Annotated in this window: 50 protein-coding genes, 1 tRNA gene and 2 pseudogenes (2 of these 53 only partly in view); 24 read left to right on the forward strand and 29 right to left on the reverse strand. The window is 71.5% G+C overall.

Annotation, left to right across the window (positions count from 1 at the left end):
• The 4 genes from OG580_RS00835 to OG580_RS00850 all read left to right on the forward strand — a co-directional run.
• On the forward strand, positions 1-852 hold the 3' portion of the coding sequence (locus OG580_RS00835) for a cellulose binding domain-containing protein (RefSeq protein ID WP_267041685.1). 606 nt of this gene lie to the left of the window's left edge; only the last 852 of its 1,458 coding nucleotides appear in the window; its start codon lies off the left edge, out of view; the stop codon is at positions 850-852.
• A 147-nt stretch (positions 853-999) separates the two neighbouring features.
• Positions 1,000-1,440 (forward strand): hypothetical protein, encoded by a 441-nt coding sequence (locus tag OG580_RS00840; protein WP_267041686.1) that lies wholly within the window; start codon positions 1,000-1,002, stop codon positions 1,438-1,440.
• Entirely contained in the window at positions 1,437-3,314 is a 1,878-nt protein-coding gene (locus OG580_RS00845; RefSeq protein ID WP_267041687.1) for a GMC family oxidoreductase, read from the forward strand. The genes OG580_RS00840 and OG580_RS00845 overlap by 4 nt, the downstream gene beginning before the upstream one ends.
• A complete protein-coding gene (locus OG580_RS00850; protein WP_267041688.1) occupies positions 3,311-4,171 on the forward strand; it encodes a hypothetical protein in 861 nt (286 codons plus the stop codon). Before OG580_RS00845 ends, OG580_RS00850 begins: the two co-directional genes overlap by 4 nt.
• Before the next feature lie 20 nt (positions 4,172-4,191).
• Here the strand turns inward: OG580_RS00850 and OG580_RS00855 are convergent, their stop codons facing one another.
• The 13 genes from OG580_RS00855 to OG580_RS00915 form a co-directional block, all read right to left on the reverse strand.
• Entirely contained in the window at positions 4,192-7,101 is a 2,910-nt protein-coding gene (locus OG580_RS00855) for an RICIN domain-containing protein (RefSeq protein ID WP_267041689.1), read from the reverse strand.
• Between the two features lie 171 nt (positions 7,102-7,272).
• Positions 7,273-7,977: a DUF2470 domain-containing protein gene (locus tag OG580_RS00860; RefSeq protein WP_267041690.1), complete on the reverse strand. Its 705-nt coding sequence runs from the start codon at positions 7,975-7,977 to the stop codon at positions 7,273-7,275.
• Positions 7,978-8,122: 145 nt separating this feature from the next.
• The gene (locus OG580_RS00865) at positions 8,123-9,007 is read right to left on the reverse strand and encodes a geranyl diphosphate 2-C-methyltransferase (RefSeq protein WP_267041691.1); all 885 of its coding nucleotides are present in this window, start codon (positions 9,005-9,007) and stop codon (positions 8,123-8,125) included.
• Positions 9,008-9,022: 15 nt separating this feature from the next.
• Positions 9,023-10,282 (reverse strand): family 2 encapsulin nanocompartment cargo protein terpene cyclase, encoded by a 1,260-nt coding sequence (locus OG580_RS00870; RefSeq protein WP_267041692.1) that lies wholly within the window; start codon positions 10,280-10,282, stop codon positions 9,023-9,025.
• A gap of 172 nt (positions 10,283-10,454) precedes the next feature.
• On the reverse strand, positions 10,455-11,867 hold the full coding sequence (locus OG580_RS00875; RefSeq protein WP_267041693.1) for a family 2B encapsulin nanocompartment shell protein: 1,413 nt from the start codon (positions 11,865-11,867) through the stop codon (positions 10,455-10,457).
• Between the two features lie 287 nt (positions 11,868-12,154).
• The gene (locus tag OG580_RS00880; RefSeq protein WP_267041694.1) at positions 12,155-13,420 is read right to left on the reverse strand and encodes an alpha/beta fold hydrolase; all 1,266 of its coding nucleotides are present in this window, start codon (positions 13,418-13,420) and stop codon (positions 12,155-12,157) included.
• A 107-nt stretch (positions 13,421-13,527) separates the two neighbouring features.
• Positions 13,528-14,208, reverse strand: coding sequence for a GntR family transcriptional regulator (locus OG580_RS00885; RefSeq protein WP_267041695.1), 681 nt, complete (start codon positions 14,206-14,208; stop codon positions 13,528-13,530).
• A gap of 47 nt (positions 14,209-14,255) precedes the next feature.
• Positions 14,256-15,641 (reverse strand): aldehyde dehydrogenase, encoded by a 1,386-nt coding sequence (locus OG580_RS00890; RefSeq protein WP_267041696.1) that lies wholly within the window; start codon positions 15,639-15,641, stop codon positions 14,256-14,258.
• Entirely contained in the window at positions 15,638-16,642 is a 1,005-nt protein-coding gene (locus OG580_RS00895) for a proline racemase family protein (RefSeq protein WP_267041697.1), read from the reverse strand. The genes OG580_RS00890 and OG580_RS00895 overlap by 4 nt, the downstream gene beginning before the upstream one ends.
• Before the next feature lie 70 nt (positions 16,643-16,712).
• Positions 16,713-17,621 (reverse strand): dihydrodipicolinate synthase family protein, encoded by a 909-nt coding sequence (locus OG580_RS00900; protein ID WP_267041698.1) that lies wholly within the window; start codon positions 17,619-17,621, stop codon positions 16,713-16,715.
• 86 nt (positions 17,622-17,707) lie between these two features.
• On the reverse strand, positions 17,708-19,228 hold the full coding sequence (locus OG580_RS00905; RefSeq protein WP_267041699.1) for an NAD(P)/FAD-dependent oxidoreductase: 1,521 nt from the start codon (positions 19,226-19,228) through the stop codon (positions 17,708-17,710).
• The gene (locus OG580_RS00910) at positions 19,209-19,523 is read right to left on the reverse strand and encodes a (2Fe-2S)-binding protein (RefSeq protein WP_267041700.1); all 315 of its coding nucleotides are present in this window, start codon (positions 19,521-19,523) and stop codon (positions 19,209-19,211) included. The genes OG580_RS00905 and OG580_RS00910 overlap by 20 nt, the downstream gene beginning before the upstream one ends.
• Positions 19,524-19,580: 57 nt before the next feature.
• A complete protein-coding gene (locus OG580_RS00915) occupies positions 19,581-20,738 on the reverse strand; it encodes an FAD-binding oxidoreductase (protein WP_267041701.1) in 1,158 nt (385 codons plus the stop codon).
• A gap of 201 nt (positions 20,739-20,939) precedes the next feature.
• Between OG580_RS00915 and OG580_RS00920 the strand changes: the two genes are divergently transcribed.
• Genes OG580_RS00920 through OG580_RS00940 form a run of 5 tightly spaced genes read left to right on the forward strand, consistent with a single transcriptional unit; the run spans position 20,940 to position 26,689 of the window.
• On the forward strand, positions 20,940-22,685 hold the full coding sequence (locus tag OG580_RS00920; protein WP_267041702.1) for an ABC transporter substrate-binding protein: 1,746 nt from the start codon (positions 20,940-20,942) through the stop codon (positions 22,683-22,685).
• Between the two features lie 14 nt (positions 22,686-22,699).
• Positions 22,700-23,671, forward strand: coding sequence for an ABC transporter permease (locus tag OG580_RS00925; protein WP_267041703.1), 972 nt, complete (start codon positions 22,700-22,702; stop codon positions 23,669-23,671).
• A complete protein-coding gene (locus OG580_RS00930) occupies positions 23,668-24,654 on the forward strand; it encodes an ABC transporter permease (protein WP_267041704.1) in 987 nt (328 codons plus the stop codon). Before OG580_RS00925 ends, OG580_RS00930 begins: the two co-directional genes overlap by 4 nt.
• Positions 24,654-25,670, forward strand: a complete 1,017-nt coding sequence (locus tag OG580_RS00935) for an ABC transporter ATP-binding protein (protein ID WP_267041705.1) — start codon at positions 24,654-24,656, stop codon at positions 25,668-25,670. Before OG580_RS00930 ends, OG580_RS00935 begins: the two co-directional genes overlap by 1 nt.
• Positions 25,667-26,689, forward strand: a complete 1,023-nt coding sequence (locus OG580_RS00940) for an ABC transporter ATP-binding protein (RefSeq protein ID WP_267041706.1) — start codon at positions 25,667-25,669, stop codon at positions 26,687-26,689. Before OG580_RS00935 ends, OG580_RS00940 begins: the two co-directional genes overlap by 4 nt.
• Positions 26,690-26,827: 138 nt before the next feature.
• Here OG580_RS00940 and OG580_RS00945 read toward each other — a convergent pair whose 3' ends face one another.
• From OG580_RS00945 to OG580_RS00955, 3 genes are all read right to left on the reverse strand, one after another.
• A complete protein-coding gene (locus OG580_RS00945) occupies positions 26,828-27,766 on the reverse strand; it encodes an ornithine cyclodeaminase family protein (RefSeq protein ID WP_267041707.1) in 939 nt (312 codons plus the stop codon).
• Positions 27,763-28,809: a proline racemase family protein gene (locus OG580_RS00950; protein ID WP_267041708.1), complete on the reverse strand. Its 1,047-nt coding sequence runs from the start codon at positions 28,807-28,809 to the stop codon at positions 27,763-27,765. Before OG580_RS00950 ends, OG580_RS00945 begins: the two co-directional genes overlap by 4 nt.
• A 140-nt stretch (positions 28,810-28,949) precedes the next feature.
• Complete coding sequence (locus OG580_RS00955; RefSeq protein ID WP_267047846.1) at positions 28,950-31,289, reverse strand: collagenase; 2,340 nt, start codon at positions 31,287-31,289, stop codon at positions 28,950-28,952.
• Positions 31,290-31,700: 411 nt separating this feature from the next.
• On the opposite strand from OG580_RS00955, the gene OG580_RS00960 reads away from it, so the two are divergent.
• Positions 31,701-33,485 (forward strand): oleate hydratase, encoded by a 1,785-nt coding sequence (locus tag OG580_RS00960; protein ID WP_267041709.1) that lies wholly within the window; start codon positions 31,701-31,703, stop codon positions 33,483-33,485.
• A gap of 289 nt (positions 33,486-33,774) precedes the next feature.
• Positions 33,775-34,368, forward strand: a complete 594-nt coding sequence (thpR, locus tag OG580_RS00965; RefSeq protein WP_267041710.1) for an RNA 2',3'-cyclic phosphodiesterase — start codon at positions 33,775-33,777, stop codon at positions 34,366-34,368.
• A 48-nt stretch (positions 34,369-34,416) separates the two neighbouring features.
• Here the strand turns inward: thpR and OG580_RS00970 are convergent, their stop codons facing one another.
• From OG580_RS00970 to OG580_RS00985, 4 genes are all read right to left on the reverse strand, one after another.
• Positions 34,417-34,920, reverse strand: a complete 504-nt coding sequence (locus tag OG580_RS00970; protein ID WP_267041711.1) for an N-acetyltransferase — start codon at positions 34,918-34,920, stop codon at positions 34,417-34,419.
• Positions 34,921-35,043: 123 nt separating this feature from the next.
• A tRNA-Ala gene (locus OG580_RS00975) sits at positions 35,044-35,117 on the reverse strand.
• Positions 35,118-35,767: 650 nt separating this feature from the next.
• Positions 35,768-36,538 carry a transposase family protein gene (locus OG580_RS00980; protein WP_267041712.1) on the reverse strand — a complete coding sequence of 257 codons (771 nt, stop codon included), beginning with the start codon at positions 36,536-36,538 and terminating at the stop codon, positions 35,768-35,770.
• Between the two features lie 40 nt (positions 36,539-36,578).
• Complete coding sequence (locus OG580_RS00985; RefSeq protein WP_267041713.1) at positions 36,579-37,673, reverse strand: hypothetical protein; 1,095 nt, start codon at positions 37,671-37,673, stop codon at positions 36,579-36,581.
• Between the two features lie 336 nt (positions 37,674-38,009).
• Here OG580_RS00985 and OG580_RS00990 point away from each other — a divergent pair, with 336 nt between their 5' ends.
• The 4 genes and pseudogenes from OG580_RS00990 to OG580_RS01005 all read left to right on the forward strand — a co-directional run.
• Positions 38,010-39,335, forward strand: coding sequence for a lipase (locus tag OG580_RS00990; RefSeq protein ID WP_267041714.1), 1,326 nt, complete (start codon positions 38,010-38,012; stop codon positions 39,333-39,335).
• Between the two features lie 156 nt (positions 39,336-39,491).
• Positions 39,492-39,614: a hypothetical protein gene (locus OG580_RS00995; RefSeq protein WP_267041715.1), complete on the forward strand. Its 123-nt coding sequence runs from the start codon at positions 39,492-39,494 to the stop codon at positions 39,612-39,614.
• A 171-nt stretch (positions 39,615-39,785) separates the two neighbouring features.
• Positions 39,786-39,951, forward strand: a pseudogene (locus OG580_RS01000) (IS5/IS1182 family transposase); the annotation flags it as partial.
• A 604-nt stretch (positions 39,952-40,555) separates the two neighbouring features.
• Positions 40,556-40,914: pseudogene (locus OG580_RS01005) on the forward strand (transposase family protein); the annotation flags it as partial.
• 30 nt (positions 40,915-40,944) lie between these two features.
• On the opposite strand, the gene OG580_RS01010 reads toward OG580_RS01005, so the two are convergent.
• From OG580_RS01010 to OG580_RS01020, 3 genes are all read right to left on the reverse strand, one after another.
• Complete coding sequence (locus OG580_RS01010; protein ID WP_267041716.1) at positions 40,945-42,345, reverse strand: serine/threonine-protein kinase; 1,401 nt, start codon at positions 42,343-42,345, stop codon at positions 40,945-40,947.
• Positions 42,346-42,642: 297 nt separating this feature from the next.
• Positions 42,643-43,413, reverse strand: a complete 771-nt coding sequence (locus OG580_RS01015) for a hypothetical protein (protein ID WP_267047847.1) — start codon at positions 43,411-43,413, stop codon at positions 42,643-42,645.
• Positions 43,397-44,626 (reverse strand): hypothetical protein, encoded by a 1,230-nt coding sequence (locus OG580_RS01020; RefSeq protein WP_267041717.1) that lies wholly within the window; start codon positions 44,624-44,626, stop codon positions 43,397-43,399. The genes OG580_RS01015 and OG580_RS01020 overlap by 17 nt, the downstream gene beginning before the upstream one ends.
• Positions 44,627-45,054: 428 nt before the next feature.
• On the opposite strand from OG580_RS01020, the gene OG580_RS01025 reads away from it, so the two are divergent.
• From OG580_RS01025 to OG580_RS01035, 3 genes are all read left to right on the forward strand, one after another.
• The gene (locus OG580_RS01025; protein WP_267041718.1) at positions 45,055-45,270 is read left to right on the forward strand and encodes a DUF6243 family protein; all 216 of its coding nucleotides are present in this window, start codon (positions 45,055-45,057) and stop codon (positions 45,268-45,270) included.
• A 200-nt stretch (positions 45,271-45,470) separates the two neighbouring features.
• Positions 45,471-46,010, forward strand: coding sequence for a transcriptional regulator (locus tag OG580_RS01030; RefSeq protein ID WP_267041719.1), 540 nt, complete (start codon positions 45,471-45,473; stop codon positions 46,008-46,010).
• Entirely contained in the window at positions 46,007-47,293 is a 1,287-nt protein-coding gene (locus OG580_RS01035) for an MFS transporter (RefSeq protein WP_267041720.1), read from the forward strand. The genes OG580_RS01030 and OG580_RS01035 overlap by 4 nt, the downstream gene beginning before the upstream one ends.
• 171 nt (positions 47,294-47,464) lie before the next feature.
• Here the strand turns inward: OG580_RS01035 and OG580_RS01040 are convergent, their stop codons facing one another.
• Complete coding sequence (locus OG580_RS01040) at positions 47,465-48,076, reverse strand: hypothetical protein (RefSeq protein ID WP_267041721.1); 612 nt, start codon at positions 48,074-48,076, stop codon at positions 47,465-47,467.
• Between the two features lie 121 nt (positions 48,077-48,197).
• Here OG580_RS01040 and OG580_RS01045 point away from each other — a divergent pair, with 121 nt between their 5' ends.
• From OG580_RS01045 to OG580_RS01055, 3 genes are all read left to right on the forward strand, one after another.
• Positions 48,198-48,380 carry a hypothetical protein gene (locus OG580_RS01045; protein ID WP_267041722.1) on the forward strand — a complete coding sequence of 61 codons (183 nt, stop codon included), beginning with the start codon at positions 48,198-48,200 and terminating at the stop codon, positions 48,378-48,380.
• Between the two features lie 114 nt (positions 48,381-48,494).
• Positions 48,495-49,244, forward strand: coding sequence for a transposase (locus OG580_RS01050; protein ID WP_267041591.1), 750 nt, complete (start codon positions 48,495-48,497; stop codon positions 49,242-49,244).
• On the forward strand, positions 49,228-49,626 hold the full coding sequence (locus tag OG580_RS01055; RefSeq protein WP_267041723.1) for a GNAT family N-acetyltransferase: 399 nt from the start codon (positions 49,228-49,230) through the stop codon (positions 49,624-49,626). Before OG580_RS01050 ends, OG580_RS01055 begins: the two co-directional genes overlap by 17 nt.
• A 40-nt stretch (positions 49,627-49,666) precedes the next feature.
• Here the strand turns inward: OG580_RS01055 and OG580_RS01060 are convergent, their stop codons facing one another.
• Positions 49,667-50,434, reverse strand: a complete 768-nt coding sequence (locus OG580_RS01060) for an NPP1 family protein (RefSeq protein WP_267041724.1) — start codon at positions 50,432-50,434, stop codon at positions 49,667-49,669.
• 204 nt (positions 50,435-50,638) lie between these two features.
• Positions 50,639-51,307: an alpha-ketoglutarate-dependent dioxygenase AlkB gene (locus OG580_RS01065; RefSeq protein WP_267041725.1), complete on the reverse strand. Its 669-nt coding sequence runs from the start codon at positions 51,305-51,307 to the stop codon at positions 50,639-50,641.
• Between the two features lie 152 nt (positions 51,308-51,459).
• On the opposite strand from OG580_RS01065, the gene OG580_RS01070 reads away from it, so the two are divergent.
• Positions 51,460-51,903 (forward strand): hypothetical protein, encoded by a 444-nt coding sequence (locus OG580_RS01070; protein ID WP_267041726.1) that lies wholly within the window; start codon positions 51,460-51,462, stop codon positions 51,901-51,903.
• A 48-nt stretch (positions 51,904-51,951) separates the two neighbouring features.
• Here OG580_RS01070 and OG580_RS01075 read toward each other — a convergent pair whose 3' ends face one another.
• Both OG580_RS01075 and OG580_RS01080 read right to left on the reverse strand, forming a co-directional pair.
• Positions 51,952-52,389, reverse strand: a complete 438-nt coding sequence (locus tag OG580_RS01075) for a cytidine deaminase (RefSeq protein ID WP_267041727.1) — start codon at positions 52,387-52,389, stop codon at positions 51,952-51,954.
• A gap of 123 nt (positions 52,390-52,512) precedes the next feature.
• Positions 52,513-53,079: a GNAT family N-acetyltransferase gene (locus OG580_RS01080; protein ID WP_267041728.1), complete on the reverse strand. Its 567-nt coding sequence runs from the start codon at positions 53,077-53,079 to the stop codon at positions 52,513-52,515.
• Between the two features lie 190 nt (positions 53,080-53,269).
• On the opposite strand from OG580_RS01080, the gene cpt reads away from it, so the two are divergent.
• The gene (gene cpt, locus OG580_RS01085; protein WP_267047848.1) at positions 53,270-53,791 is read left to right on the forward strand and encodes a chloramphenicol phosphotransferase CPT; all 522 of its coding nucleotides are present in this window, start codon (positions 53,270-53,272) and stop codon (positions 53,789-53,791) included.
• 53 nt (positions 53,792-53,844) lie between these two features.
• On the opposite strand, the gene OG580_RS01090 is transcribed toward cpt, so the two are convergent.
• Complete coding sequence (locus OG580_RS01090) at positions 53,845-55,830, reverse strand: NAD-binding lipoprotein (protein ID WP_267041729.1); 1,986 nt, start codon at positions 55,828-55,830, stop codon at positions 53,845-53,847.
• Positions 55,831-56,175: 345 nt separating this feature from the next.
• Here OG580_RS01090 and OG580_RS01095 point away from each other — a divergent pair, with 345 nt between their 5' ends.
• Positions 56,176-57,671: the 5' portion of a DUF4139 domain-containing protein gene (locus tag OG580_RS01095; RefSeq protein WP_267041730.1), read on the forward strand. Its footprint extends 595 nt past the window's final position; the window shows 1,496 of its 2,091 coding nt (coding positions 1-1,496); its start codon is at positions 56,176-56,178; the stop codon falls past the right edge of the window.

Consider the following 57,671-nt stretch of genomic DNA (forward strand, 5'->3'; position numbering starts at 1 on the left):
CCGACCCCCACCCCGACCGACCCGACGACTCCGCCGCCCGCCGGGGCCGCGCTCTTCGACGACTTCGACTACAGCGGCCACACGGACCCGGCGATCACCGCCCACGGCTGGAGCGTGCGCTCCAACTCCGGCGGCCCCGGCGTACCCGGTGCCACCTGGGCCCCCGAGAACGTCACCTTCGCCAAGGAGGGAACGAACTCGATCATGAACCTGCGGAGTTCGACCGCCGGTACGGGCGAGTCCACGAAGCACACCGAGATCCTCACCCGGGCGACGAAGTTCAAGAACGGCACGTACGCGGCGCGTGTGCGCTTCTCCGACGCGCCGCTGTCCGGCCCTGACGGCGACCGCGTCGTCCAGACCTTCTTCACGATCAACGACCTCAAGGCGCCGATGGCCGACGACTACGCCGAGTACGACTTCGAGTACCTGCCCAACGGCGGCTGGGGCGAGCCCGCCAACATCCTCTACACCACGTCGTGGGAGACGTACCGGCCCGATCCCTGGGAGGCCGTGAACCAGCACTCCGAGGTCCGCGCGAGTTACGCGGGCTGGCACGACCTCGTCCTCACCGTCGACGACAACGCGATCGTGTACTACGTCGACGGCCAGGAGTTCGGCCGCCACGACGCCCGCTACCTGCCCGAACGTCCCATGTCGATCAACTTCAACCAGTGGCTGATCGACCTGGCCGGCCAGACCTCGACGACACCCCGCGCCTACGACCAGAAGGTCGACTACGTCCTGCACGTCAAGGACCAGGTCCTGACCCCGGCCCAGGTGACGGCCAGGATCGCCGCCTACCGCTCGTCCCAGACGACCTTCGAGGACTCCGTACCGGCCGTGTCGTAACCGAACCCGCCCGCTGGGCGGTACCGGCGGCTCCACCTCGGTGGGGTCGCCGGTCGGCATGGGTCGTGAATGGCCTGAATTGGACGCGTTCGGCCGACGGTCGTGGGGAACGATCACCGGCGTGCGTCGAGGAGAGGTCAGGGGTACGTGAGGCAGTCGACCGTCGCCGAGGCTTGGGGTGGTGCGGAGGAGTTCGTCGCTCTGTCGGCATCCCTCAGCGGGTTCGATGTGACCGAGCTGGAGAAGACGGGGATGGCCTCCGCGTACGCGGAGTTCGTCGCGGGACGGGTGGGCGCCGTGCCCTGCCGGGCCTTGCGGGACGGGTGGGCAGGGGGACGGACGGAGCCGGGTTCCGTCGGGGAGGTGGCCGAAGGGCTGGACGAGGAGGTCCTCGCGCTGGCCCGGGCGGTCACCCAGCTCTGGTACACGGGCTGTTGGCCGGGGTTCGCCGGATCGGCGCCCGTCGTGGTCTCCGAGCGGGCCTACGCCGAGGGGCTGGTGTGGCGGGTCCTCGGCGGGTACGCGCCCGGGGTCGGCCGGCCCGGGTTCGGAAGCTGGTCCGAGGCGCCCGGAAGGGTCGGCCGATGAGCCCCGGAGGCGGGGCCGCTGCCCCGCACGGCTCCTACGACGTCATCGTCGTCGGGGGCGGCATCGCCGGTTCGCTGGTCGCCCGACGGCTCGGGGACCTCGGTCGGCGGGTGCTGGTCCTGGAGGCCGGGCCCGCCGCGGCCGACCCCGAGGCCGGGCACCGGGCCGCCCTGCGGACGTACCTCACGGCCGGGGCCAAGGTCCCCGGCTCCCCGTACGTCCCCAGCCCGGAGGCCACCTGGCCGGAGGTCACCGACCTGACGGGTCTGCCCTCGGGCGGGTACGCGGCCGAGGGCCACCTGATCCAGCGGGGCCCCCTCCCGTACGCCAGCGGTTACGTCCGCGTCAACGGCGGCACCGGGAACGTGTGGACCGGCCTCACCCCGAGGATGCACCCGGAGGACTTCCGTACGGCGGAGTTCGGCTACGGCCGCAGCTGGCCGATCGGCTACGACGAGCTGGAGCCCCACTACCGGGCCGCCGAGTACGAGATCGGGGTCGCCGCCGACGTCGACGAGCAGCGCGAGCACGTCGGGCTGCCGTTCCCCGAGGAGTACGTCTTCCCCATGCGGGCCCTGCCCGCCAGCCATCTCGACCGGATCGTCGCCGCGCGTCTCGACGGCCGCCGCCTGGCCGACCCGGCCACCGGGGACCCGGTCGTCCTGCGCGTCACCGGCACCCCGCACGGCCGCAACAGCACGCCGGATCCGCTCTACGACGGCGGTGCCGGGTACGTCCCCGTGGGCGCGCACGGCCGGCCCGACCCCGGGAGCCGCTGCCTCGGCAGCGCCAGCTGCATCCCGCTCTGCCCCAGCCACGCCAAGTACACGCCGCTGAAGACCCAGGCCCGCTGGAGCGACACGGTGACCCTGGTCGACCGGGCCGTCGTCGACCGGGTCCTCGTCGACGGCAACGGCCGTGCCACCGGCGTCGAGTACCTGGCCTGGAACGCGTCCGGTCCGGTCACCCGGCGCACGGTCTCCGCCGACGTGGTCGTCCTGGCCGCGCACGCCGTCGAGAACGCCCGTCTGCTCCTTCTCTCCGGACTCGCCAACCGGAGCGACCAGGTCGGCCGGAACCTCATGGACCATCCGGTGCTGCTCACCTGGGGGCTTCTGCCCGAGCCGGTCGGTCCCTACCGGGGTCCCGGTTCCACCTCCGGTCTGGAGGGCTTCCGGTTCGGCCCCGCCCGCCGCGCCCGCGCCCCGTTCCGTGTCGAGATCGGCAACTGGGGCTGGGTGTGGGCCAAGGGGCCCGTCGACGGGGACGTCGCCGAACTCCTCAGGACCGGGGGCGAACACGGCCGGGGCCTCTTCGGCGAGGCGCTCCGGACGGCGGTGCGGGAGCGCCTCGGGCGGCAGTTCACGCTCCAGTTCGAGATGGAGCAGGAGGCGGACCCGGCGAATCGCGTCACCCTGGACCCCGACCGGCGCGACGCGCTGGGGCTCCCGCGCCCGGTGGTGTCGTACGACCTCTCGCCCCACGTCAAGGAGGGCATGGCCGCCGCGCGCCAGGTCTCCGACCGGATCTTCGCCCTGCTCGGCGCCGAGGACCACACCGATCACCCGGCCGGTCCGGCGTGGCCGGGCCGCTTCGAGCACCGGGGCACGACCTACGCCTACCGGGGAGCCGGCCACGCGGCGGGCACGCACATCATGGGCGACGACCCCGCCACCTCCGTGGTCGACTCCGACCAGCGCTGCTGGGACCACCCCGGCCTGTACGCCGTGGGCTGCGGAAGCATGCCCTCGGTCGCCACCTCCAACCCGACCCTGACCATGGCCGCCCTGGCGCTGCGCAGCGCCGGGGCGATCGCCCGCGAGCTCACCGCCCGCGACCGGCCCGCCGTCATCACTCCAGGAGACGCCCCGTGACCTCCCTGCCGCTGCCGCCCGTCCCCGCGCCGTACCAACTGCCGTTCCACTACGGGGCGCTGCACCAGATCGGGGTGGACTACCTCGTGGATCCGGAGCCGGTGCGGGATCTGCTCGCCAAGCACCACCCGGCCCTGAGCGCCGCCGAGTTCGAGGGGCGGGCGGTGGTGTCCCTGAACTACCAGCTCTACTTCGCCCAGTACGCGTTCGGTGGCGGTATCACCCAGGAGATCGAGTTCAACGTCATCGCCCACCCGACGACGGAGGCGCACCGGCTGCCGCGCCTCTCGTACGAGGAGTACGCCCACGGTGTCGACCAGACCCGGCTGCTCGGCATCGCCCGCATCCATGTCCTGTGCGACAACCCGCTGGCGATCGACGCGGGACGCCGTCTCTTCGCCGAGCCCAAGCATCCGGGGTGGTTCGAGACGACGATGCCCTCGCCCAACGGCCCGGCCGGCGCCTCCTGGTCCGTGCGCTGCCGCAAGGCCACGGCGGGCCCGGACGGCGCGGACGCCGTGGTCCGTCACGACGCCGACGTCTTCACCCTCACCGCCGATCTCACCGGTCTGTCCTCGACCCCGGCGAACAACGCCCCGGTCACCGGCTACGGGACCGACGCCGAGGGGCGCGCGCTGGCGGGCCCGATGAACCTCTACCAGCCCTACCGTCACCACGCCCTCGACCCCGCCACCGACGCCGACCGCGTCCGCCTGACCGTCCACGACGACGCGACACCCCTCGGAGAGGACCTCACCACGCTCGTCGGCGCCGTCCCCGCGGCCGGCGCCTGGACCTTCCAGTCGCCCCCGGTGGCCGCCCACAACCGCGCGTACTACCTGCCGGGGCCGCGCTGAACCGCTGCCACACGCGGAGGTCAGGGGCTTTCGAGGCGCCATTCCTGACCGGGAGCACCGCTCGCCGCCCGCTGGACGATCCGGGCCCCGTCGCTCACGGAGCCGTTCTCCACGTCGGCGTACAGGCCGCTCGACACGTTGACGAGGTGGTACCGGCCGCCGGCCGGGGCGGGCTCCAGTCGCCACCACTGGTTCGGGCTGTCGGTGTTCGTCCACTGGTCGAGGGCCTGGCCGTCCGTCGGGGAGGCTCCGGGGTTGTCGAGGACCCGCCCGCTGTGGACGTTGCGGAGGCGGAAGGAGCCGTCGTAGCCGGGCTGGACCGACCACCGCTGGTTGTCCCCTCCGTTCCAGGGCCACTGGATGACGTCGGCGCCGTCGGCGGACGAGACCCCCGAGACGTCCAGGACCTTCCCGCTGTGCTGGTTGACCACCCGGAAGGTGCCGGTCATCAGCCCGAGGGTGAGCTGGGTCCTGACCCCGGCGGCCAGGGTGACCGTCCGCGCGTGGTCGCCCAGCGGGGAGGGGGCCACGCCGACGGTCGCGGACACCGAGGCGATGCCGCGTCGGCAGACCAGGGTGACGTCCTGCGCGATGTCGGAGACGAGCGTGACGGTGGCGCTGCGGGCGGTCGTGTCCCAGCTCAGGCTCTCCACGAGGACGCGGTTGCGGCCGCGCACCCCGCGGATCGCGCCCCGGACGAACTCCTCGGGCAGGGCCGGGAGGAGTTCGAGGATTCCCGGACGTGTGTAGAGCAGGGCCTCGGACACGACCGCGGGGAGGGCGTTGGCGGCGTCGGCGTTGTAGATGTGCAGATCGGGGTTGTGGGAGGTCATCAGCGAGCGCCAGACCATGTTGCTGCCGAGGATCTTCCGGATGTTGTCGTAGACGCCGGCTCCGTCCTTGAGGCGGGCCCGGGCGAGGGCACGGTGCAGGCTGCCGTGGGCCGAGATGTTCTCGTCGCCGCGCAGGTCGAGGGCGCGGCGGGAGGCGCGGACCAGCTCGGGCGTCTCCTCGGGGTTGACCTCGTGCAGGGGCCAGGCGCCGTAGAGGTGCTGGACGTGCCGGTGGTTGTAGCGGTCGGCGAGCCCGGGCCAGGACCACTCGGCGAGTGCGCCGTCCTCGTTGATGTCGTAGGCGGGAAGCCTGTCCAGCAGGGCGGTCCATCGGTCCACCCCCTGTCCCGGTCCCTGTTCGACGCCGAGGGCGCGGGCCGCCTCGACCGCGGAGCGGAGCGCGTGCCGACCGGCCATGATGTCGCCGGTGGCGTTGACGGAGAGCATCTGCCCGGTGTTGGAGGGCGAGTTCTCCATGGAGAAGGACGGCACGAAGACAACCTTCCCTTCGGCGTCGGTCCGGGTGAGGAAGTCCTCGTAGAAGAGGGCGAGTTCCATCAGCGCCGGTCCGAGCTCGTCCCTGAGGAAGGCGTTGTCGCCGGTGACCTGGTAGTGCTCCACGAGGGGGTAGAGGAGCCAGTCCGCGCCGCCGGTCCAGCACTGACCGGGGAAGTCGCCGCCGTTGAAGTGGAGCATGTGGCCGCTCTCGCCGTCGGTGCGACTCGGAGCGAGGAACCCGCGGGCGCCGTACAGCCGGGTGGCGTTGTGGCGCCAGTCGTCGAGCTGGCCGAGGATCAGGTCGAAATAGCCCCGCATCGCCGTGCCGTGGCCGAGGATGTTGCCGCCGGCGACCTGGAGGTTGATGTTGGCGTCGGTGGTGAAGTCGTCGGCCCAGGCGCCGTTCCACGTGCCGGACCAGACGCCGGTCAGCCGAGGCGGCAGCACGCCCGAGGAGCTCACGAAGAGGTAGCGGCCGGAGTCGTACATCCGCTCCAGGAGGGCGAGGTCGACCCTCGACCGGTCGCTGTTCTGGCGTGCGGTCAGCTCGCTGGTGGACAGCCGTCGGTCGGCGTCCGGTACGGCGAGGTCGAGGGTGGAGGCGTCGAACAGGGCCCGGTGCAGCGGGGTGTGGCGGGCCAGCAGGGTCGCGTAGTCGGCGGGGAGGGCGGCGAGGGCCGTGTGCAGGGGCTTGGCGTTCCAGTCGCCGGACGACTCGTAGCGGTCGAGCCGGGTGAGGAGCACCACCTTGGCGGCCTTGGCGACGACGAGGGCGCCGCCGCCGGCCGTCACGGAGGCCTTGGTGCCGGTGACGACGACCCGCGTCACGCCTTCGTAGCCGTACGCCCCCTGGCCCGCGGGGTAGGTGCCGCGCAGGTTGAGGTAGCCGTCGCGGCCGCCGAGTGTGGCGATCGCGGTGAAGGAGACGTCGTTCGGTACCCCTTCGAGGGCCGTGTTCGCCCTGATGGTGGTGTCGACGGTCCGCCCGGGCGCGGGGGTGAGCTCGTGGACGACGACCCGGTCCGCGCGGGAGACGAAGACGCGGCGCTTCCAGACGCCGGAGCCGTCGCTCCAGGTGTGGGTGATCTCCCCGCTGCGGAAGTCGGTCGTGCGGGCGTAGTTCTCGGCCGTGCTCATCGCCGGGCTGCTCAGGCGCAGTTCGTAGCCGGGGTGGAACGTCTGCGTCCAGCGGAGGGTCCATCCGGAGGCGAACGCGGCTGCGGCGCCGCCGTAGTCCCCCGCGAGGGCGCTGTCCCGGACGGACTCCAGCCGGTCGGCGAGCAGCGGCGGTTCGGTGTCGCGCGTGCCGTTGGGCAGGACGAAGCCGTGGTGGTTGAGCAGGATCCGCTCCTCCGTCGGCGTGCCGTACGCCACCGCGCCGTACTCTCCGTTGCCGCTGACGAACCCGTCGGTCCACGCGGTGGCGGCGGAGGTGTCGTAGATGCCCCGCTCGGGCAGCGTGGCCCCCGGCGGGACCGCGGCCGCCGCCCGTGGCGCCGCGAGTCCGGGGAGGGCGATCGCCCCCGCGGCCAGGGCGGTCGCGGTCATGAACCGTCTGCGGCCGAGGGGTGCTTCGGGGAATGCGTCGGGGAGGTGCATGGTGGCGGCTCCGTTCACCGAGGGGAGGGGTAGCAGGCAGCAGGTAGCAGGCAGCCCAAAGGTGACGACGACGCTCATGTTTACGTAACCATTGGGCGCCGCAAGTGCAGCATGGCGCCACCGGAGGCGTCAATGCCCGTGCACGCCCGCGCACTCACGACGCCCGGGACGTCAGGCGGGCAGGCCGTGGGGGTGCGAGGAGCGGCGCGCCGCGAAGAGAAGCGCGTGGATCCGGACGCCCGCCTGGTCGATGTCGAACACCGGGGTGGGGAAGGGCAGTCGGACGTCCCGGTGCCCCTGCGGATACTCCAGGCGCAGGGTGATCCCGTAGCGGTCCAGGGCGAGGGGAAGGGCGCGGGTCATCCCTCGTTCGGGCAGCGGGCGGACGAGGCGCAGCAGCAGGGGGATCAGTTCACTGTGGCTGTCGACGAGGTGGGTCAGCATGGACGCCTCACAGGAGGCGATGGGGTCGACCTCGGTCGCGTGGAGTTCATCCAGGGTGACGTACGCGCGGCCGTCGGCGTCCTCCAGGAGTGCCTGGCCGAACTCCACGCACGTGCTCCCGGGCGCCTCCTGCTCGTAGCGCGCACCCAGCAGTCCGGTCAGGGTGACGCGCGCCCTCAGGCGTTCCCGTACGGGAGTGGGAGCGATGTCGGTGAACTCCAGGCGTACGGGGATGCGCGCGCTCTGCCCGAAGTGCCCCTCCTCGGCGGGGTCGTGGAGATGAAGGCGACTCATCGGTCCCGTCCCGCCCAGGTGCCGCACTTCTTGGTGCTGCCCGTCTGTGACGACGGTCATCGAGTGGGCCGAGGACAGGATCGACCGCACGCGTTCGACGGCGGTGGGGCGCGTGGCGCGGGTGGGGAAGGGGCGCATCCGAGCTCTCCGGGGACGAGGGAGGAAGAAACCCAAGTCGTTACTTAGGTAAGGCTCACCTTACCTAAGCGGAGGGGTGCGGGGGAAGTCCGCGCCGAGGGGCCGGGTCCGTCGGTGACGGGCCCGGCCCCTCGGGGACGTTCGGTCAGACGCGGTCGGCCGCGATCAGGACGTACTGGAACGAGCCGTCCTTGTACGACTCGATGAACGCCTCCTCGATACCGGTGACCAGGGAGGACGTCGCCCGCAGCTCCCAGTACGGGAGGGTCTCGGGCGTCAGGTCGACGACGGCCTGCGGAACGAGGCGGTTGTCGGCCATCGCGCGGAGGTACTCCCGGCGGGAGTGGATGTTGCACTCGAAGTGCGCGTTGATCTGGGAGACCCACTTCGACGGCTGCCCGTACCGCGGGTTCCAGCAGCCGGTGATGGTCACGTACCGGCCGCCGACCTTGAGGAAGCGGGAGTGCTCGGCGAAGAGGTCGTCGAGGTCGACGTACATGCTCGACTCGTTGTTCCACGAGGCGGCGATGCTGCCCTTCTCGAACGGGGTGTCGAGCATGTTGCAGACCCGTGCCCGGACGTGGTCGTCGATCCCCAGCTCCTGCGCGCGCCGGTTGCCGAACTCGGCCTGCGTGGAGGAGAGGGTGACGCCCTCGACCTTGCAGCCGAAGCGCTGGTGGGCCATGACGCTCGAACCGCCGCGGCCGCAGCCGGCGTCGACGAGCGTGTCGCCCTGCCCGATGACGCCGAGGTGGTCCAGGAGCACCTCGGCCTGCGCGGACTCCAGGCGGTGCAGTTCGGCGATCAGCTTCTTCTCGTACTCGCTGTCCTGGGTGTCCCCGAGGGCCGCGTGGTCGACGTCGCCGATGCCGTAGTGGTGGTGGTAGAGCCCGTCGACGTCGCCGAGACGCAGGTTCACGGGCCTCGCCTCCTGGTTCCAGTAGCGGGCGATGTCGCTCTGGTAGGGCGACGCCGGCGACGGAACGAATGCGGAGGTGCCGGGGGCGGTGGTGAGCTCGGTGCTGGTCACAGAGGGATCCATTTCTTACCAGAAATCGGGCAGGCTGTAGCGGTAGGTGTTGGTCTGGTGCCAGTAGTGGTTGCCGTCGACCCACACGGCCACGCCCCGCAGGAAGCGCAGCACGCTGGGGACGGGACAGGCGGCGGCCAGGTCGGCGGCTTCGGCCTCGAAGTCGCGCATGAGGTCGTTGTGGACCTCGACCGCCTTCAGGTAGGCGTCCCGCTCGGAGAGGCCCTCCCGGTCGGCGAGCACCACGGGCAGGTTCATGTGCCGTCCGGGGGCGGCGAGTTCCTTCGTGTACGAGTAGAGGTCGTTGACGATCGTGCTGGCGTTCCCGGCGAGCGCGAGCACCCGCTGCATGGCCGGCTGGGCGTGCAGGTCCGTCGGCAGTTCGTAGCCGCCGACGGTGTCGGTGATGGTGGGACACGGCCGGAAGTTGTTGAACTGCCGCATCGTCAGGTACTCCCACACCTCGGGGGTGTGGTCCGTCTGCGCCCAGGCGGCCTCCGCCAGGTACCCCAGGTGCAGCCGGGCCATGTCGTGCCGGAAGCGGTCGGCCTGGGAGGGCGTGGAGTCCCGGACGAAGTACTCCATGGCCGAGCGGTACGCGCGCCGCGGGGCGTCCGCGTGGAGCGACTCGGCCCACGGCGGCTGGTACTCGCTCGTCGTGTGCACCGGGTCGAGTGCGGTGTGCGCGAGGAGAAGGCGCCCGCCGAGGCCGATGGGCGACCCCCCGTGGTCCTCGCAGTAGTAGTCGTCGACCGCGTTCTCCGCGACCATCAGTCGCGTCGCGATCATCAGGTGGTCGACGGTCGGGGCGTCCGGGTGGCAGGCCACCATGTACCGGCCGACGGAGAAGCCGTCGAACTGCCCCTCCCACTCCTCGGGGTACAGCCGGATCTCGTCCAGCGCCCAGTCCTTGATCCTGCGGCTGACCTCCTCCACCCGTACCGGATCGGGCTCCGCCACCGGGTGGTAGTAGAGGCCCGGGATGTGGAGGGCGTCGACGGGCGCCTCGCTCTCCACGGGCTCCGGCGCCGGCGGTTCCTCGCGCCGGGCCAGGCTCAGACTCGCCGTGCCCAGACCGCTGGGGCCGCGCAGGATCCGGCCGAGGTCGGGCCCCGGCTCCCCCACCGCGGCGGGAACGGCGGCGGGGACGGAGGGGAGGACCGCGTCCACGGCGTCGACGCCGACGGAGTCGGCCTGGGCGAGGACGTGGGCCCCGAAGTGGGCAGCGGCGGCGGGGAGGCTCGACTGCAGAGGGGAAAGCCCGGGCTCGGGCATCCGTGACTCCTTGAGGGGGTGAGTGGTCCGTCCCTGTTCCCGGGCACGCTCGATCGACCCGGCAGGGGCCGGGCTGTCGTACCGGTCGGACGGATGCGGCGCTGAAGGGTGCGGCGCTTGAGGCTGCGGCTCCGGAGAAGCTGAGGAGCTGAGGAGCTGAGGAGCCGAGGAGCTAGGCGCGCCTGCGGGCGATCTGGACGTTCTCCAGTACGCCGAGCGCGTTGGGCACCAGGATCGCGGCGGAGTAGTACGTGGTGACCAGGTACGACATGATCGCCTGCTCGCTGATGCCCATGAACCGCACGGACAGGCCCGGCTCGTACTCCTCGGGCAGGCCCGTCTGGCGCAGGCCGATGACGCCCTGGTTGTCCTCGCCGAGGCGCATGGCGAGGATCGAGCTGGTGTTCTCCTTGCTGATGGGGATCTTGTTGCAGGGCAGGATCGGCACCCCGCGCCAGGCCGGGACCTGGTGTCCGTCGAGCTCGACCGTGTCCGGGTAGAGCCCGTGGGCGTTCCACTCGCGCCCGATCGCGGCGATCGTCCGGGGGTGGGCGAGGAAGAGCTTGGTGCCGCGGCGGCGGGTCAGCAGCTCGTCGAGGTCGTCGGGGGTGGGCGGGCCCGAGTGGGTCTGGATCCGCTGCTTGAAGTCGGCGTTGTGGAGGAGGCCGAACTCCCGGTTGTTGATCAGCTCGTGCTCCTGGCGCTCGCGCAGCGCCTCGATGGTGAGCCTGAGCTGTTCCTCCGTCTGGTTCATCGGGCCGTTGTAGAGGTCGGCGACGCGGGTGTGGACCTTGAGGACGGTCTGGGCGACGGAGAGTTCGTACTCGCGCGGCTTGAGCTCGTAGTCCACGAAGGCGCCCGGGAGGGCGACCTCGCCGGTGTGACCGGCCGACATCGCGATCTCGGCCTCGCCGTGACGGTTCTGCCGCTGCAGGGGCAGCGTGCTGAACTGCTCGATGTGCGTCCGGAGGGTCGGAGCCGAGGAGAGCACGGAGGCGAAGTCGGCGCGGGAGAGGGTGAGCAGGGTGCCGGAGGTCTCGGCGGTGGCGGTGTAGTCCCACCTGGCGTCGGCGTCCAGGAGGGCGTTCTCGCCGAACCGGTCGCCGTCGGCGAGGACGGCGACGGCTACCTCGTCGCCGTACTTGCCGACGGAGGTCTGGTTGATCCGGCCGTGGGCGATGAGGTGGATCTGCTCGGCGGCGGCGCCGCGCTGCACCAGCACCTCGCCGGCGGCGAAGTCGCGCTGGACGCACCGGCCGGCGAGCGCGGTGAGGACGTCGTCGTCCTCGAAGCCGCGGAGCAGGGCCAGTTCGCCGAGCTCGCGCGGGATCACCCGGACGCGGGAGCCGTCCTGGACGAAGTCGACGCGCCCGTCGCCGACGGTGTAGCTCAGGCGGCGGTTCACCCGGTAGGCGCCGCCCTTCGTCTCCACCCACGGAAGCATCCGGAGCAGCCAGCGGGAGGAGATCTCCTGCATCTGCGGGGCGGACTTGGTCGTGGTGGCGAGGTTGCGGGCAGCCGCGGTGCTCAGGCTGGACTGCCGGGGCGGCTCCACCTGGGCTTCCGGGCCAGTCTCAACTGTCATCGGGGCGCGTTCTCCTTCGGGTGGACGACACACGGGGTGCGGGCGTCGACCGGTAAAAGAGGAAATAAGGGGTTAATCTCTGGGAATTCGTCCAGATCCCGGGGAACAGTAACGGCTGGTACGCGGCGCTCGCCCCATGAGTTCGGGGGCATTACCCCGAAGCAGTGATCTTGCTCCATTCGGGGTTTATCCGGGTGATCGACAGTATCCAGCCACCCTGGCCGTGGAACGCAAAAGCCCTCCGGCTCCGTGTGGCGGGAGCGGGAGGGCTTGGGCGGGGGAAGCGGCTACGCGCGGCCGGCGGCCATGTCCATCAGGCGGGCGAGGACGCGGCCGCCCGAGGAGGCGACGCCGTCGTGCTCCCACTCGTTGGTGACCCAGGCGCGGGCGGCGCCGATGTGTCGGGCCGTGCGCAGGGAGATGCCCGCGTCGACGTACATGTCGTCGTGGTAGACGATCGCGGCGAGCGGTACCTCGTTGGCCGCGAGGCGGTCCAGGTCGTAGAGGGCCGGCCAGTCGGTGCGCTCGGCGAGGAGGTCGGCGGCATCGGCGAAGGGGCGCAGGCCCTTGATCTCCCGGAACATCCAGGGGTACATCATCTCGCCGGTGAACAGGAGGGGGTCCGCGTCCTCGGCGAACTCGGGGAAGTCGGCCAGCGCGCGGGAGGCGGCCCAGCCGGTCCGTCCGGCGCCCTGTCCGTACAGGGTCTCCTGCATGACGGCGAACAGCGGGTTGTCGGTGAAGCCGGTCGCGGTCATCACCTGAAGCAGGAAGGTGTCGCTCAACTCGCCGTCCGCGCCGAGGGCTTCGTCGAGGAGCCAGTGGACGCGCTCGAAGCCGTCGCCCATGCCGAGCGCGAGGCCGAGCGTGCGCAGGCGGTGCGGGGTGAGCCGGTCGCCGTCCGGGAGGCGGACGTCGTCGGCCGCGAGGAGGTCGGCGATCTTCCTCAGACGGGGGGCGTCCTCGGGGTAGCGGGCGTAGAAGTCGAGGACGCGGTCGCGGACGCGCGGGTAGGTGTGGGCGTACACGTCGTCTGCGGTGGCGGTGAGGCCGGGCAGGCCGCCGGTGACGTAGCAGGCCCGGAGGCCCTGGGGGGCCTGGGAGAGATAGGTGAGCGTGATGAAGCCGCCGTAGCTCTGCCCGAGGGTCTCCCAGGGGGTGTCGCCGCAGAGTTCGCGGCGTATCAGTTCCGCGTCCGCGACGATCGCGTCGGCCCGGAAGTGGGCGAGGTACCCGGCGAGGCTCTCCGGGGAGGCGAACCGGGCGGCGGACTTCGCGGTGACCGGGGTGGAGCGGCCCGTGCCGCGCTGGTCGAGGAGGAGGACGCGGTGGGTCGTGAGCGCGTGGGCCAGCCAGCCGGGGGAACCGGCCGACGGCCGGGGCGACTTGCCGCCGGGTCCGCCCTGGAGGTAGAGCAGCCAGGGCAGTTCCTCGCCCGCGCGGGCCGGGTCGGCGACCTCGCGGGCGAAGACCTCGATGGTGGGGCCGTCGGGGGCCGCGTGGTCCAGGGGGACGGTGAAGGTGTGGTCGACGGTGGCGTAGGCGGGGTTCATGGGGTCCTTCCACGGCCGCTGACGGCCGGTCGGATGTGGCATTGCATCGATGGGTGGCCGTCGTCCGCCCGTCGAGAGCAACCCGCACCGCCGTCCGGCCGGTGCGGCTACTCCCCGGCCGGCCGGTCGCCCTTGGCCCACAGGGAGCGGACGTGCCCCAGGTGCCGGGTCATGCACTGCTCCGCGCCCTCGGCGTCGCCGGCGAGCATCAGATCGAGCAGCTCCAGGTGCTCCTCGGCCGAAGGGATGAGGTTGCCGCTCTCGTCCAGGGCGGTGAGCCCGTACAGGCGGGACCGCTTGCGCAGCTCGCCGACGGTCTCGACGAGACGTTCGTTGCCCGCGAGGCCGAGCAGCGTGAGGTGGAACAGCCGGTCCGCCTCCAGGTAGCCGATCAGGTCGTGCTCGCGGGCGGCGCGCACGATGTCCTCGGCGACCGGCCGCAGCGCCTCCAGGTCCTCCTGGGCGGCGATGCGGGTGACCCGGCCGACCATCGGGATCTCGATGAGCGCGCGGATCTCGGTGTACTGGTCGAGGTCGCGCTCGTCGACCTCGGTGACCCGGAAGCCCTTGTTGCGGACGGGCTCGACGAGGCCTTCGCGGGCCAGGTCGAGCATCGCCTCGCGGACCGGGGTGGCGGAGATCCCGAAGTCCTCGGCGAGGGTCGGCGCCGAGTACACCACCCCGGGGCGGAGCTCGCCCGAGATCAGGGCGGCGCGCAGGGCATGGGCGACCTGGTCGCGCAGCCGCTCCCGGGAGGCGTTGAGGTCGCGCTGGGTCAGGTGCCCCATGACGGTGGTGATCCCTTCGTTCCGGTTGACATCACCACCGTACGATGTCACGCCGCGGAGCCCGCGGGTGCCAGGGTGTACGTCCGGCCGGCCGTGTAGAACTCCAGGGCCGCCCTGCCCTGCTCGCGCGGTCCGTGGCTGGACGCCTTGGACCCGCCGAACGGCAGGTGGAAGTCGACGCCGCTGGACGGGGCGTTGATCCGGATCATCCCGGTGTCGAGCAGGTCGAGGCCGTTCAGGGCCGTGTTCAGGTCGGCCGTGTGGACCGAGGTCACCAGTCCGTACGGGACGGAGTTGGTGATCCGGACCGCGTGGGCGAGGTCCTCGGCGGCCAGCAGGGACGCGACGGGGCCGAAGACCTCCTCGCGCAGCAGCCGGTGTCCCGGGGAGACCTTCTCGACCAGGGTCGGGGCCGCGTACCAGCCCTTCCTGTCGGGTACGGTGCCGCCGGCGAGTACGGAGAGACCGCGGCTGGCCTCGCCGACCTGGTCGCGGGCGTACTCGTGGATGAGCGGTCCGCACACGGTGGCCGGGTCCGTGGGGTCGCCGACGGGGACGGCCCGCAGCGCTTCGGAGAGCGCCTCGCGCAGCGGGTCGAGGGCCGCGCCGACGGCGACGACACGACTGGTGGCGGTGCACTTCTGGCCCGCGTACCCCGCGATGGCGGAGGCGATGTGGGCGGCGGCCTGCTCGATGTCGGCGTCCGGCAGGACGAGCGCGGCGTTCAGGCCGCCCATCTCGGCCTGGACCGGGATGCCGCGGGCGGTCGCGGCCCGGGCGACGGCCTGGCCGACGGGAGTGGAACCGGTGAAGGAGACCACGTCGACGGCGGAGACGAGCGCGTTGCCCTCGGTCGCGCCGCCGGGCAGGACGGTGAACACCGACTCCGGGAGGACCGCCCCCACGATCTCGGCCAGGCGCAGGGCGCACGCGGTGGCCTCGGGGGCGGGCTTCAGGACGACCGCGTTCCCGGTGGCGAGCGCCGGGGCGGCCTTCCAGGTCGGGATGGCGAAGGGGAAGTTCCAGGGCGTGATGAGCCCTGCCACGCCGTGCGGGCGGCGGCGGGTCAGCAGCAGCCCGGGACCTCCCGCGGTCTCGTGGACGGCGCCGGTCGGCTCGAAGGGGGCCTGGGCGTAGTAGCGCCAGATCGCGACCGTGCGGGAGATCTCGCCCCTGGCCTCGGCGATCGGCTTGCCCACCTCGCGTACGGCGAGGGCGGCGAGTTCGTCGGCCGCGGCCTCGATGCCGTCGGCGACCGCGCTCAGGGCGGCCGAGCGGGCGGCCGCACCGGCGAGCAGCCAGCCGGGCTGGGCGGCGCGGGCGCGCTCGACGGTGTCGACCGTCGCGAAGGCGCCGGGTGCCGGCATCCGCACGAGGAGGTCGGCGGGGTCGGCCGGGTTGTGGGAGATGACGGTGGGAAGTGCGTCGTTCACAGGAGGAATCCTCCGGGGAAGGGGTCGTCCGGGTCGAGGAAGTACTGCGCGGTGCCGGTGATCCAGGCGCGGCCGGTGACCGTCGGGACGACGGCGGGCAGGCCGCCGACCTCCGTCTCGGCGGTGAGCCGGCCGGTGAACTCCGTACCGATGAAGGATTCGTTGACGAAGTCGGTGTCGAGCGGGAGTTCGCCGCGGGCGTGCAGCTGGGCCATGCGGGCGCTGGTCCCGGTGCCGCAGGGAGAGCGGTCGAACCAGCCCGGGTGGATGGCCATGGCGTGCCGCGAGCGGCGGGCGTCGGAGCCCGGCGCCGCGAGGTAGACGTGCTTGAGCCCGGCGATCTCCGGCTGCGTGGGGTGCACGGGCCGGTCGAGCGAGGCGTTGACGGCGTCCATGACGGCGAGCCCGGCCGCGAGGAGGTCGTCCTTGTGGGCGCGGTCGAACGGCAGCCCCAGGGAGTCGAGTTCGACGAACGCGTAGAAGTTCCCGCCGAAGGCCAGGTCGTAGGTGACCGTCCCGTACCCGGGGACGTCCACCGTGCGGTCGAGGCCCACGCTGAAGGCGGGCACGTTGGTGAGGGTGACCGCCTTCGCGGCACCGTCCTCCACCTGGACGTCGACGCTGACGAGGCCGGCCGGGGTGTCGAGGCGGACGGTGGTGACCGGTTCGACGACCGGCACCATGCCCGTCTCGACCAGGACCGTCGCGACGCCGATGGTGCCGTGGCCGCACATCGGCAGCAGGCCGGACACCTCGATGTAGAGCACGCCGTAGTCGGCGTCGGGGCGGGTGGGCGGCTGCAGGATCGCGCCGCTCATCGCCGCGTGACCGCGCGGTTCGAACATCAGGAGGGTACGGAGGTGGTCCATGTGCTCGATGAAGTGCAGCCGGCGCTCGGCCATCGTGGCGCCGGGGATGACCCCGACACCGCCGGTGATCACGCGCGTGGGCATGCCCTCGGTGTGCGAGTCGACCGCGTGGAAGACATGACGGGTACGCACGGAGTTCCTTTCACTGGGCGGGTGGGGTTCGCCGTCAGGGGCTGACGAGCGGTGTCGCCGTCAGGCGCCGTCAGCGGTGGCCGTCGGCGACGGCCTTCTCGGTGGAGGTGCGCACGCCGGCCTCGATCGCACCGGTGAGCGGGTGGCGCGGCGGGCGGGTCGGACCGCCCTGGCGGCCGGCGATGTCCATGGAGAGCTTGATGGACTGGACGAACTCCGTCTTCGAGTCCCAGCGCAGCAGCGAGTGCAGGGACTTGTAGAGCGGCACGGCGGTCTCCAGGTCGCCGGCGACGGCGGCGTGGTACAGCTCGGAGCAGCTGGCCGGGAAGGCGTTCGGGTAGCCGGCGATCCAGCCGACCGCGCCGGCGAGGGCCAGCTCCAGGAGGACGTCGTCGGCGCCGATGAGCAGGTCGAGCTCGGGGGCGAGCTCGCCGATCTCGTACGCCCGGCGGACGTCGCCGCTGAACTCCTTGACGGCGACGATGCTGCCGTCGGCGTGCAGGTCGGCGAGGAGGCCGGGGGTGAGGTCGACCTTGGTGTCGATCGGGTTGTTGTACGCCACGATCGGGATGCCGGCCTGGGCGACCTCGGTGTAGTGGGCGCGGACGGCCGACTCGTCGGCGCGGAAGGCGTTGGGCGGCAGGAGGAGGACCGAGCCGCAGCCGGCCTCGGCGGCCTGCTCGGCCCAGCGGCGGGACTCGGCGCTGCCGTAGGCGGCGACGCCGGGCATGACGCGGGCGCCGTCACCGGCGGCCGCGACGGCCGTACGGACGACCTTGGCGCGCTCCTCGTCGGTGAGGGTCTGGTACTCGCCGAGGGAGCCGTTCGGGACGACGCCGTCACAGCCGTTGGCGATCAGCCAGGCGACGTGCTCGGCGTACGCGTCGTAGTCGACCGACAGGTCCTCGCGGAAGGGGAGGGTGGTGGCGACCATGATGCCGCGCCAGGGGCGGGCGGTGTTCCAGGTGGTGGCGGTCATGTCGACGGCCTGCCTTTCTATGGTGTGTGACATTTTACAGAAGGGGAGGAAGAAAGGCCCGTTACGGGCCTCTCCCCCGGTGTCGGTCAGTTCTCGGGGTGCGGAGGACCGGCCGGCTCCGCCGGTCCGGTCCGTTCCGTCGGCTCTTCGAGCGCGGCGAGCGTCGCGAGCGGGACCGGGAGCGCGAAGGGACGCTTCTCGGCGGGCGGTTCGGCGTCGCCGCCGCGCGCCGCGAGGCAGGCGACGGCCGCGCCGCACATCCGCCCCTGGCACCAGCCCATGCCGGCCCGGGTGAGGAGCTTGACGGTCCGTGCGTCGCGCGCCCCGAGATCGGCGACCGCCTCGCGCACACGCCCCGCGGTCACCTCCTCGCAGCGGCACACGTCCGTGTCGTCCTCCAGCCACCCGGGCCAGCCGGTGCCCGGGGCATGCGCCGCGGACATCACGTCGGCGAAGGCCCGCATCCGGTCCCGGCGACGCCGGAGTTCGGCCAGCCGGCCCGCCGCCGCAGGGCGGCCGGCCAGCCGGGCGGCGATCGCCCGGCCGGCCAGCTCGCCCTCGGTGCGGGCGAGTCCGGCGCCTCCCACGCCGCCGGTCTCACCCGCCGCCCAGAGTCCGGCCACCGAGGTCTCCTGGAGGTCGTCCAGGGCGAGCCCGAGGGTCCCGTCGGGCAGCGCGCGGGTGGCGCAGCCGAGGGAGGTGGCCAGCTCGATCTGCGGGACCAGACCGTGCCCGACGGCCAGCGCGTCGCAGGTGATGCGACGGCCCGTCCCGGGCACGGGCCGCCAGTCACGGTCCAGCCGGGTGACGGTGACGGCCTCCACCCGGTCGGTGCCGTGGACCTCGGTGACCGCGCTGCCCGGCAGCACCCGCACACGGTGCCTGAGCAGTGCGGCCCCGTGGACCAGGGCCTCGACGGCCTTCGCCGGGTTGGTCACCAGCGCGCGGGGACTGCGGACGTACCGCAGGTACCCGGCGGCCTCGACCACGGCCGGCACCTTCGCCCCGGCCGCGGCGAGCGACGAGGCGACGGCGAGCAGCAGGGGGCCGCTGCCGGCCACGACGACGCGCCGTCCGGGCAGCACGAGCCCGGACTTGAGCATGGCCTGCGCTCCCCCGGCGCCCACGACGCCGGGCAGGGTCCAGCCGGGGAAGGGGAGCTGGCGTTCGTACGCGCCGGTGGCGAGCAGCAGCGCCCGGGCCCTGATCCGGACGGGCCGCTCGGCGGTGCCGTCGGCGCCGGTGACGGCGTGGACGGTCCACTGCCCGCCGGTCGCGTCGGCCTCGTTGGGCTCGTGCACCGCGGACCACACGTGGTGTCCGGTCAGGTGCTCGACACCGCCCGCGCCCAGCCGCCGCCGCAGGTCCGAGAAGGCGGACCAGTCGTGGTGCAGCGCCTCGGGGCGTACGGCTCCGAGGGCGGGCGCCGGGTGCCGGTAGAACTGCCCACCGGGCTGCGTGGAGGAGTCCAGCAGCACGACCGAGAGGCCGAGTTCGTTGGCGGTGACGGCGCCGGCGAGTCCCGCGGAGCCCGCGCCGACGACCGCGAGGTCGTACACCTCGCGGGGGCCGCGCCCTCCGTCCCGGTCAGACAGCGAGGCGGTCATGGCCGTGCCCTTCCTGGGTGGTGATCGCGTCGCCGGGGCGGGCGGGGACCAGACAGGCGCGACGGTTGGGCTCGCCGTTCACCGTGGCGAGGCAGTCGTAGCACTGGCCGATTCCGCAGAACGCGCCGCGGGGCCGCCCCCCTTCCCGGGTGGTGCGCCAGGCCAGGACGCCGGCGCCCCAGAGGGCGGCGGCGACGGTCTGGCCGGGCAGGACGGTGATGCTCCGGCCGTCGAAGGTGATCTCGAACGGCGGATCGGGCTGTGCCCCGACCAGGTCGGCGGGTGTGCGGGCCACGGGCCCTCCTCTCGTGAAGGCGAAGGTCGACGGTGACGACGGCGGTACGGGCACACCTCAGGGTGTGGGCGTGGCGAACCGGTCGGGTCGGAACGGATCGATGTCGATGGGCGGTGCGCCGCCTGTCATGCAGGCCGCGATGAGGAGGCCCGTCACCGGCGCGAGGCCGATGCCCGCGCCCTCGTGGCCGCAGGCGTGCAGCAGCCCGGGGACGCGCGGGTCGGGCCCGATCGCGGGCAGGTGGTCCGGCAGGTAGGGGCGGAACCCGAGGTAGGTCCGTATCGCCCGTACGGTGCCGAGGACCGGGAAGAGCCCGGTGGCCCCGGCGGCGAGGCGCCGCAGGACCTCGGTGGAGAGGGACCGGTCGAAGCCGACCCGCTCCCGGCTGGCGCCGATGAGGACGGGTCCCGCCGGGGTGCCCTCGACGACCGGGGAGGTCTGCAGGGCGGCGGAGCCGCTGGCCACGTCGGCCACGTAGTCGGCGGCGTACACCTTGTGGCGCACCACGCGCGGCAGCGGTTCGGTGACGAGGACGAAGCCCCTGCGGGGCAGTACGGGAAGGTGCACGCCCGCGAGCTCGGCGAGTGCGCCTCCCCAGGTGCCCGCGGCGTTGACCACGTACGGCGCGTGGAGCTCTCCGGCCGTGGTCCGTACGCCCCGGATCTCTCCGGCGGCGCCGGTGAGCACTTCCGTGACCTCCTCGCCCAGGCGAAGCCGGACGCGGTCGCCGGCGGCGCGGAGGAGCTGGGCGGCGGCCTGGGCGGGCATCACCTGGGCGTCCTGCGGATAGAGGAAGCCCCCCGTCAGGCCAGGAGCGAGGTGGGGCTCCAGGTCGTGGAGCCGGTCCCCGGGGACCTCCTGGGCGGTGACGCCCGCCTTCTCCTGGTGGGCCGCGAAGTCGCGCAGGGCCCGCATCCCGGACTCGCCCGAGGCGACGACGAGGCCGCCCTTGGCCTCGTACTCGATCTGCGACGGGAGCAGATCGGCCAGTTCCCGCCAGAGTGTGTTGGCGAGGAGGGCGAGTTCGAGTTCGGGTCCCGGCTCCTTGTCGGAGACCAGGAGGTTTCCCTCACCCGCCCCGGTCGTTCCGCCGGCGACGGAACCGCGGTCGACGACGGTGACGGAGAGGCCGGCAAGGGCGGCGTAGTAGGCGCAGGCCGCGCCGACGACGCCGGCGCCGACGATGATGACATCCGAGGGTTTTCTCGTGGGCACCTCAGTAATATTTCACATGGCACTGGAGTTGCCAAGACCCCGAAACGGAGCATTCCAGCCACGTGCCGTTCAGCCGAGCACCTACTGGACACGGATGAGTAACGGAGGCCGCGACCTCTTGTCAGTGCAATTTCACATTACTATGTTACAGGTCACATTCCAGCTCTGAGCTGGCCGAACTGCCCTTCCGGAGTGACCTTCATGAACAAGCGCACGTGCACGCTGGCCATCGCCCTGGTGACGACCCTGACCCTGAGTGCGACCGGTTGCTCCGACGGCAAGAAGTCCGACGGCTCCCCGGAGCGCAAGAACCCCGCGATCTCCAACAACGGCTCGGTCGTCGGCGGGACCCCGCAGCAGGGCGGCACGCTGACCGTCCTCTCCAACCAGGACTTCACCCACCTCGACCCGGCCCGCAACTGGGTCGTGGGCGACATGGACTTCGGCACGCGCCTGCTCTACCGCACCCTCCTCACGTACAAGGCCGAGGCCGGCGCGAAGGGCGGGGAGCTCACGACCGACCTCGCCGAGGACCTCGGCGTCTCCTCCAACGGCGCCAAGACCTGGACCTTCAAGCTGAAGCCCGGTCTGAAGTACGAGGACGGCACCCCGATCACCGCCCAGGACGTCAAGTACAACGTGGAGCGGTCCTTCTCCCCCGACCTGCCCGGCGGCCCCGACTACGCGGCCCGCTACCTCGTCGGCGCCGAGGGCTACCAGGGCCCCGCGCAGGGCAAGCACCTCGACTCCGTGAAGACCCCGGACGACCGCACGATCGTCTTCGAGCTCCGCAAGCCCTTCGCCGAGTTCCCGTACGCGACCGTGCTGCCCACCTTCAGCCCCGTGCCCAAGTCCCAGGACAAGGGCCCGCAGTACGACAACCGGCCCTTCTCCTCCGGCCCGTACAAGATCGAGTCGTACGCCCGGGACAAGCAGATGGTCCTCGTGCGCAACACCCACTGGAGCGCCGCGACGGACACCGTGCGCAAGGCGTACCCGGACCGGATCGTCGTCACGATGGGCCTCAAGGCCAACCAGATCGACGACCGCCTCATCGCCTCGGCCGGCGCCGACGCCTCCTCCGTCGCCTGGGCCTCGCTCCGCCCCGAGTCCACGCCCAAGGTGCTCACCAAGCCGGACGTCAGGGCACGTCTCCTCGCCGAGTCGACCAGCTGTACCGAGATGGTCCAGATGCACACCGGCCGCGCGCCGTTCGACAACGTCAAGGTGCGCCAGGCCGTGCAGTACGCCCTCGACCGCGAGGCGCTCGTCACCGCCACCGGCGGCCCCGCGCTCAACGACCCGGCCACCGCGCACATGCCCGGCCTGCTCTTCCCCGGCGGCAAGCAGCCCGACACCCTGAAGATCCCGCTCACCGGCGACGTCGAGAAGGCGAAGCAGCTCCTCAAGGAGGCGGGCAAGGCCGGCGGCTTCTCCACCAGCATCACCGTCTCCACCGGCGACAAGGCCATCGGTGAGGCGATCCAGCAGTCCCTGGGCCGCGCCGGGATCAAGGTCACCATCGAGACCGTCGACCCGTCCGCCTTCTACGACACGATCGGCGACACCAAGAACCGCACGGACCTCGCCTACACCGGCTGGTGCCCGGACTTCCCCTCCGGCTCGACCTTCCTGCCCTTCGTCTTCGACGGCCGCTACATCAAGGAGAAGGGCAACTCCGGCAACCACTCCCTCTTCCGTGACGACGCCACGATGAAGCGCATGGACGAGATCGCCGCCATGACCGACGCCCAGCAGGCGAACAAGGCGTGGCAGGACCTCGACGCCCAGATCCTCGCCAAGGCCCCCACCGCTCCCGGCGTCATCGAGCGCAAGCCGCTGCTGATCGGCACCAACGTCGCCGGCGCCTTCGGCCATACCTCCTTCGGCGGACAGATCGACTACGCGACGGTCGGTCTCAAGGCCCCCGCGAAGAGCGCGAACTGAAGGCAGCCACCCCGATGAAGACCACACCCACCACTTCTCCCCCGCCCACGGCGTCCCCGCCGGCCACCGCCGCCCCCGCCGTGCGCGCGGGCACCGGTCCCTGGCAGCTCGTCCGCGCGGAGCTGCGCCGCCGTACGTCCGTGAAACTCTCGCTGGCCGTGGTCGCGTTGTTCGCGCTGATGACCGTGGCCGCCCCGCTGCTCAGCGCGCTGGGCGGCTGGAGCCCCGAGGAGTTCGACAAGAGCGCCGTCGATCCGTACCTCGGCGGCCTCCCGATCGGACCGCTCGGCGGCGTCTCCGCCGAGCACTGGCTCGGCGTCGAACCCGTCACCGGCCGCGACCTGTTCGCCCGGGTCGTGCACGGCGCCCAGGTGTCCCTGCTCATCGCCTTCTCGGCGACGGCGATCGTCGTCGTCGCCGGGACGGCGGCCGGCATCGCCGCCGGCTACTTCGGCGGCCGCACCGACACCGTGCTGTCCCGGCTGATGGACCTCACGATGTCCTTCCCCTCCCTCATCTTCATGATCGCGATGATGTCGGTGGCGCGGGACGTCAACCGGATCGTCCTGATGACCGCCGTCATCGGGCTCTTCGGCTGGCCCGGCATCGCCCGGGTCGTCCGCGGCCAGACCCTGTCGCTCAAGCACCGCGAGTACGTCGACGCCGCCCGCGTCGGCGGCTCCGGCCCCTGGCGGATCCTCGCCCGCGACATCCTGCCGGGCGTCGCCGGGCCGGTCATCGCGTACACCACGCTGATCGTCCCGGGAATGATCGCCACCGAGGCGGCCCTCAGCTACCTCGGCGTGGGCGTCCGCCCGCCGACCCCGTCCTGGGGCCAGATGATCGCCGAGAGCGTCGCGTACTACGACACGGACCCGATGTACTTCCTCGTCCCGAGCCTCTGCCTCTTCCTCACCGTGCTCGCGTTCACCCTGCTCGGCGACGCGCTGCGCGACATCCTCGACCCGAGAGGCAGCGGCACGTGATCCTCTACCTCGGCCGCCGGCTCCTGGGCGTCCTCGGCGTCCTGCTCGCCATCGCCGCCGTCACCTTCACCATCTTCTACGTGCTGCCCTCCGACCCCGCGGCCGCGGCCTGCGGCAAGTCGTGCAGCGCCGACCGGCTGGAGGCGATCCGCGCCAACATGGGCCTCGACGCCCCGCTGTGGCGGCAGTTCGGCGACTTCGTCACCGGCATCTTCACCGGCCGCACGATGGGCACCGGCCAGTACGCCCTGACCTGCGACTTCCCGTGCCTGGGCTACTCGTACGAGAACAGCCAGAGCGTCTGGGACCTGCTCGTGGACCGGCTGCCCGTCTCGGCCTCGCTCGCCGTGGGCGCCGCCGCGATCTGGCTTGTCCTGGGGCTCACCGCGGGCGTCACCGCCGCCCTCCACAAGGACACCCTCACCGACCGGGCCCTGATGGTCGGCGCGGTCGCCGCCGCCTCACTGCCCGTCTACTTCACCTCGGTGCTGCTGATCTTCGGGCTGATCCGGGTCACCGGGCTGCTGCCCTACCCGCAGTACGTGGCCTTCGGCGACGATCCGCTCTCCTGGGCCACCAACCTGCTGCTTCCCTGGCTGGCGCTCGCGATCCTGTACGCCGCGATGTACGCCCGGCAGAGCCGCAGCTCGATGATCGAGTCCATGGCGGAGCCGTACATCCGCACCGCCCGCGCCAAGGGCCTCCCGCGCCGCACGGTCGTCGTCAAGCACGGGCTGCGGGCCGGCATGACCCCCATCCTGACCATCTTCGGCATGGATCTGGGCGGGCTCCTCGCGGGCGCCGTGATCACCGAGTCCATCTTCGGACTGCCCGGCATCGGGCGCCTCTTCTACGGCGCCCTGTCCACCGGCGACCAGCCGGTGATCCTCGGGGTGACGCTGCTCGCCGCCACCTTCATCGTCGTCGCCAACCTGGCCGTCGACCTGCTGTACGCCGTCGTCGACCCGCGAGTGAGGTACTGATGGCCGCCCACACCCCCGGGGCCGCGTCCCTGCTCTCGGTACGGGACCTGACGGTCACCTTCCCGACGAAGCGCGGCCCCGTCCGGGCCGTCGACTCCCTCGCCTTCGACGTGCTGCCCGGCCGGACCCTCGGCATCGTCGGCGAGTCCGGTTCCGGCAAGTCCGTGACCTCGCTCGCCGTGATGGGCCTGCACACCGGCGCCGAGGTGACCGGCTCCGTCAACCTGGACGGACGCGAGCTCATCGGCCTCTCCGAGCGCGAGCTCAACGGGCTGCGCGGCCGGAAGATGGCCATGATCTTCCAGGACCCGCTGTCCAGCCTGCACCCCTACTACACCGTCGGGGAGCAGATCGCCGAGCACCACCGGGTCCACTTCGGCTCCCGCCGCGCGGCCGCTCGCGAACGGGCCGTCGAGGCCCTCGGCGAGGTCGGCATCCCCGAACCGCGCCGCCGGGCCGGTGAGTACCCCCACCAGTTCTCGGGCGGTATGCGCCAGCGCGTGATGATCGCGATGGCGCTCTCCTGCGAACCCGACCTCCTCATCGCCGACGAGCCCACCACCGCGCTCGACGTCACCGTCCAGGCCCAGATCCTGGAGCTGATCGCCCGCATCCAACAGGACCGGGGGCTGGCCGTCGTCATGATCACGCACGATCTGGGCGTGGTCGCCCGGGTGGCCCACGACGTCCTGGTCATGTACGGCGGCCGGGCGGCCGAACAGGCCCCCGTGGACGACCTCTTCGCCGTCCCGGCCCATCCCTACACCCGCGGCCTGCTCGACTCGCTGCCCCGGCTCGACGACGAGGACGACGCCCCGCTGCGCGCGATACCGGGCAGCCCGCCGTCCCTCCTCGAACCGGCCCCGGGCTGCGCGTTCGCCCCCCGCTGCCCCCGCGCGGCCGCCGGCTCCGCGGCGGAACGGGCCCGCTGCGAGGGCGAGCGACCGCTGCTCGGCGGCCCGGAGGGGCATCCGGCCGCCTGTCACTTCCCCGCGTACGAAGGCGTCGCCTCATGACCACGACCACCCCCGCGACCGCGGACCCGCGCACCGGTGCGGGCCAGACGGGCGTGCCCCTGCTCAGCGTCCGGGACCTGACGATGACCTTCCCGGGGCGCCGGGCCCGCTCGGCGCCCGTCCGGGCCGTCGACGGCATCGGCTTCGACGTGGCGGCGGGCGAGACCCTGGGCCTCGTCGGCGAGTCCGGCTGCGGCAAGTCGACGACCGGCCGCATGATCGTCCGGCTCCTGGAACCGACCGCCGGCTCCGTCACGTACGACGGCCGCGACATCAGCCATCTGTCCCAGCGGGAGCTCAAGCCGCTCCGCCGGGATCTGCAGATGGTCTTCCAGGACCCGCACTCCTCCCTCAACCCCCGCCAGACCGTGGCCCGGATCATCTCCGACCCGCTGATGGTGCAGGGGAGTTCGGCGGCCGACGCCCGCAAGCGGGCCGTGGAGCTGATGGACCTGGTCGGGCTCATCCCGGAGCACATCGACCGCTATCCGCACGAGTTCTCCGGCGGCCAGGCCCAGCGCATCGGCATCGCCCGCTCCCTGGCCACCAGCCCCAAGCTCGTCGTCGCCGACGAGCCCGTCTCCGCCCTCGACGTCTCCGTCCAGGCGCAGATCGTCAACCTGATGGAACGGCTCCAGCGCGAACTGGGGCTCGCCTACCTCTTCATCGCCCACGACCTCTCGGTCGTCAAGCGGGTCTGCGACCGGGTCGCGGTGATGTACCTCGGCCGGATCGTGGAGATCGGTGTGAAGGAGCGGGTGTACTCGGCTCCCGCCCACCCCTACACGCGCGCGCTGCTGTCCGCCGTACCGCTGCCCGACCCGGCGGCCGAGCGGGCCAGGGAGCGGATCACACTGCTCGGCGACCCGCCGAGCCCGGCCTCTCCCCCGCCGGGGTGCACCTTCCACCCTCGGTGTCCCAAGGCCCAGGACATCTGCCGGACGGAGGCGCCGCTGCTGCGGATCGCCTCCCCCGGTGAGGCCCGGCAGGTCGCCTGCCACTTCCCCGAGGCCTCCTGAACCCACGCATGCCCCGGTCCCGCGCAGGCGGGGCCGGGGCATGAGGTGTGTCCGGGCCGGGGTGTCGTCCGGACAGGGGTCTGTCCGGACAGGGGTTCGCCTGTCCGGACAGGAGTGGTCAGGCCACAGGTCTTCGGGCTAGGACGCGGCGAGTGCCGCGGTGTACAGGGCGCCGGCGACGGCGAGGTCCTCCCAGGCCATGCCCACGCTCTTGAAGAAGCGCGGGCGGTCCGTCGACGGGGTGCGGCGGCCGGTCACCAGCTCGGCGAGGTTCCCCGCGATGTGGTCCTCCTCGATCGCCCCCTCGGCCGTGGGGACCAGCAGGTCGCCGGCCTCGCGGAGCGCGGCGGAGCGCGCCTCGACGTACACCTCGGAGCGCGCCACGAGCGCGGTGTCGGTCTCGCGGGCGTCCGGCTCGTGCGAGCCGACGGCGACGACGGTGGCGCCGGAGGCCACCAGGGCTCCGTCGAAGAGGGGTTCCCGGGCCGTGGTGCAGCAGACGACGAGGTCGGCCTTGGCCACGTCGTCGGGTGTGCCGGTACGGGCGAGGGTGCCGAGCGTCCGCGCGTACCCGGCGAGGGCGCGCGCGCCCACCTGGTTGCGCCCGACGACGATGACCTCGGCGACCTCGCGGACGGCGAGGACGGCCTCCAGGTGTCCGTACGCCTGCGGACCGGTCCCGAACAGGACGAGGCGCAGGGGCCGGCTCTCCGGCGTCAGATGGTGCACGGCGAGCGCGGAGACGGCCGGGGTGCGCAGCTCGGTGAGGGCGGCGCCGTCGAGGAGGGCGATCGGGCGCAGGTGCGCGCCGTCGAGCAGCAGGTAGGAGCCGGTGATGCGGGGCAGGCCCGCGGCCGGGTTGGCGGGGGCCACGCCGGCGACCTTCACTCCGGCGTACGGGCCGAAGGCGGCGGGCATGAGCAGGAGTTCGCCCGCCGGGACGGGGACGGCGGTCCGGGCCGGCGCGGTCTCGGGGTCGAGGCCGGCGCGCAGGACGCCGGAGAGGACCTTGATCGCCGCCTTCGGGCCGAGGAGGCGCGCCATGGTCGCCGCGTCGATCTGCAGGAGCTCGGTCACAGCAGGAACCCCGTCCCCAGGTCGTCGTGCGCGTCGAGGTGGAAGGTGTGGGTGCCGGTGAGGTGCGCCGAACCGGTGACCTCGGTGACGCCGCCGGGCAGCAGGCGGCCGGTGAACACCGTACCGGCCACGGACTCGTGCGTGAGGGTGTCGCCGGGGGCGAGGAGGCCCTCCGCGGCGAGCAGGGCCAGCCGTGCGGAGGTACCGGATCCGCAGGGCGAGCGGTCGATCTGTCCGTCGGCGAAGACGGTGACGTTGCGCTGGCGGGGGCCGGTGACGGTGCTGTCGGTGCCGGTGTCGGCGGGCTCGGGCAGGTCCTCGTACAGGATGACGCCGTACACACCGGAGAGGCGCGGGTCGCCTGCGTGCCGGGTGGCCGGGTGTTCGGCGAGCGCGGTGCGGATCTCCTGGCCGGCGCGAACGAGCGCGGGGAGCGCCGCCTTTCCGGTGTCGAGGCCGAGGTCGCGGGCGGCGACGGAGGCGTAGCAGGCGCCGGAGTGGGCGAGGTCGACCTCGACGGCTCCGAAGGAGGTCTTCACCGGGACCTTCCGGGCGGTGACGAAGGTCGGGATGTTGCGGAAGGTGACTCCCGTGGTGCGGCCGCCCGCGCGGTGCACGGTCGCGGTGACGCGGCCCGAGGGCACGTCGATGCGGACGGCGACGTCGCCGTCGTCGGGGGCGGCGACGCGTCCGCTGTCGACGGCCCAGGCGCCGAGCGCCATGGTGCCGTGGCCGCACGCGGTGGAGTACCCGTCCTTGTGCCAGAACAGCACGCCGAAGTGGGCGCCGTCGTCGTCGGGCGGCACGACGAAGCCGCCGTACATGCCCGCGTGTCCGCGGGGTTCCTGGACGAGGAGGCGGCGCACGTCGTCGAGCGGCCCGCGGCGCGGGTCCGTGGCGGTCCCGCCGGCGCCGATGACGGTGGCGCGGCGCTCGGCGACGGTGTCGCCGGGGATCGGTGGGAGGTCCTGGTCGACGATCCGGAAGGGTTCGCCTGCGGCGTGGTAGTCGGTGGTGCGCACGGAGTGCGGGGTGGTGCTCACGAGGTACGGCCTCCGGTAAACGGGTTCGGGGGAACGTTCGGTGACGACATTCCCCGACGGCCTCTGAGGAAGGCCGCCGGGGAAACGGAAGCCGGGCCGGCCCCTCCCCCGTGGGTGAGGCCGGCCCGGACAGCAGGGGATCAGCTGCGCAGGGGACCCTCGCAGTTGAAGCTCGACGTGCCGGCGACCCGGGAGGGCCAGATGTCGACGGGGCCGAAGGAACAGTTCATGTCGGCGAGGTTGTTGGAGACGGCGCCCGCCCGGTCGAGGATGAAGTAGTCGACGGTCTCGGACATGTCCTTGAAGACCTTGTCGGAGTTGTTCGCGTCGGACAGGTTGGCGGTGATCCGGCCGGTACAGACGAAGCGGCGCTTGCCGTACTCGCCCGCCTCCACGCAGTCGGGGGTGTTGGCGGTGGCGTTGGCGAAGGCGGTCCTGACGGCCGAGACGTCCACGTCGCGCAGGTAGCCGTTGGCCGTGTACGTGGTGTTCGGCACGTACAGGGTGTCGACCTTGGCGATCTGGGTGTCCAGGAAGCGGTCGTACGCCTGCTGCAGACCGCTGTCGGCGCCGAGCCGCGAGCGCCAGGAGTCGTACGCGGTCACGTCGTCGTTCCGCAGGTGGGTGTACATCTCGCGGAGCAGCGTCGGGCGCTCGGTCCACAGGAACTCGAAGAAGGTGCCCGCGTAGTTGTAGAAGCGGAAGCCGTCGCCGCTGTAGGTGGCGCGGAGGATCTGGTTCACGCTCATGCGCGGGCCGCCGCCGGCGGTGTCGTTGATGATGCCCCGGACCAGGGACTTGCGGACGGCGATGCCGTTGTCGCGGGTGGCGCCGTCGAAGAACTCGGCCGTGCCCTCGTCCATGGCCGTGGTGCGGTCGCCCTGGTACCAGGGGCCCTGGCCGAAGGTGCCGGGGACGGCGAAGCGGCCGTTGAGGTAGTGGACGTACTCGTGACGGAAGAGCTCTTCCAGGGTGAGGCTGGAGTCCTGGGGGACGCGGCGCTGGTACGTGTAGAACGTGGCGCCGTTCTCGATGTAGATGCCGCCGTTGTTCGTGTCGTACGGGGTGATGATCGGGTGGTAGATCTCGTAGTCGGCGCGGGAGCCGTACAGGACGATGTTCAGGGTGGTGTTGACGTCGCCCGTGAGCGGGGTCTCGGTGCCGATGACGCGGTGGTACTGCGCCTTGACCTGCTTGCTGGCGTAGTAGAGCTGGTCGACGGTGGCGCGGTCGAGGCCGGTGCGGACCTTGATCTTGCCGCCGTCGTACGTGTACGTGTACGGGAAGATCTGCGCCTCGATGTCCGCCTTGCAGACGCCGTACGGCTGGCACGCCTCGAAGTAGTTGAGCCAGGAGACGATCTTCCCCCACTGCTGGCTGCCGCGGCCGAAGGTCGTCACGGTCTGACCGAGGAGGGGGCCCAGGGCGGCGACGATCTCCGTCTTGAGGGACGCGATCTGGCCGAAGCGGCCGTACTCGCTGAGGGCGTCACGGGCGACCCAGTCGTTGACGGTGCCCTTCAGGTGGCTGTAGCCCGCGAAGGCCTTGAAGAGGGCGCGGTACGCCGGGTCCGCGGCGGCGGCGGCCTGGAAGGCGGAGTCGTTGTTGCCCGAGTAGACGCCGAGGTAGTTGACGGAGAGCCCGGCGAGCGCGGCACCCGCCCAGGAGGCGTCCTGGTTGGTGGCGGGGTGGGACGGGTCCATGGTGGCCAGGACCCGCTTGATCAGGCCGATCTGGGGGGCGCGCAGGCCCGGGCCGCTCGCGGCGTAGAGGGCCTCGCGCAGGGTCGTCGCGTTGCTCTTGGTGACGTCGAAGGTGCGCGCGGCGGCACCGAAGTCGGTGACGGCCTTGGTGATCGTGCCGACGGTCGCGGCGTCGGTGACGTCGATCTCGCCGCGGGAGAAGTCGTGGTACACGACGGCGTGAAGGTACGTGAACATCTGCTCCAGGTGGGAGGAGTTGTTCCCGTCATGGGACGCGGCGAGGCTCGATATGCGACGGGCGACGGCCTGGACGTGGGCGTCGGACATCACGGGGACGAGCCGGGCGTCCCAGGTCCAGACGATGCTGTTCACGCACTCGACGGTGACCGCGGGGTCGGCGAGGAAGTCCGCGAACGCCTCCGGCGAGAGGCCGGTGACCCCGTTGAGGGTGCAGGGCACGCCCGCCGCGGTGGTGTCGGCGTCCGCGGCGAGGGAGCGCGCGGCCGTGTCGGCCTTGGCGGTGCTCTTGGCCGTGGTCTTGGTGGCGGCCGTGGTGGTGGCCTTGGCCTTGCCGGCGACGCGGCCGTTGGCGAGACCGCCCGGGGCGGGCGCCGGTCCGAAGGTCTTGACGGTGGCGTTGGCGAGGTGGTCGACCTCGTCGAAGGGGTTGGCCTGGGGCTGGGCCTGCGGTGCTGCCGGGCCCGCCAGCGGGGTCGCCGTGGCGGGCTGGTCGTCCGAACCCGCCGCCGTGACGGCGGACTGGCCGGCGGAGGCCATGAGGGTCACCGCGATGGCGGAGGCGAGCAAGGACGAGCGCACGCGTGTCTGGAGAGACAACAGAACTCCTGCTGTTGAGGGGGGTATGCGCGGGGATGGGAACAAGAGGTGCTGTGGTTCGCACGGCGTACGGCTGGGGTTCACCACACCGTGTGCGCTGTAACATAGTAATGTGAAATTGCACTGACAACCCCTGCGGCAGCATCAGTTCTCCTGTATGCCTCGACCCCCTCCCGCAAGAGGTGCCAATCCCTCACATTCCGGCCGCTCAAGGCGCCGAGAACATTCCGACCGCCCCTGCCTCACTCGTTCGGCCGTCCGTCGGGTGCAGCCCGGCCGCCTCCGCGCGTGAATGGAGCGGACCACGCCCTGGCGGAGATCCGCCCGGGGCGCAGCGGTGGAGGGAGCAGGGTGTACTACAGCAGCGGCAACTACGAGGCGTTCGCGCGACCGCGCAAGCCCGCCGGCGCGGACCGGAAGAGCGCCTGGTTCGTCGGCGCCGGGCTCGCCTCCCTCGCGGGGGCGGCGTTCATGATCCGGGACGGACAGGTCGCGGGGAACCGCATCACGATCCTTGAGCGCCTCGAACTGGCCGGCGGCGCCCTCGACGGCATCAACGTGCCGAGAAAGGGCTTCGTCATCCGCGGCGGCCGTGAGCTGGAAGACCACATGGAGTGCCTGTGGGACCTCTTCCGGTCAGTCCCCTCGATCGAGATCGAGGGTGCGTCGGTGCTCGACGAGTTCTACTGGCTCGACAAGGACGACCCGAACTCCTCGCTCCAGCGGGTGACCGAGCGTCAGGGCCGGGACGCGCACACCGGCGGCCTGTTCACCCTCTCCGACCGGGCGCAGAAGGACCTCGTCAAGCTCTTCCTCGCCACCCGCGAGGAGATGGAGGGGCGCCGCATCGACGAGGTCGTCGGTGAGGACTTCCTGCGCAGCAACTTCTGGCTGTACTGGCGGACGATGTTCGCCTTCGAGGAGTGGCACAGCGCCCTGGAGATGAAGCTGTACCTGCACCGCTTCGTCCACCACGTCGGAGGGCTGCCGGACTTCACCGCGCTCAAGTTCACCAAGTACAACCAGTACGAATCGTTCGTGCTGCCTCTGACGCGCTGGCTCATGGCCCAGGGCGTGACCTTCCGCTTCGAGACGGAGGTCACCGACATCGACTTCGACGTCTCCGCGGAGCGGAAGGTCGCCACCCGCATCCACTGGATCGAGGGCGGCGCGCCGGGCGGTGTCGACCTCGGCGAGGACGACCTCGTCCTCACGACGATCGGCTCGCTCACGGAGAACTCCGACAACGGCGACCACCACACCCCCGCCCGACTCGACCGGGGCCCCGCGCCGGCCTGGGACCTGTGGCGCCGCATCGCCCGCCATGACCCCTCCTTCGGCCGGCCCGAGGTCTTCTGCGAGGACATCCCCGAGAGCAAGTGGGAGTCGGCCACGGTCACCACGCTGGACCCGCGGATCCCCCACTACATCCGGAAGATCGCCAAACGGGACCCGTTCAGCGGACGGGTGGTCACGGGCGGCATCGTGACCGTCAAGGACTCGGGCTGGCTGCTGAGCTGGACGGTCAACCGGCAACCGCACTTCAAGCAGCAGCCGGCCGACCAGATCGTCGTCTGGCTCTACGGCCTCTTCTCCGACCGGCCCGGTGACTACGTGCGGAAGCCGATGCAGGAGTGCACCGGCGAGGAGATCACCCAGGAGTGGCTGTACCACCTGGGCGTCCCCGTCGAGGACATCCCGGAGCTCGCGGCGAGCGGCGCCCGGTGCGTGCCCGTGATGATGCCGTACGTCACGTCGTTCTTCCTGCCCCGCCGGGCGGGCGACCGGCCCGCCGTGGTGCCCGAGGGAGCGGTCAACTTCGCGTTCATCGGCCAGTTCGCCGAGACGACCCGGGACACCGTCTTCACGACCGAGTACTCGGTACGCACCGGCATGGAGGCCGTCTACCAGCTCCTCGGCATCGAGCGGGGTGTCCCTGAGGTCTTCAACTCGACCTACGACGTCCGCAAGCTGCTGGCCGCGATGAGCCGCCTGCGCGACGGCGAGGAGCTGAAGGTCCCGGGCCCCGCGTTCGTACGCGACCGGCTGCTCCACAGGCTCGACGCGACGGAGATCGGGGAACTGCTCCAGGAGTTCCGGCTCATCCCGGAGGAGTCTCCGCGCGCGGAGAACTGAGGGGTACGGGGGGACCCGGGGACGCGGCGGGACGGGGCGGGGCCGGAACCGTCCGCCGCGACCGCGACCGCGACCGACCGACCACCGGACCACCGGACCACCGGACCACCGGACCACCGGACGACCGGACGACCGGACGACCGGACGACCGACCGGACGCATACCCCCGACGCCGCTCCCGTCCGCGCGAACGCATACGCTCGCTCCCAGGAACGACACGCCGCACTCGATACCCATCAGGTCCGGTGGGAGACGAGGTGCAGACCGCACCGCGAGCGGGGAACGGACGATGACCGAGCACGTGGACGAAGGCCCCCTGAGCGCGACCGTGCGCGTGTTCATCGCCCTCGCCCCGCCCGACGACGCGAAGGACGAGCTGGCCGACGCGCTGCGCCCCGCCTACGACGCGTACCCCCGGATGCGGTGGAACCGCATCGAGGACTGGCACATCACCCTGGCGTTCCTCGGGGAACTCCCGGTCACGGCGGTGCCGCTCCTGCGGCCGCCTCTCGCGCACCTCGCGGCGACCCACCGACCGCTCGAACTGGCACTGCGCGGCGGCGGGCACTTCGACGATCGGGTGCTGTGGAGCGGGATCGACGGGGACGTCGACGGACTGCAGCGGCTCGCCACCGACGTACGTACCGTGGTCAAGGAGTGCGGTATCGACTTCCCGGAACGGCCGCTACGCCCCCACCTGACCCTGGCGCGCGCCCGCCGTGACGACCCGACCAGCGTGGTGACCGTCGCCGACGGGCTCGCCTCGTTCGCCGGCCGCCGATGGCCGACCGAACGCCTCCACCTCGTCGGCAGCAACTTCGGCCGAGGCCCGGCACCGATCCGCTACCGGGACATCGCGTCCTGGACCTTCGACGGCGCCTGAACGCCTGACGGCGCGCGACGACGCGAAGCACCACTCACCCCCACCCGTTCAGGCCGCAACACCCTCCATGGCCTCCACGGCCTCCGCGCTCACCGAGGCCACGATCTCCTCGTCCTCGAAGTCGCCGGTGGGCGTGAAGCCGAGGGCGGTGTAGAGGGCGGCGGCGGGAGCGTTGTCGGGGTGGTACGAGAGACGGATCTCCGTACAGTCCGGCAGCGCGGCGAGACGGCGCAGCAGGGCACGCATCGTCGCACGGCCCACGCCCTTCCCCTGCTCGGCGGCGTTGACGACCATGCCGCCGATCCAGTGGGTGCCGTCCTCGTCGTCGTACGCCCACATCACATGCCCCACGACCTCGTCACCGGCCCGGACCGCGAGCGAGTTCCAGAGTCCGCCGCGCAGGGACAGCAGCAGGTAGCGCGCACCGAGGGCGGCCACGAACCGACGCTGGTCGTCGGCGGGCGCCACGTCGGCGACGTCGCGCCAGTTCTCGTCGGTGATGTCTTCGAGCACCACGCGCCGGTCCTGGCGGTCGGTGATTTCCTTCGTCATCAAGCTTGCTCTTTCCTTGAGGATGATCCGGCACAGAAGGCCCGTCCCACCGTGATCCCCTGATGGTCCGGGCGCCTACCGGTCCGTGCCGGCGCTCCTGGGCGGCCACGGCGAACGCGGGGACGGGGCCGGCCGGATTCGAACCGGCGTCCTCCCACATGCGGTGAAGGCGCGACAACCGCTGCGCTACGAGCCCCATCCCGCTCATGATCATAGGAGCGCCCCGCACCCCGCCGCATGCGCATTTCCCGGAGGAATCCCGCTTGCGGAGGGCGAGTCCGACGGACATCCTCGGAGTCGGCGAGGCGCGAGGCGACGAGCGCATGGCGATCGGCCTCTTTCACCGTGCGCGGCCCGGTCGTCGGACCGACCTGCCCGGTCAACCCTGTCAGCGACCACGGGAGTCGGCGTGCCGCGTTTCGCGCATCGGATCACCACGTACGACCCTGCCGATCGTGACGAGTACGGCAGCTACATCGGCGCCGAGAACCCCACCAGCGACCACGGCCCCGTCGAATCCGCCTACTTGGAGGCGGTCGTGGCCTTCGCCGCGGCCTCGGGGGTCGACCACCTGGTCATCCGCGATCCGCAGGCGGCCCCCGGGTTCACGCACTTCGGTCTGGAGCCGGCGCTCGAAGGGGGCGGGCTGGCCGGGCTCTTCCCGGAGCGGTTGCGGGCTTCGCCCTACGCTCACGTCGACGTAGCGGAGCTACGTGGGCGTTTCGGCCGTGCGTCGAGCGTGCGTGCCGGGCGGGCCGGACCCGGCGGGAATTGTCAGACAGGCCCTAAAGCGTGTTGCAGAAGGTCGGGTCCGGGCAGGTCAGAGCGGGCATCGTGGCTTGTCTGCTCATGCGGCGAGGGCGAGGTTGTGCATGTGGGCGACGGCTTGGACCGCGTGGTGGAGGCCGTTGCCGCGTTGGCGGCAGTCGCGGAGGATCTTGTAGTGCTTCATCCGGGCGAAGGCGTGCTCGACGCGGGCCCGGACTTTGCGGTGTTCGGCGTTGTCCTCCTCCTCGCCGGGCAGGAGGGCTCGTCCGGGGCGTTTGCGGTGTGGGACGACGAGTCCGGTGTTGATGTAGGCGCCGTCGGCCAGCACGGTCACGCCTTCGCAGTGCTGGGCCAGGCCGGAGTCCCGCCAGGCCCTTGCGTCAGCGGTGTTGCCGGGCACCGGCCGGGCCGCCGCGACCACGAGTTTCGTGTCCGCGTCGATGATGACCTGCACGTTCGCCGAGAACCGGTAGTTGCGTGAAGATGCCCCGACCTTCCGGTCGCGGACCGGGACGAGGGTGCCGTCCACGATCCACAACCGTTCTATCGCGTCGCCCGGACGGGCGGCCGGCTCGATCGCGAGTAGCGGCCGCAGCCGCTGGATGACCCGGCACACCGTCGCGGGCGAGACGCCGAACAGCGGCGCGAGCTGCCGCATGGTGAGGTTCGTGCGGTAGTACACGGCCACCAGCAGCACCCGGTCAGCCAGCGGCAGACACCAGGGACGGCCGCCACCGGGACCGTTCCCACCCCGTTCCCGGACGACCTTCACCAGTCGCTCGAACTGCCGCATCCGCAGGCCCGTGAACGTCTCCACCCACAACGGCTCAGCCCTCAACACCCCACGCATACAAGGGAAATGCCCACACCGCAGCCTTCTGCAACACGCTTTAGGAGCGGGTGGCGGTCGCACAGTCGTCGCCCGCGTCCGTCGTGCCGTTGTTCGTGTCGATCGGCTTGCTGCGGTCGTACGGATCGACCTGGCGGGACTCGTCGGTGGGCTGCTCGTCGGCCGTGCCGAAGGGCGGCACGAAGTAGCCGGTCGGGTCGGAGCAGCCGCCGTTGGTCATGTCGAGCGCGTACGAGACGAGGGACATCGTGCCCGGTTCGGTGATGACCTCGGCCGGGTCGTCCCAGCTCATCACCACCTCGCGCCGCACGATCGCGCGGACGACCTCGGCGTCACGCCCACCGTCGCCGGGCGGGGTGACCGGGTACACGAAGGTGACGTCCGCCGTCACCTCGACCGCCCCGCGCTTCCCCTCCCGATAGGTGAGTCGACCGCGCGTCTTGACCACGTCACCGACCAGCCGGGCCTGCTCCGGCCGGAAGCGGCTGAACAACAGCAGTGGGTCGGTTTCGGGAGTGGGCGCCGTCGACGACAGGGCGGTACGGAGATACTCCTGCACGTCCTTCTGGTGCGGGTTCAGCAGCGCGATCGCCTTCGTGGGCCGCTCGCCTTGCAGCACGCGGGAGTCGAGCCCCGCAGCCACCAGGAAGTCCCGACTCTGCCGCAGGGCTCGCTCGACCTGGGCGGCGTCCATCCAGCCGGTCGCCCTGGCCGGTGGCACCGTGATCCCCGCCGCTCCGTCGGCCCACCGGGCGGCAGGCGAACCCCGGAAAGGTTGGGCGAGCGTAGGGCGCAGATCCGGCTCGGCGCCGGGCGCCTCGCGCGGGCCCTCCGACTCGGCGGCCAACGGCGCCCTGTCCTGCGCGCCGTCGTCGCCACCGAGCCGGCCGACGACCAGCTGAGGGAAGAGCGCCACGACCAGGAGGGCCACGGCCGCCACAAACCCGGTCACGTACCAACCGGTGCGCCGGGGTCGGGGTCGGGCCGGTGAGTACGTACGCCGGCCCTTCGGCTGCCCCGAGCGCTCCCGCAACCGACGCTCCACCTCGCGGGCGCGTGCCGACGGCTCCACGGGGGCCTCGGCCGCACCCGTCACCGATTCACGGAGGAACCGCTCCCGCTCCTCGTCGGACACGGACGACCCGTCCTGCCCCCCAGCCCCGCTCACACCACACTTCCGTTCTTGCTCGACTGCTCGATGGCTCTCACTCGACCGTCTGATCAGTTGACTGTGCACCGGCCGATCAAGAGCCGCCCGCATGATCGCATGAGCAAGCCGCCGGCCTGCCGGGGCGGTGGGTGAAGTGTCAGGTCGCCGCACTGTCCGCCGACACGGGCGTGGGCGTGAATTCGACGACAGAACACGAGCGGGTGCAGGCACCAGGAGGACCCGGGGGGCTGCACCCGTGCGCCGAAGGTCGCGACGCGTGAGGCTGAAGGGGCAGTCACCGAGCCACACTTGGGGGAACTCGTGAACATCTCCACCTCGACGTCGTCGCGCAACAAGACCCGGTACCACGGCAGTCGCCGGGTGCAGGTGGCAGCCGTCTGCTGCGGCCTGCTGCTGAGCGCACCGACCGCCGTCGCCACGGCCGCCACCGCCGCCACCGCCGCCACTCCGCCCGCCGCCCAGGCCCAGGCCCAGACGCCGCACCAGGAGCGTGGCCGAGGCACGCTGGTGTCCGCCGAGAAGCTGTACACGCTCGCGACCCCGCAGGCCGTGGCCGCCGAACTGGGCGCGGCCGGGTTCGAGGACGACACCGTTCGGCACGGCGTGGTCGCGTACCGGCTGATCTACCGGACCGTTGACGCGTACGGACGACCCACCACGGCAAGCGGGTTGCTCGTGCTGCCGCTCGGCAGCGAGGGACGGCTGCGTGCGGTCTCCTTCGCACACGGCACCGGCAGTCACAAGGACGATTCCCCGTCCATGCGGCGTGCCGCGTTCGTGTCCGCGCCGGCGATCGCGCATGCGGCGGCCGGCGCAGCGGGGGTCGCGCCCGACTATCTGGGGATGGGCAAGGGACCCGGTCTGCACCCCTGGATGGACATCGTCTCCGAGACCACGGCGTCCCTGGACATGCTGAGGGCGGCCCGCGCCTTCGCTCCCCGCACCGGACATGTGCTGGAGCGCGAGGTCATGGTCACCGGCTTCTCTCAGGGCGCCTCGGCGGCGCTGGGGCTCGGCCGGGCTCTGCAAGCAGGTGAGGACCGCTGGTTCAGACTGGGCGCGCTGGCACCGGTCAGCGGCGCGTACGACTTCGGTGGCGCCGAGTTGCCCGCGCTGCTCGAGGGCAGGCTGGAACCCAAGTCCAGTGTGCTGTACGCGGCGTACACCCTGGTCGCGTTCAACCGGCTCCACCACATCTACGACAGTCCCGGCGAGGTGTTCCGGGCCCCCTATGCCGGCACCGTCGAGGCACTCTTCGACGGCGCCCACACAGGGGAGCAGCTGATGCGGGGCACCCCGGGCGCTCTGGACGAGCTGCTGACCGGGCACGGCCGCGAGGTGCTCGCGCATCCGACGGGGCCGCTGGCGGAGGCGCTGCGCGCGACCGACGCCGTGTGCACCGACTGGGCACCCCGTGTCCCGGTGCGGCTCTACATGGCTACCGGGGACGAGCAGGCCGTCACCGACAACACCGAGCACTGCCAGGCGGCTCTGCTCAGGAACGGCGTGGACGCCCCGGTCGTCGATCTGGGCGAGGTCGGCCACCACGGATCGCGTCACCTGGGGTCCAATGTGGCGGCCACGTCGTCGATCGTGCGCTGGTTCGGCGAGTTGCGGCAGGGATGACCGGAACGCCCCGGCTCCGCCGTCGCTGCTCCTTCGCTGAGGGCCGGGACGTCAGAGTGCCGGGAGGCCGCCGGCCGACGGAACCGGCTGCGGATTCCGCACAGCCCGTCCGCACGCTTTCCGTTCTACGCCGAGGGCGACGAGGAGGCACACGACGTGGCGGAAGAGTTGCGCGACCTCCTCTCCGGCATCGACGAGACCGCTCTCGTGCGCGATGGGTTCTGGGAGACCTTCTGCGACGACGTGGAAATGGGGGACTACGCGGACTGGGATGCATGATCCGGGACTGGTCCCCGGTTACGGTCAGCCATCCAGAGTCAGGCCGGTGGCAGCGATGCAGCCGTCGACGAGGGCAGGGCGGTACTTGATCTGCTTGAGGCTGCGCAGCGGATCCTCACCCGGCTCCCGTCCCTGGCCGACTCGAAGGGCGCGATCGTCTGGGACCTGAGCGTCGACTCCAGTGTGTGCCGCGCCCATCAGCACCAGGCCGCGGCCCGCAAGCAGGGTGACCTGCAGAAGATGCTGTCGGACATCGGCATCACCGCCGACGCGGCCCGGCGGGCACGGCCTGGGAAGGTCGCGCGGCGGGTTCACCACCAAGCTCCACCTGGCCGTCAAGCAGGGGCAGAAGCCCAAATCGGTCGTGGTGACGGCAGGACAGCGCGGGGGACTCGACGCAGTTCGAACCCGTGCTGGAAAGAGTCCGTGTGCCCCGCGTCGGGCCGGGCCGGCCACGTGTCCGCCCCGATCGGGTCCACGCGGACAAGGCGTAGGACTCCCGCAGCAACCGGTCCTACCTGCGCAGACGCGGGATCAAGGCCACGATTCCGGTTCCTGCTGACCGGGTCCGCAACCGCCTCGAACGCGGATCGCGGGGCGGCCGGCCGCGCTGGACACTAGCGACGGCTCTTTCGAGCGTCGCGTCGGAGCTGCTCGAAGCCAGCGCGCAGATTGAGGTAGTCGAGGGCGAGTGCCACACCGCGAGCAGCCCACTTCACTGCCGTCACCAGGACGTCGTCCACAGGATCCTTCCTAAGACCGACCGTGTTTCCCCTTCAGACTCCGCTACGGCCCAGAAGGTTGCGCCGTTGCCGCAGGGCGAGGTGGCACCCCAAGGGCGCGTTCCCCGAATGCATCGTCGGACTGCGACAGGATCCGAGGCTTTCGATACACGGCCTCATGCGTGTTGCAGAGGATTGTTGGGCGGGCATTTTCCCTGTATGCGTGGGGTGTTGAAGGCTGATTCGTTATGGGTGGAGACGTTCACGGGCCTGCGGATGCGGCAGTTCGAGCGGCTACTGAAGGTCGTCCGCGAACGGGGCGGGAACGGTCCCGGTGGCGGCCGTCCGTGGTGCCTGCACTGGCCGACCGGGTGCTGCTGGTGGCCGTGTACTACCGCACGAACCTCACGATGCGGCAGCTCGCGCCCCTGTTCGGCTGCTCGCCGGCGACGGTGTGCCGGGTCATCCAGCGGCTGCGGCCACTGCCGGCGATCGAACCCGCCGCGCGCCCGGCGGACGCGGTGGAGCGGTTGTGGATCGTCGACGGCAGAGCTCTCTTACGGATCACTCGGCGGTCGGCTTGATGGCTGTGTTCACGACTTCGAGAATCAGCCTTCGTTCACCCGTATCCGCTGCCATCTGGCGAACGCATTCACTGCGTCGGGCAGTTGGGGCGCGGTGCCGAAAGGGGAGAGTCTGCGCGCACGGATCCGGGTGACACCGCCGCGGCCCTGGCGGACCCAGGTCGGGTGGTGGGCACCCGTGGGCATCGGCCGTACCACGTCGAGGTGGACAGTCAGTTCCGTCCAACCGGTATGGCGCGTCAGTTCCAGGGCCTTGATCTCGTGCCAGGGCATGACCACGAGGTTGTTCGGCGGGCCCAGTCCGATACCGCGGCTGCTGAGGGAGAGGCCTTCCTTGGCCGCGCCGAGCAGGCCCAGGAGGCGTATGGCCAACAGGAAGGCAATGACCCCGGCCGTCGCCGGTACCGCGACGGGGAAGGCGTTCGTGCCGCTGAGCACGGCTCCGCCGACGAGTCCGGCCACCCCGAGCGCGTTGCGCAGGATCTGCAGGAACCAGGCGGACCTGCGAACGAAGTACACGGCAGCGGGAGGTGAGGGGTTCTCTGCTGTCACTGTCGGTGGCTGCGGCGGGTGGGGCGACGACGGCGGTGGAGGGGTAGGAGGGGGCGGTTCGTCGTCCAGCACCGTGGCGTCGTGCGTCGGCACGGCCCCGGCGTGTGCCGCACACAGGTCGAGCAGTTCGAGTGGGCTCGGGCGGCGGAAAGGCTCCTTGCGGAGGCAGGCGAGGACCACGGGCCGTAGTGACGGCGGCACCGTGGAGACGTCCGGGTCCTCGTGCACCACCCGGTACATCAGCCCCGCGGGCGAACCATGGCCGAACGCGCTACCGCCGGACGCCGAGACGAGGACCGCACCGAGAGCGAACACGTCGCTCGCCCCCGTGACCGGGCGTCCGAGAGCCTGCTCTGGCGAGTGGTACCCCGCGGTGCCGACCACCACACCGTCGGTCGTCAGCCGGGACTCCTCCAAGGCCCGGGCGATCCCGAAGTCCAGGACGCGGGGGCCGTCGGGGGGCAGCATGATATTGGCGGGCTTCAGATCGCGATGCACGAGCCCGTGGCCATGGATCGCCTTGAGTGCCTCGGCCAGCGACGCGGCAAGCCGCCACAGCTGCTCTTCGGAGAGCTGTCCGCGCCGGGCGACCTCCGCCTGCAAGGTCGGCCCCTCGACGTACGCGCTGGCCATCCACGGCTGCGGGGCGTCCGGATCGGCGTCGACCACCGCCGCCGTATGGAAGCCCCCGACCTTTCGGGCAGCCTCGACCTCCTGGCGGAAGCGTTCCCTGAACCGGGGGTCGGCGGCGTACTCGGGCCGGATGACCTTGATAGCCACGAACCTTCCCGACCGCGAACGCGCCAGATAGACGGAACCCATACCTCCGCTGCCCAACAGGCGAACGACCGTGTAGTCACCGATCCGCTTCACGGTCGCCCAACCCCCACCTCACCTCGCGCCGCACGAGCTCCGGCGGGACCACGCCCGGCACGAGCACCCCAGGGATCCCATGGCGTCCCTACGTCTTGCGCCATGCTCAGGAGTCTCGCGCCGGCTGTCGAGCCCTGATCCGGCCAAAGTGATCCGGTGGTGCGCTCCGGTCTGTTCCCACTTCTCACCGACACGTTCAGGGCTGTCAGCTCGCAGTCGTTCTCAGAATCCACAGCGACGCACCGACGCGGTCTCCCGCCACGTGTCCCCATGGGGGCCTCTCTCAAGCCCTCAAGGTCAGACGGGCGGCATCAGATCGCTCTCGCTGACGGTGTACGTCAGCAGGGGGTAGACGAAGTCCGTTTCCTCGTTCTCGCGGCGCCGCAGTTGATAGAACTCGCGCCTCTGCTCATCGTCGGCCGACATGAGACGCGCACCCTGCGGGAGATATGCATGTCCCTCGCGAAACCTTACGAAGGTCTTCGCCGTTCGAAACGTCACGCCCAACCATTGATTGTCCGCTGCCCGAGCGTGTGCGTCCAAGACGATTTTGTGCTTGAGTCGCCGATTCGTGTCGACGGAGAACGCGACGAAGCTGTTGTGGGCGAGGGGGATCTCGAACTTCTCGCCATCGGGCCCCTTCGATTCGAAGATCAGCTTCCTCGACGGGATCGCTTCGGGATGTTCGTAGCAGGAGAAGACGGCGATAAATGACTCGTCGGACAGATCGATGGCTTGGTCGGAATGACTGCCCATGGTTTTGTAGGCGTTCGTGTAGCTCTCGATGAGTGCGTTGTTGAAGCCGACGGAAAGTTCCACACGTTCCTGGATCTGTTGCGCCAGCCGTTCGTGCACCGTCCGGAATCGCTGCGTCGGGACGGTGTATCGACTGGTAGTGCGCACGAGTGGCACGCCGCCCGTGTCGTCGACCTTGGTGAGCACGGCCCCTCGCCGGCCTTTTCCTACGGCTTCCCAACGAACCGACGCGGACAGCTCCGCAAAGAGATTCTCCTCGGTCGGCAAAGCGCACGAGAGGATCTCATCCGAGATCCTAGACTCGCGGGGCATCATAGTCTCCCGCGTTCATACTGAAGAGAAGTTCGTCGCCGTAGTCAATGAAGGACGAGGTCCTGTTCTCCTCGGCGTACAGCCTGCGCAGCTCGTTCATGCCGGCCGGTGTGGGGGGACCCAGCTTCACCAGGTCTCCGGCCACCTTGAGGAACGTGTGGCCGTTCTTGTGAACGGCTTCGGCACCCGAACAGCGCACCACGTATCCCAGGCGGGTCGGGAGCGACTCGGCACCCAACATCGAGGGCCGGATTTCGTGCGTATACAGACGGTTGGTGGACAGCGGCATGAAGAACACGGAGCCGGGATAGAGAGTCAGGGTGAACTGCGAAGGGAGCGTCACCCCGTCGCGTTCCTCGGTCGGATCCTTGAGGCGAAAGTGGAGTCTGGTCAGCCCACTGACACCCTTCACACCGTAGTCGAAGGGGTCTTCCGCCAGGGGCTGCAGCTCGTCGAGCCGGTCATAGAAGGTACAGAAAGCCATGATGCCATTGACCGGCATGTCCTTGGTCTTGTCCGCATGGGCCGATATCTTGGCCTTCGACTGCTTACGCTCGGCCGTGGCAAGGGTGTTGTGGTAGATCTGAGCCAGGACGTGATTGAGCGGTGCCTGGTTCCGGAAGACGACTGCGGCCTCGCGGTTCAGATCCTCGACGATGCGCGTGTCGGTCGAGCGGAAACTCTCGGTCGGCCCCGAGAGATTCGTGGAGCACCGAAGCAGGCGGAAATGCAGGTCGTCACCGTTTCGCGCGACAGGTGTCAGATAGATTCCGCTGCGGTGGGCTGTTCCAGGCTTGGTGGACTCCGTCAGGGACTGGAACGCATGCTCCCCACTGATCCGTCCGAAGTAATCGTCGTCGAGTCCGAAAAAGCGGCGATAGTACACGCCGACGCCGTGTACGCGGAGGGGAACTCGGCCGAGGTCGACGAGGGTCCACGATGTCTCGACGCCCTCGCGGTAACCGCGCGATAGCTCCCGGATGACGCATACCCGGGCAGCCGCATGCAGGTGGCGGCCGCTGATCCCGGATACGTCGCCACATAGATAGACGGTCTTCCGCGCGAGGTCGAGCACACCGGAAGCAAGGTCCTCTGGCGTGATGGTGGACCCGAAGAAGTCCCTGATCAAGTCGTTGGACTGCACCGTCGAAGGCGCAACCAAGATGTTGCTCGCATCCTCAATGCACGCTTCTGTCAGCTCTGTTGTGTACATCAACCGGTACCTGTCATTCGCGGACCTTGGTGGATTGCTCGAAAGCCGTGGACACGGCGACGGCCCGCACTCTTTCGTCTGCGTTGCGCAGCGTGAACGAAAGGAGACGGACCGTTGAGCCTTGATGCTGCCACGGGGCTCGACGGCGGGCAACGGGTTCTGCCGTACGGGCGGTATGCGGAGGAGCTACTCGGCGAGGCCGGGGCGGACGGCCTGCGGCGATCCGGCTGCACCAGCCCCGGTGATGCCGATGGCCCGAGGGGTTGGCGTGCGGGGCCGACGGGACCGGGTAACCTCTTTGTCATGTTCTTCCAGACTCCGATTTACGAGTGAGCGCGTGACAGGCCCCTGCTGACGCCCTTCGACGTCGCTGCCCGTCCCCCACCGATGAATCCGTCGATTACTTCACATCAATACCGGGAGAACCCATGACCGTGAGCAAGAACATCAACAACCCCGTGGGCCAGGGCGGCGGCCAGCGCAAGAAGCAGTCCCGCACCGAACGGGCGAACAACGGCCCCCACCGCAACCTCGACCGCCAGGGTGCAGCCGACCAGAAGGCGGAGCTGGTGCGCAAGATGCGCGAGAAGGCAGCCGCAGCCGGGGGTGCCGGGCAGGCGGACGACGACACCGCACAGAGCTGACGCACCACCGCCGCAGGGCGGCACCAGACAGGGCAGGGCCCGGACCGCGACGCGCGGTCCGGGCCCTGCTGCCGTATCGCGCCATCGCGGTGAGGGAGCGGCCCCGGTGCGGGCAGCGGGCCGCGCGTACTGGACAGCCGGTTCCGGAAGTTCGAGCAAACCCCTTGCCTAATGGTCAAGAGGTGTTGACCATTAGGCCCATGCCTACCGATGATCTTCCCGAGACGTTCCACGTCACCACCGACGAGCAGCTACGCGCCGTTTCCAATCTCACGCGTCACCGGATCATGGCCGTGCTCCGCTTCGAGCCGGCGACGATCACGCAGATCGCCGAGCGCGTGGGGCTTGCGAAGGGGAGTTCCAGCTACCACGTACGACTGCTGGAGCGGGCCGGCCTGGTGAAGGTGGTACGAACACGGAAGGTCCGGGGGGTCACCGAGCGGTACTACGCCATGGCCGCGCGGTCGATCGTGCTGCCGGATCCGGGCGAGGGAGGGCCGGATGTGCTGATGCGGCATGCGGTGGCCGACCTGGAGGCAGCCCCGGTGGATGCCGAGCGGCACGTGCGGATGGCGCATCTGCGGCTCACCGAGGAGCAGTTCGCGGAGCTGGGGGCGCGGCTGCAGGCACTGGCGGACGAGTACCGGGAGCTGTCCGATCCGGCACTGCCGGACGCGTCGCTCGTCTTCGCACTGTTCCACCCGACACCGCGCGAGCAGGCCGAAGGAGACGCCAAGTGACCTCGGACGTTCGGAAGTTGCCGACCGGATTCGGACGGCTGTGGACTGCGCAGACGGTGTCCTCGCTCGGTGACGGGGTGTCGCATGCCGCGCTGCCGCTGCTCGCGTTGACGTTGACGCGGGATCCGATGGCGCTCGCCGTCGTCACGGCCGCCGGAACGCTGCCGTGGCTGCTGTTCGGGGTGCTCGGCGGCGCACTGGTGGACCTCTGGGACCGCCGGCGCACGATGTGGGTCGCGGACGCGGCGCGTGCGGTGCTGCTCGCGATACCGGCGGCAGCGGCCGCGCTCGACGTGCTGAGCATTCCGCTGCTCGCGGCCGTCGCCTTCCTGCTCGGCCTCGGCGGACTCTTCTTCGACACGGCCGCCACGGCCTATCTGCCGGATCTGCTCGGCCGGGACCCCGCGCTCCTGGAGCGCGCCAACTCCCGCCTGCGCGGCACCCAGACCGCCGCGTCCGGCTTCGCCGGTCCGCCTGCCGGCAGTGCCCTGCTCGCGCTCGGGCGGGCGGTTCCGCTGCTCGCCGACGCGGTGTCGTTCGCGCTCTCCGCACTGCTCGTACGGTCGCTGCCTGCCACACCCCGGCCCGTACCGCAGGCGCGTGAGTCGCTGCTGCGGCAGGCGCGGGCCGGCGCCTCGTACGTATTCCGGGATCAGTTGCTGCTCGGGCTCGCGCTGCGTCCGGCGGTCGGGAACATCGCCTTCCTCGCCGTGGAGACCGTGCTCGCCCTCTTCGCGCACGATCGTCTCGGCATCGGCACCTTCGGCTTCGGCCTGCTCCTCACGGCGGAGGCCGCGGGCGGTCTGCTCGGCGCGGGCATCGCCTCCTTCCTCGGCCGACGGCTCGGCACCGGCACCGCGCTCACCTGCACGGCCGCGGTCGAGGGGCTCGCCATCCTGGGTCTTGCCGTCGCCCCGAACCCGTACGTCGCCGGCCTCGCGCTCGCCGTCTGCGGAGCGGGCATGGGCGCCACGATGGTGCTCGGCCCCTCCCTCCGACAGACGATCGTCCCCGCCCACCTGATGGGCCGGGTCGCCTCCACCTCCCGCATGCTCGCCATGTGCGCCGCCCCGTTCGGCGCCTTCCTCGGCGGCTGGCTGGCCACGGCCTACGACGTACGCACCCCGCTCTACGCCGCCGCCGGCCTCCTCCTCACCATGACCGCCGTCACGTCGACCATGACGAGCAACCGCCAGGTCGAGGCGGCGCTGCGCGCCGCCGCCCCGGCCGATGATCCGGATCACCCGGAATCCCGGGATCCCGCTCAGGAGGCTGCCGTTTAGGGCTCCGCGAGGTCGTTGAGCCGGTGCTTGAGGCGAGCGGACGGTTGAGGCGAGCGGGTGCTTGAGGTGGGCGGGTGCTTGAGGCGGGCGGGTGCTTGAGGCGGGCGGGTGCTTGAGGCGGGCAGCTGAGGGAGCGCGGCGCGGGCAGCTGAGGAAGCGAGGCGCGGCGCTTCAGGACACGAAGCCCACGACACCGAAGCCCGGGCGCGTCTCCACGTGCCGGAGCCAGCCGATGACGTCCATGACGGCGTCCACCGCCTCCGGTTCCAGCGGCGGTGCGTGGCCGGCCTGCTTCGTCTGCTCGAACTGCTCCAGCGCCTCCAGACATCGGTCGTGCGTCCACTCTCCGCAGCGCGGCAGGTCGGAGGACGGGACGCCGGCGGGGAATCCGCCGTACGAGCCGAACTCCGCCACCGAGACCGCGGTGATGCGCAGCGCGCGCAGTGCCTCGTCGACCGTCTCCAGCCAGTCGCCCCGGAAGGGGCTGAAGCACGAGTTGTCGAGGAAGGACCCGGTCAGGGAGCACAGTCGCTTGTACGCGTAGCCGTACATGAAGGAGTACCGGCCGTCCTCGGGGAACGGGCCGCCGTACACCACCGTCCGAAGCGCCTCGTGCGCGGTGGGGGCACCCTCCGCTATCTCCGAGGAGAACCAGCTGTCGTCGGAGGCCAGCTCGTCGCCGAAGCTGTCGCGGACGACCTGGAGCAGCTGGTCGTCGCGCGAACCGACGAGGGCGCGCGCGGCCTTGGGGTCGAGGAGGTACACGCTCAGGGAAGAACTCATGTGATCACGTTAGCCATGGGGACTGACAACGAGCCCGAGAGGAGAGCGCGCACCGCGCCCCGGGCTCGGGGCGCGTGGATATCCGTGTGCGAGCGGTGTCCGCCTCCGGCACGATGACCGGATGGAGCGCCCCCTTCACGTACCCGAACTCGCCGCCGACGGTGGTGTCACGCTGCGCCCGTGGCGTCTCTCGGACGTACCTCTCGTCCGTGAGGCGTCCGAGGACGACTACATCCCGCTCACCACGACGGTGCCCAGCCCCTGGTCCGCGTCGGCGGCCCACGCGTTCGTCGAGAGACAGTGAGCTCTTTCAGAGTGGCCACTGATCGGGTGACGGGCCAGCGTCCCGCAACGCACGAGGCTCCTGTGCCGTTGAGAGAGGTGTTCGACGTCTCAACTCATCAGCGCAGGAGCCTCGTTGGTTCCCTATCCTGCCGCACTCGACCTGCCTCATGCTCTGGTCGAGTGGGTATCCATGCTCATCGTCACCCGTGAGGGTGACCGCCGCTGCAAGCTGCCGCCCCACCAGCGTGCTCTTGTGGGCCTGGTCTACCTTCGCCGGCACGACACGCTCGCGCAGATCGCCGCCGGCTTCGGCATATCCGTCGGCACCGCCCACGCCTACGTCACGGCCGTCGTCGAGCATCTGTCCGGCCGGGCGCCCGGTCTCCTGCGGGTCCTGCGCGAGGCCGATCCGGACTACGTCCTGCTCGACGGGACGCTCGCTGAGTGTGACCGGGTCGGCGACAGCCGGGCGGACTTCTCGCAGAAGCACCGCCGTCACGGCGTGAACGTGCAGGTCGTGGCGGATGCCGCGGGCAAGCTGCTGTGGATCTCGCCCGCGCTGCCCGGCCGCACGCACGACCTGACCGCGGCCCGTACCCACCGCATCATCCGGATCTGCGAACGCCAGGGCGTTCCCGTCCTCGCCGACCGCGCCTACATCGGCGCCGGCCCCTGGGTGACCACACCGATCAGACGGCTTCCCGGCCGGGACCTCACCACGACCCAGCAGACGATCAACCGGGCCCTGTCGGCGGCACGGGCGCCGGTCGAACGAAGCATCGCAAGGCTGAAGTCCTGGCGAATCTTCCGCCGGGCCCGCTGCAGCCCCAACCGCATGACCGCCATCGCCGCAGCCATCCTCACCCTTGAGCGTCAACGCTGAAAATGCTCAGTGGGACCGGGCGACTTCGGGGGCCGGGTATCCGTTCGTCATCGTCGACGCCGAGGGGCGTCCTGTCGGCAATGTCGGGCTGTGGTTGAGGGACTCGGCGCAGGGCCGCGCCGCCCTGGGCTACTGGGTCGTGCGATCGGCGCGCGGTCAGGGTGCCGCGGCGACGGCCTTGCGGGCCGTCGCCGGGTGGGCCCTGCGGGAGCTGCGGATCCCACGGCTCGAGCTGTATGTCGAGCCGTGGAACACGGCCTCCGTGCGGACCGCGGAGCGCGCGGGCTTCCAGCGCGAGGGGCTGTTGCGGTCGTGGCAGCAGGTGGGTCCCGAGCGTCGGGACATGTTCATGTACTCGCTGCTCGACGGGGACCGGGAGTGACGGCGCCCCGTCCCGCGACCACTTCGCGGCCGGTTTCTCGTCAGGCGTAGGGGTCGAAGGCGATGCCGGACGGCTTGGCCTTCGCCAGGTGGGCCTCGAAGTTGCCGTCCTTGAGGCCGAAGACCGCGCTGCCGAAGTCGGCCTGCGTGAGCTTGTCACGTACGCCCGCCGGGTAGCCGTTCCAGCCGACCAGGCTCGGGAACTGCCAGGTGTACTGGTGGTTCTCGGGCGGCTCGTCGTTGGAGTTCGCGGGACGGAAGCAGTGCGTGCTGATGCCGTCCTTGTGGTAGACGATCTTGGGGTGGGTGCCGTCCCAGCGGATCCGGTCGCGGCCGTACACCGAGAAGCCCCCGTGGGCGGAGGTCGACACGTACTGCGCCTGGTTGTTCTGCACCCACACCACGACGTGCTCCCAGTCGTGGCGGTGTCCCCCGAGCCCGCTGCCTGCCACGGCCTGGTCCTTCTCGAAGTACAGGCCGTAGATGATCGCGCACCAGCCGTTGTTGCACTTGTACCGCGCGTACCCGTTGGTGTTCGTCAGGTCCCACGAGTCACGGCACTGGCCGTTCAGGGCGCCGGAGGGGTTGAGCCCGCCGTTGACCGTCCCGTCGGCCCCGATGGCCGGGGTGGGGTAGCAGCCGTCCGTGTCGTAGTCGAACGCCGGCTGGAACGTCTGCTCCAGACCGTCCGCGTTCGCGGGCAGGGCAGGCGGCGGGGCGGCGAAGGCGCTGCCCGGCAGGGCGACGAGCAACGCGAGCGAACTCCCGAGGGTGAGTGCCCCCTTGACGAGGTGGCGCGTGATCCTCACTCTGACTCCTTGACCTGGGCTCGACGACGCGCGCGGCGCGCGGCGCCAGTGACATGCCCATTCCAAGAATCCGGGAATCGTCCGCGGCCTCGGCACTTCGCCGCGCCGTGGCCCGCGCCGGAACCTCAGCCGAATCCCGCATCGGAACCCGCATCGGAGCCCACACCAAGTCCCGCCTCAGCCCCACGCGTTCGGTTCAGCCGCTCAGGCCACGCCCCGCGGGCGGAACTGGACGCTGATACGAGGCCCGACGGCACGGCTCGTCTTCGGGACCGCGTGCTCCCAAGCGCGCTGGCACGAACCGCCCATGACCACCAGGTCACCGTGGCCCAGGGGCAGCCGGAGCGCGACGGGGCCGCCGCCGCGCGGCCGGAAGGCGAGGTCGCGGGGGTCCCCGAGGGAGAGGATGCCGACCATCGTGTCCTGTGTGGCGGAGCGGCCGATCCGGTCACCGTGCCAGGCGACGCTGTCGCGCCCGTCGCGGTAGAGGCAGAGACCGGCGGTCACGAAGGGCTCGCCCAGCTCGCGTGCGTAGTGGCCACTGAGGGCCTCGCGCGCTTCGAGGAGCGCGGGGTGCGGGAGCGGGGCGCCCTCGCGGTAGTACGCGAGGAGGCGCGGTACGGCGACGACGTGGTCGTACATCCTGCGCTCCTCGGCCTGCCACGGCACGCTCCCGGCCAGCTCCTCGAACAGGGCGCCGGCGCCGTGGAACCAACCGGGCAGGTGGTCGACCCACGCGCCTCCGTCACCGAGGGCCGTCCGTCGGATGCCGCTCAAGGGGCCGGGCCCCATGTCGGAGCCCTGGTCGAAGAGGGATCCCTGGAGACCCGGGAGGCCAGGGCGGGCGGGAAAGGCAGGGCGTGGCGCGGTCATGGTTCCAGCATAGACACATCTTCGAACACGTGATCGAATCCGTGGCCTCGGGAACCCCACTCGGGGATCACGGGCGTAGCCCTCGGCGTGCACGGACTCCGTCAGCCAGAAATCGCGTGCCGCCTCCGAGGCCGGGGATCTAGCCTGTGGGCGTGCATCAGCTCCGAGGGCGCGATCGGCGCCCGGCCCGCCGCGCCGCACCCGCGTCCGCGTCCGCCGGGCGCGCGGCCTCGCCGGTGGAGCTCGCGGGGGCCCGTGTCGTGCTCGTCGGCTACTTCTCCGCGAAGGAGAAGCGCTTCGGCGCGCTCATGGACGCGGCGGCCGCCGCACTGACCGCGCGCGGCGCCCGGGTCGAGGGGCGGATCGTGCAGCGGCGGGGTGTCTCGCACGGTGGGGTCGCGAAGATGACCTGGCCGTTCTCCTCGCGGACGCTGCTCGGCTCCGGAAAGGTCCGTGAAGTCGCGGCTGCCTGCGAGGCCGCCGATGCCGACGCCGCGGTCTTCGTCGCCTCCTTGACGGAGCACCAGCAGTGCGTACTGACCGAGCTGCTCGGCTGCCGCGCGGTGAGCCTCTCCGAGGCCCTCGCCGCCGGCTGACAGCGAGCCCGGCTGCCCTCTCGGCCGCGCTCGCGCCGTGCGGCTCCGTCAGCTCTCGCCCGGCGACCCGGCCAGGTCGGCGGTGAGCTGGTGGTCGGCCCAGACATAGGTCTCGGGCAACAAGTCGGCTACGGGGACGGCCCGGAGGCGGTCGCCGGACCCGACGATGACCTTCAGGTCCGGGAAGTAGTCCAGCAGGACCTGACGGCACCGTCCGCACGGAGGCACGACCCCCCGGTCGCGGTCTCCCACGGCGACGATCGCGACCAGGTCGTAGGCGCCCTGGGCGGCTGCCGCGCCGAGGACGACCAGCTCGGCGCACGGGCCTCCCGTGAAGTGGTAGGCGTTCACGGCGGTGACGATCCGGCCGTCCTGGGCGCGGGCCGCAGCCGCCATGGTGTGGTTGTCGCCCCGGCAGCGGGTGCGCGCGATGTCGGCCGCGGCCTGGACGAGTTCGTGGTCTACCTGCTCTGCCTGCGTGGTCATCTTCCCTGCTTCCGTACGGTGTCACGCGACGATGACCCGGGCGGCGGCGGTACGCAAGCGGATATCGACCGGCCCCCGCGGACGGCTACGACGGCGCCGGGGTTCGGACGACCGCGCCGGGTTTCACTCGCCGTGCCGGTCCGGCTCGGAACGGATCGGGCGGTCGACGCGGTAGACGTAATGGGCGCGGTCGTCGATCGGGTTGTCGGGTTCGAGAGAGGCCTCCGCGACTCGGTGCAGGCCCGCCTTCTCCAAAGCCCGCCAGGACGCTCGGTTGGCCGTGTGGACAGGGACGATGATCGCGGTGGCCTCGGGATGGTCGCTCCAGGTCGCCGCGACGATCGCCCGGATCACGCGTACGCCATGGCCACGGCCGGTCAGGAGGGGATCTCCGATCAGGTAGTCGATCGCCATCGACCCGTCCGGCACGTCGACCTCGGCCGCCGCCAGCTCGGCCCGGTAGGCGGGGTAGTCGGCGAAACTGCAGCGCTGCATGAGGCCGATCGGTTCGCCGTCGAGGAGTACGAGCAGGTCCTCGGACGGCTCCTCCCCGCGGGCCGCGGGGCCGAAGTCGCGCGCGACGGCCTCGGGTGAGGTCTCGTGGTTCCACCAGCGTGCGACGTGCGGCTGGGCCAGCCACTGCCCCAGCAGCGGGAAGTCGGGTTCACCGAGTCGGCGCCACGTGATCATCAGGACTCCTCGACGGTTCGGCAGTTCGATGGGGAGATGGCTCGATGGGGAGACAGGGACGGGGCGATCGGGCGTCGCCGTGGTCGTGGTCGTGTGTCACGCAGCGTAAGCCGCCGCGACCGCCGATTCCGGTGGAAATGCGTTTCGTGCCGTGCGGCGGACGCCCTACGGTGACGCGGTGGCGATTCAGATGATCATTCTCAACGGTGGTTCCAGCTCGGGGAAGTCCGGGATCGTACGGTGCCTGCAGGACGTCCTGCCCGATCCGTGGCTCGCGTTCGGGTGCGACTCCTTCGTCGACTCCCTGCCCGCGAGGATGCAGGCGTCGGACGACGGGATCGCGTTCGCGGCGGATGGCGAGGTGACCGTCGGAGCGGACTTCCTCGCCCTGGAGGCGGCCTGGCGGGAGGGCGTCGCGACGATGGCCCGCGCGGGCGCGCGGATCATCATCGACGACGTCTTCCTCGGCGGGGCCGCGTCCCAGGAGCGGTGGCGGAAGGCCCTCGGTGAACTCTCGGTGCTGTGGGTCGGCGTGCGGTGCGAGAGCACCGTCGCCGCGGGCCGTGAGGTCGCGCGGGGCGACCGCGGCAGGGGAATGGCGGCGTTGCAGGCCCACGTGGTGCACCAGGGCGTGTTCTACGACCTGGAGGTGGACACGACGCACACCGAGTCCCTGGACTGCGCGCGCGCCATCGCCGCCCGCGTCGGCTGACTGAACCGAATCGACCCACTCCACCGGCCGAACCGGCCGAGGGGGCGCGTGCGTCACTCCCCCGGCGCGACGACCACCACCTCGTCGCGCGGATGCCAGTGACGGACGTGGGCCTTCGGAGGGTTGAGGCGCACCCCGTGGTGCGGGGCGGTCGCCGACCGGGTGTGGGAGCGGTAGCCGATGGCGCACGCTCCTTGCCCGGCTGCCGAGGCCACCACCTCGGCGAAGGACGCCGTTCGCCCCGTCGTGACGTAGTGGGAGGCCGGGCGGAGGTGAAGGGCGTTCCCCTCCGCGGAGAAGAGCTCCTCGAACACACCCGTCAGGTGCGGGTTCTGGGAGATCTGGGTCATGAGGAGGCCGATCAGCCGACCGCTGACGACGAAGTCGGCCCCGGGGGCCACGGGGGCGATCAGCCGGTTGCGGTCGTCGGTCATCTCGGTGACGACGGGGACGTGCCGCCCGCTCTCCCGCTCCCGTGCCCGCAGGTGGAGGAGGGTGACGAGGGTCCCGTCGTCCGGGTCGTCGTGACCCTCGCGGTGGTCGGGGCCGAGGACGATGACGGCGTCGTACCCGGTGACGTCCAGGCCGTCCATCGTCTCCCGCAGGGTGGGGTCGGCGGGGCGGTGGACGACCGACAGGCGGTGGCCGACCGATCGGGTGACCGTCCGGATCGCGGCGAGGGTCGTGGCACGCGGCTCGGCCACCACGTCGAGGACCGAGCCGGCCGGTGTACGACGCGATAACTGGCCGGCGATGCGGTGGGCCCGGCGGTTCCATCCCAGGAGGAGGAACCGTTCGGGTTCCGCGAAGGGCGTCGGCGGGGACGCGGGAGCCCGCGTCGCCGGCGGGGACGCGGGAACCCGCGGAGGAGTCGGCGACGGCGCGGGAGCCTCCGCGGGGCCGTGGGGCGAAGGTCCGTCCACGGGGCCGGCCGCGGCGATGCGGGTCGAGCCCGCGTCCTCGGCGACCACCAGCAGACCGTCGCCCGCCAGGAAGCGTGTGTCGCGAGGCGGGTTGAGTGCGACCGTACCGTCGCCCTGGACGATGCCGACGGCGCTCGACTCCGGGCACGCGCCCGCGACCTCCCCGAAGGCCCTGCCGAGCAGCCCCGGTTCCCGCACGGTGTGGAACTCGTGGCCGGCGAAGTCGAGCAGCTCCTGGTGGACCAGGGAGAGCCCGGGCCGGCGGGCGCACTGCACGAGGAGCCGCGCGGAGATGTCGTCCATGTCCAGGACGGTGGCCCGGTCTCCGCCGGCCAGCCGGGCGGCCGCGAGGTAGCGGTCGTCGCGTACGGCGGCGATGACACGCACCGGGTGGTGCTCCCCCACCGCGGCGGAGAGGGACAGCAGGGCCTTGACGACCTCGACGTCGCCGCGCGGGCTGTCCCTCGGCAGGACGAGGACGCAGTCGGCGGTCTCCGGGCTGACACGCGCGAGCGCGACCGGATCGGTGGGACGGCCGGTGCGGCAGATCAGCCGGGTGCGACCGGTGCCGCCGACGGTGGCCCGGAGCTCCTCCTCCATGTCGGCCATGGTGTGGTCGGCGAGCACCACGACGACGCTGTCGCGCCGGTGGGCCTGGGCGGTGACCAGTTCGGTGACGACGGTCGGGATCTGCTCGGACCAGCCGAGTACGGCGGTGTGCCCGCGTTCCAGGACCGTGGAGTGCCCTCGGTCGAGGGCGATCAGCTTGTCGGTGATGCCGGTGGTGATGAGGCTGACCAGGGTGGAGACGTAGAAGAGCGCGATCAGGGCGAGGAGGACGGACAGGGCGACCCGGAGGGGCGGGCCGACCTCGCCGCCGAGCCGGAGCGTCTGCCCGGTGCTTCGCCACACGGCAGCGATCCGCGAGCCGAGGGACGCGGGGGCGCGGTGGTCGGTCCACACCAGCAGGACGCTGACGGGGACGACGAGGATCAGGCAGGCGAGGGCGAGCCAGCCGACGAGTGCGGGGGTTCCGCGGGTCAGGGTGGTGTCGAACCAGTAGCGGAGGCGGTCCCCGACGGCATCGGCCCGGAAGCGCCGCCGTCCGCCGGGCACCGACGTCCCCCCGACCCCGACCCCGCCCCTGCCCCCGACCCCGACAGGGCCACCTCCCCCGCCGCGGCCGACACGGCCGGGGACGCGGCCCCGGTCCCGGCCCCGGCCGTGCCCCCCGCCCGATGTGGCTCCCCGCTGTCCGGGAACGACCTTGTTGTCTTCTTTGCGCACATCAGCAGCGTGGCGCCCCGCCGTGATCGACGAGGTGCCATCACGGCACATTCATCCCATCGTGACTCGGCCCTCGGCCCAGGCTCCGACGGCGTCCTCATCCCCCCGGCACACGGAGCCCGCCCTGGCATAGGCTGCGCTCAGCATCGGCGCGGCGGAGTGGGGGCGGAGCACATGACGGCTGAGGCGGTACAGCGGTGGGGATCGGTCCTCGATTCCGTCGTGGTGTACGCGCAGGGCGCGGTCTGCCGCCGCCTGGCCCGGGGACGGGTGTCCCCCGACGGCCGGGTACGGGTGACCGGGCTGCCCCGCTCCCTGGACCCCGGCTCGCTGCGCGCCCGGGTCCTGGACGGCCCCGGAGTACGCGTGACCGGCGCGCGGGTGGAGGTCGAAGCCGAACCGCTCCCCGCCGGTACGCCCGACGAGTTGCGGCGCGAGGTCGACCGGCTCGGCGACGTGTTCGCGGCTACGCAGGAACGACTGGAACGGCAGACGAAGCTGATCGCGGAGGTCGTCTCCCTGCGCCCGGTCGCCCCGGCCCGCAAGCGCGACGACCCGCACCGCCGCGCCCCGGTCGACGCGTGGCTGGAGCTGGCCGACTTCGTCGACGAGCGGCTCACACGCCTCCACGCCCGACTCGTCGAGCTGGAGGAGGCGCTCGAGACCGTCGGGCACGAGCTCGACGTCGCGTCGGACCGGCTCCGCCGCGCCTCCACCGACGCCCCGTCGGCACACGTGGAGACCTCGGTCTGCGCGGTACTGACCCTCGACGGAACCGGAGACGGAGCCGGATCCGGGACCGGGACCGGGACCGGCGCCAGTGACGTGGCCGGGGAGGGGGAGGTGACGGTGGAGTTGGAGTACGGGGTGCCGGGCGCCGTCTGGGTGCCGACGTACCGTCTCACCCACCGTCAGGGCGACGACACCGGCCGTCTGGTGCTGCGCGCCTCGGTCGCGCAACGCACCGGCGAGGACTGGGCGGGCGTGCGCATCGCCCTGGCCACCGCCGACCTGCGGCGCCGGACCGACCTGCCGAGGCTCCGCTCGATGCGCATCGGGCGGCGACAGGCCGCCCCTGCGCCGTCCGGCTGGCGCGAGCCTCCGGCCGGGCTCGCCGATCTGTTCTCCGGTTACGGCGCGGAGGGCCCCCGCCCGACCTCGCCCGGCCCGTCCTCGGCCGCCGCGGCGGGCTCCGCATACGCCCCCGGCTCCGCACCCGGTCCCGTTACGCCACCGCCACCGCCTCCGGCGCCGCAGGCCTACGGCGCTCCCCCGACAGGGTTCGGCGGTGGGATGCCCGCTCTGACCGGGCTGCCCGCCCACGACCGGTCCTTCACGGGCGCCCCGGCCCCCCTCGCCCGCATGGCTCCGTCCGCGCCGGCGGCTCCCGGGGCCGCCGCGCCCGTGCCTCCGCCTCCGCCGCCCGGCCCGCCGCAGCCGAGCGGTGCCGAACTCGACTACGCCGGCCTCGTCCTGTGCGGACCCGACGAGAACGCCGGTCGCCGGGGCCGGCTGTTCCCCGACGCTCCCGTCGACCCGGTGGCCGCCGAGTACCGGCGCCGCGCCGAAGCGGTGGCCGCGCTGCCGCTGCCCGGGCGGACCGTGCGACCCCGCCGGTCGGCGGGCTCGTTCGACCACCGCTTCGACGCCGCCGCCCGCGCCGACATCCC

The organism is Streptomyces sp. NBC_00094 (assembly GCF_026343125.1).
Classification (GTDB): domain Bacteria; phylum Actinomycetota; class Actinomycetes; order Streptomycetales; family Streptomycetaceae; genus Streptomyces.

What these genes read in the sequence shown, in the direction of transcription:
- OG580_RS00855 (WP_267041689.1), bottom strand. Translation starts at nt 7,101, where the DNA reads ATGCACCTCCCCGACGCATTCCCCGAAGCACCCCTCGGCCGCAGACGG.
- OG580_RS01075 (WP_267041727.1), bottom strand. Translation starts at nt 52,389, where the DNA reads ATGACCACGCAGGCAGAGCAGGTAGACCACGAACTCGTCCAGGCCGCG.
- OG580_RS00955 (WP_267047846.1), bottom strand. Translation starts at nt 31,289, where the DNA reads ATGGCCTCCGCCGGCCAGTCCGCCGTCACGGCGGCGGGTTCGGACGAC.
- OG580_RS01015 (WP_267047847.1), bottom strand. Translation starts at nt 43,413, where the DNA reads ATGCCCCGCGAGTCTAGGATCTCGGATGAGATCCTCTCGTGCGCTTTG.
- OG580_RS00905 (WP_267041699.1), bottom strand. Translation starts at nt 19,228, where the DNA reads ATGACCGCCTCGCTGTCTGACCGGGACGGAGGGCGCGGCCCCCGCGAG.
- OG580_RS01065 (WP_267041725.1), bottom strand. Translation starts at nt 51,307, where the DNA reads ATGACCGCGCCACGCCCTGCCTTTCCCGCCCGCCCTGGCCTCCCGGGT.
- OG580_RS00970 (WP_267041711.1), bottom strand. Translation starts at nt 34,920, where the DNA reads ATGACGAAGGAAATCACCGACCGCCAGGACCGGCGCGTGGTGCTCGAA.
- OG580_RS00900 (WP_267041698.1), bottom strand. Translation starts at nt 17,621, where the DNA reads ATGACCGCCACCACCTGGAACACCGCCCGCCCCTGGCGCGGCATCATG.
- OG580_RS01020 (WP_267041717.1), bottom strand. Translation starts at nt 44,626, where the DNA reads ATGTACACAACAGAGCTGACAGAAGCGTGCATTGAGGATGCGAGCAAC.
- OG580_RS00980 (WP_267041712.1), bottom strand. Translation starts at nt 36,538, where the DNA reads ATGCGTGGGGTGTTGAGGGCTGAGCCGTTGTGGGTGGAGACGTTCACG.
- OG580_RS00940 (WP_267041706.1), top strand. Translation starts at nt 25,667, where the DNA reads ATGACCACGACCACCCCCGCGACCGCGGACCCGCGCACCGGTGCGGGC.
- OG580_RS00875 (WP_267041693.1), bottom strand. Translation starts at nt 11,867, where the DNA reads ATGACAGTTGAGACTGGCCCGGAAGCCCAGGTGGAGCCGCCCCGGCAG.
- OG580_RS01025 (WP_267041718.1), top strand. Translation starts at nt 45,055, where the DNA reads ATGACCGTGAGCAAGAACATCAACAACCCCGTGGGCCAGGGCGGCGGC.
- OG580_RS00925 (WP_267041703.1), top strand. Translation starts at nt 22,700, where the DNA reads ATGAAGACCACACCCACCACTTCTCCCCCGCCCACGGCGTCCCCGCCG.
- OG580_RS00870 (WP_267041692.1), bottom strand. Translation starts at nt 10,282, where the DNA reads ATGCCCGAGCCCGGGCTTTCCCCTCTGCAGTCGAGCCTCCCCGCCGCC.
- OG580_RS00885 (WP_267041695.1), bottom strand. Translation starts at nt 14,208, where the DNA reads ATGGGGCACCTGACCCAGCGCGACCTCAACGCCTCCCGGGAGCGGCTG.
- thpR (WP_267041710.1), top strand. Translation starts at nt 33,775, where the DNA reads ATGACCGAGCACGTGGACGAAGGCCCCCTGAGCGCGACCGTGCGCGTG.
- OG580_RS00880 (WP_267041694.1), bottom strand. Translation starts at nt 13,420, where the DNA reads ATGAACCCCGCCTACGCCACCGTCGACCACACCTTCACCGTCCCCCTG.
- OG580_RS01030 (WP_267041719.1), top strand. Translation starts at nt 45,471, where the DNA reads ATGCCTACCGATGATCTTCCCGAGACGTTCCACGTCACCACCGACGAG.
- OG580_RS01040 (WP_267041721.1), bottom strand. Translation starts at nt 48,076, where the DNA reads ATGAGTTCTTCCCTGAGCGTGTACCTCCTCGACCCCAAGGCCGCGCGC.
- OG580_RS00935 (WP_267041705.1), top strand. Translation starts at nt 24,654, where the DNA reads ATGGCCGCCCACACCCCCGGGGCCGCGTCCCTGCTCTCGGTACGGGAC.
- OG580_RS00860 (WP_267041690.1), bottom strand. Translation starts at nt 7,977, where the DNA reads ATGCGCCCCTTCCCCACCCGCGCCACGCGCCCCACCGCCGTCGAACGC.
- OG580_RS00845 (WP_267041687.1), top strand. Translation starts at nt 1,437, where the DNA reads ATGAGCCCCGGAGGCGGGGCCGCTGCCCCGCACGGCTCCTACGACGTC.
- cpt (WP_267047848.1), top strand. Translation starts at nt 53,270, where the DNA reads ATGATCATTCTCAACGGTGGTTCCAGCTCGGGGAAGTCCGGGATCGTA.
- OG580_RS01080 (WP_267041728.1), bottom strand. Translation starts at nt 53,079, where the DNA reads ATGATCACGTGGCGCCGACTCGGTGAACCCGACTTCCCGCTGCTGGGG.
- OG580_RS00920 (WP_267041702.1), top strand. Translation starts at nt 20,940, where the DNA reads ATGAACAAGCGCACGTGCACGCTGGCCATCGCCCTGGTGACGACCCTG.
- OG580_RS01045 (WP_267041722.1), top strand. Translation starts at nt 48,198, where the DNA reads ATGGAGCGCCCCCTTCACGTACCCGAACTCGCCGCCGACGGTGGTGTC.